Origin of the sequence: Neisseria sp. HMSC064D07 (assembly GCF_001837185.1) — a bacterium.
In the GTDB taxonomy this organism is placed as follows: Bacteria; Pseudomonadota; Gammaproteobacteria; order Burkholderiales; family Neisseriaceae; genus Neisseria; species Neisseria flavescens_C.
Map to the genome: position 1 here is coordinate 1 of NZ_KV831662.1, position 48,985 is coordinate 48,985.

Sequence of the window (48,985 nt, forward strand, 5' to 3'; positions counted from 1 at the left end):
GAAGCGGTCGATGTGTTTGGCAATCATGGCTTGTACGGTTTGCTGGAAGAAGGTGCTCATGAGAAATCCCCTAAATGTCTTGGTGGGAATTTAGGGGATTTTGGGGAATTTTGCAAAGGTCTCGGCCTTAAAGAGGGTAGGTATAAAAAAAGGGGGGTGGCTTTCGGCCACACCCAAACACACACACATCAAGAGGAAAGAAAAATCATTTAATAAGAGAGCTGGCTCTTATAGAGGAAAACTGGAGGATTCGGGCTTGGCCCTGAAGCATCGAAAGGCATTATAAATGAAAATAGGGTCAGGGTATTGATACAGGTCAATTCGGGTTTGATTTAGAAAATATATTTTTAGAATAGTGGAAATAAATTAAAAATAAGGTTTGATTGTGAATAAAAGTCATTAGGCCGTCTGAAAGAATTGGTTTCAGACGGCCTGATTGGTTTGAAGGCTACTACTTATATATAAATAAAGTATTAAGCCAAACCTTTATCTTTGGCTTCTTGTAGGCGGGTCTCAAAGTTGCTGAGGTTGACGCCAGCCTGTTCGGCTGCGGCAACTACTTCGGCTACGGATGCGCCGTGTTGCACTTGATGATAACCCCAAAGCAGGGAGCAACGTGTGCCGGTACGGCAGAAGGCAAGAATGGGAGCCGGAGATTGTTGCAACAGATTTTGGAAGGCTGCGACATCGGCTGCGTTGATTTGAGGCGCGACAACGGGCTGGTGGGAAAATTGGTTGATGCCGGCCTCTCTAAACCAGTTTTGTACTTCGGCAAAAGCCGGTTGGTTTTCTTCTTCGCCGTCTGGGCGGTTGCAGATAACGGTTTGGATGCCGAGACGTACGGCCTCTTGGACATCGGCTTCGGTTAGTTGGGGGGCAATATAGAGGGAGTCAGTCAGTTTACGGATGGGCATAGTTTTTCCTTTCTTTATATTGAGCGGATATGTAGATTTCAGACGGCCTAGGAAGTGGCAGGCCGTTTGAAGTTTTATTTAATGATTGTACAACCAGTTTTCGAGTTTTTGGCGATCGGTAATGTGCAGCAGGGCGGTATTGGCTTCTGCTGCTTGAACTGTGATGCTGGTTTCGCGCAATAGGCCTTGGCGGAAGAAATGGATGGTGGTGCGCGTGCCGATAGGCAGTTTGTTCCACTGCGCTGCAAGGTCGTTGCAGGCATAGCCGCCTAAGGCGATGATTTTGTCTTGCGGGCAGAGTCCGGCATTTTCTGCGCTGCTGCCATTAAATACATGAGTCAGGACAGCATGGTCGCTACTTTGTTTGAAACGTGCGCCCAAATCGTTGGCGGGGGCAACCGATTGTGGTTCGCTGGCAAATGCTCCGCCGTGCTGGCGTGGTAGGGGAATAAAGTCGAGTTTGACACCTACGCTTTGCAGGCATTCTGCGAGCGGAAGATCATCGGTGCTGTATAAGGCCGTCTGAAAGAAGGCCTCCAAATCCAAGCCTGTGATTTCTTGGCAACGGAATTGCCAGTGTTTTTCGGGTATGCCTTGATAGGTGTCGCACCAGTCGCGATAGTGTTGCTGCATTACGCTGTCGAGGGTGTATTTGCCTTGGCTTTTTTCGCGGATGATGAGGTCGAGGCAAAGTGCGGCCAGTGCGCCTTTTTGATAGTAGCTGACGATGGCGTTGGGGCTGTTTTCGTCTTGTTTGTAGAATTTGTCCCATGCGCTGAAACTGGATTGGGCAAGTGTTTGTTTCAGACGGCCTTGTGTCTGCTGTACGCGAGTGATGCTTTGTGCAAGCAGGGTAAGGTAGGCTTCGGGGCTGATGGTTTTGCTTCTGGCAAGAAAGAGGTCGTCGTAGTAGGAGGTAATGCCTTCAAATGCCCAAAGTTGCTCGGTATAGTTTTCTTGGTCGAGGTTGTAAGGTGCGAATACGGCCGGTTTGATGGATTTAACGTTCCATGCGTGGAAGTATTCATGGGAGAAGAGGCCGAGTAGTTCGGTATAGGCTTTGTCGGCTTCACCCATATCGTAAGATGGCAGACTGTGGCGGTCGGCGAGTAGGGCGGTGCTGCTGATGTGTTCCAGTCCGCCATAAAGGTTGTCGCCCAGATGTAATAGGAAAAGGTATTCGGTAAACGGGGCAGGGGAAGGGAACATCGCCAACTCGGTTTCGCAGATTTTTTGAATATCGGCGAGGAAGCGGGTGAGGTCGAAATCGGGGTAGATACCGCTTAATGCAATACGGTGGGGAATACCTTGTGCTTCAAAGTCGAGGAATTCGATGATGCCTGTTTCAACAGGGTGATCAATAAGCTCGGCATATGAGGCCGTCTGAAAAGTGGTCGCCGAAATTTGTGGCAGGGTTGTGGCTATCTGCCATGTGTGTGGCAGGATAGGAAATTCGACTTGGTGCGGTTGTTCCTCTTGTCCGTGTACTTTTAAGAATAGGCATGCGCCGTCGAAAAAGCCGCGCTCGGTGCTGAGGAACGAGCCGCGAACTGATAAGTCGAATGCGTAAACAGTGTAGTAAATTTCCCACGCTCCACTGAGAGCAGGGGTTTGCCAATGGTTTTTGCTGGTTTGTGTCAGCGGCTGGGCTTTGCCGTTGCAGTGCGCGTTGATGTGTGTGATGTGGCGGGCAAAGTCACGGATGAGGTAGCTGCCGGGAACCCAGTTTGGTAGGCTGATTTCTGTTTCAGAATCATCAGTTTGAGTGAATGATAAGGTGATGTGCCATTCATGGGACAGAAAGTTGGGAGTAATTTTGTAATTAATCATGGCTATTGGTTAATTTGCTAAAGTTTATTAAGAATAAGGGGGTTTAAAGGGTAGGCTTAATCTATATCAATAAAACTGTATGAAAAAGGGGGCTTGAAAAAATACCATGTCCGATTTAATGCGTATGTTTTAATAATTTATTGATTATAAAAGAAATGAATTTATGTCTTGCTAAATATTTTATGCAATGTGGAATGTAATTTTGCTTGGCATGTTGTGGTGTCTATGTTAAATTTAGAAAAATTTGAGCCTTGGCCGTATTGCGCTTTTCATAAACGTAATGGTTGAGGTGAGATAAAAATTTTTTATACCCATAATTTATGGAGACTTCCATGGACACACAAACTTATAACTACAAAGTGGTGCGCCAGTTCGCCATCATGACTGTAGTTTGGGGTATTGTGGGCATGTTGGTCGGCGTTATCGTCGCTGCCCAGCTTTTTGCTCCTGCCCTCGATTTATCCAATATCGGACCTTGGTTCCACTTCGGCCGCCTGCGTCCTCTGCACACCAATGCGGTTATTTTTGCATTCGGTGGTTGCGGTTTGATCGGTACATCATACTACGTTGTTCAACGTACATGTAATACCCGTCTGTTTGGCGGTTGGCTGCCTGCATTTACCTTCTGGGGTTGGCAGGCTGTTATCGTGGCTGCGGCCATCAGCTTGCCTATGGGTTACACCCAAGGTAAAGAATACGCCGAGTTGGAATGGCCTATCGATATTTTGATTACGCTGGTGTGGGTTGCCTACGCTATCGTATTCTTCGGTACGATTGCTAAACGTAAAATCAAACATATTTACGTTGCCAACTGGTTCTACGGCGGCTTTATCTTGGCCGTTGCGCTGTTGCACATCGTCAACAATATCAGCATCCCTGCCGGTTTGATGAAATCTTATCCGGTTTACGCAGGTGCGATTGATGCGATGGTTCAATGGTGGTACGGCCACAATGCGGTGGGCTTTTTCCTGACAGCCGGCTTCTTGGGTATGATGTACTATTTCGTACCTAAACAAGCAGGCCGTCCGATTTACTCTTACCGCTTGTCCGTTGTCCACTTCTGGGCTTTGATTTTCACTTATATGTGGGCTGGTTCTCACCACTTGCACTACACTGCATTGCCTGACTGGACTCAATCTTTGGGTATGGTATTGTCTTTGATCCTGTTTGCGCCTTCTTGGGGTGGTATGATCAACGGTATCATGACTCTGTCCGGCGCATGGGACAAACTGCGTACCGACCCGATTTTGAAATTCTTGATCGTTTCTCTGTCTTTCTACGGTATGTCTACCTTCGAAGGCCCGATGATGTCTATCAAAACCGTTAACGCTCTGAGCCACTACACCGACTGGACTGTTGCACACGTTCACGCCGGCGCATTGGGCTGGGTGGGCTTTGTAACCATCGGTTCCGTTTACTATATGATTCCCCGCTTGTTCGGCAAAAATGAAATGTACAGCACCAAATTGGTTGAGGCGCATTTCTGGATCGCGACCATCGGCGTGGTTCTGTATATCGCTGCAATGTGGATTGCCGGCGTAATGCAAGGTCTGATGTGGGGTTCTTTGAATGACGACGGCACGCTGACTTATTCCTTCGTTGAATCCGTAAAACGTACCATGCCTTACTACATGATTCGTTTCACCGGCGGTCTTCTGTACCTGAGCGGTATGTGCATCATGGCATATAACGTTTACCGTACTGCTATCAGTGGTAAAGCAGTTGATGCTGAGATTCCTGCGGTTTCTCAAACTCAACACCACTAATGACAAGAAAGATAGGCTACCAAAATGAAATTACAACAATTAGCTGAAGAAAAAGTCGGTGTACTGATTGTATTCACCCTGCTTGTAGTCAGCGTCGGCCTTCTGATTGAGGCTGTTCCGCTGTTCTTCACCAAGGCAGTTACCGAACCTGCACCTGGCGTGAAACCATATAACGCCCTGCAAGTGGCCGGTCGCGATATTTATGTACGCGAAGGCTGCTACAACTGCCACTCTCAAATGATTCGTCCATTCCGTGCAGAAACTGAACGTTACGGTCATTACTCTGTTGCCGGTGAGTCTGTTTATGACCATCCGTTCCAATGGGGTTCTAAACGTACCGGTCCGGATTTGGCTCGTGTTGGCGGCCGTTATTCCGATGAATGGCACCGCATCCACCTGCTGAACCCGCGCGACGTTGTGCCGGAGTCCAATATGCCTGCATTCCCATGGCTCGCACGCAATAAAGTCGATGCCGAGGCAACTGTGGCGCATATGAAAGCCCTGCGTAAAGTGGGTACACCTTACAGCGATGAAGAAATTGCCAAAGCACCTGAAATGCTGGCTAACAAATCAGAGCTGGACGCTGTTATTGCCTATCTGCAAGGCTTGGGCTTGGCATTGAAAAACGTAAGGTAACATCATGGACGCTAACTGGGCTCGCTCGCTCTTTACTGTTTGGGTATTTATCAGCTTTATTTTAGTTCTCTATATTGTGTTCAATAGACGCAATAAGAAAAACTATGACGATGCTGCCAGCAGTATTTTCGATAATGACGAACAAAGGCCGTCTGAAAAGGACGATCAAGCTCAGTCAGTCCGTGATCACGGAGCAAAATAATGAACACAACATCCCAATTTACCAGTAGTTTCTGGAGTATATATATTGCCGTTATCGTCGTGCTCAGCTTCATCGGCCTGGCTTGGCTTCTGCTTTCGCAAAACGTTGTGAAACGCCCTAAAAAAGGCGAAGAAGTAAAAACCACAGGTCATGAGTGGGACGGCATTTCGGAGTACAACAATCCTCTGCCACGTTGGTGGTTTTGGCTTTATGTCTGCACATGGCTGTTTGGCGTCGGCTACCTGATTATGTATCCAGGTATCGGCGATTACAAAGGCCTGTGGGGCTGGAGCAGCCATGGTCAATATGAAGAAGAAGTTGCCAAAGCCAATCAGCAATACGGTAAAGTGTATGCTAAATTTTCCAATATGCCGATTGAGAAAGTGGCTAAAGACCCTGAAGCCCGTGCTATTGCACAAAACCTTTTCAATACCTACTGTATCCAATGTCACGGCTCAGATGCCAAAGGCTCCAAAGGCTTCCCGAATTTGACCGACGACGATTGGTTGTGGGGTGGTGAACCTGAAAAAATTCAGGAAACCATTGAAAAAGGCCGTACTGCCTCTATGCCGGCATGGGGTCCTGCTTTGGGTGAAGAAGGCGTGAAAAACGTAACACAGTATGTTATGTCTCTTTCTAAACCTAAGGGTCAATATGACGAAGAACGTGCAGAGCGTGGTAAAGCCCTGTTTAGCGGCCCACCTGCCAACTGTTTCACTTGTCACGGCGACAAAGGTCAAGGTATCCAAGGCCTTGGCCCGAATCTGACCGACGATGTATGGTTGTGGGGCGGTACTCAAAAAGCGATTACCGAAACCATTACCAACGGCCGCAGCAGCCAAATGCCTGCTTGGGGTCACTTCCTCGACAAAGACAAGCTGCACATCATGACCGCTTATGTTTGGGGTTTGTCCAACAAAGACGGTAAAAAAGCTCCTGCTAAAAAAGCCGAGCCTGCTCCGGTAGCTCAACCTGCCGATGCTTCTGCTCCGGCGGCTGCTTCTGCTCCTGCTGCCGATAAAGCTGCTTCAGATACTAAAGCTGCTCCGGCTGCTGAAGCCAAACCTGCTGAAAAAGCAGAAGCGGCTCCGGTTAAGGTAGACGGCAAAGCTGTTTTTGAAGCCAACTGTAAAACATGTCATGGCGGTATGATTCCGGGCGCACCTGTTGTCGGTAAAAAAGACGACTGGGCTCCTCGAATTAAGCAAGGTAAAGATACTTTGCACAAACACGCGCTTGAAGGTTTTAATTCAATGCCTGCCAAAGGCGGCAACAGCAGCTTGAGTGACGATGAAGTGAAAGCGGCTGTAGACTTTATGGCAAATGAGTCCGGTGCAAAATTCTAATTTTGAGTCGGATTGAAAAAAAAAGCGTACCTAACAAGGTACGCTTTTTTATATTTGATAAAACCAATAAGAGAAGACATATCAAAGAGGTGAAATATATAAGGCCGTCTGAAACATTCAGACGGCCTTTGTTCTTGGTTCAACCAAAATTAATCAATCCAAAGTGGACGTACTGCGTTTCAGGAACCATTCGCTGAAAGGCCACTCGACACTGTCGAGTAAGTTTTTGGTAATTAATTCCAATTCCGTATCGCCTTCAATTTGCAATTTACGGTTGAAAAATAAGGTATCGGGGTCTTCCTCGCGCATCATCATGCGCATGAAGTCTATACCGTTGGCGGCCAGCCTCAGATCGGGGGCCCCGCTGAAGTTGTCATCCAGGAATTTTTCCGTATTGGCACTAAACCGCACTTTAATGCCGGCATCCAAAACTTCGATTTCGAATTTTCTTCCGGCAAAAAGTTCCATATCGGCAGGCAGTAAACCTTTTTTCAGCATGGTATTCAATACGGAGACCAAAACAAAGCGTGGAGGTTTGCCGGGAAGTTTGGTACCGATTTTTGCCATCCATTTGGGTAATATGATTTCAGGCAGCGCCATAATATGCCTCCTTCACGGTTTCAATACCGGGCTGACCGCGCCAATAGCCGTCAACCAGTGTTCCGGTAGTCAGTCGTTCCAACTCGGGGCGGATATCTTCCCATGTGGCTTTTCCGTCCAATACATCGCGGTGAATTTGGATAATTTCAGCCATGCTGTGCATTTGTGGCGACAGTCTGAGCATATTCACGCCGATTTTATTCAAGTCTTCATGGTGGGGCAGTAGGTTTTGGCAGCCGTAAGACATGGTTTGGATGCCGTTGATGGTGAGAAACGGCTGGCCTTCTCGCGTATTCATAGCCATACCGTGCTCATGATCGAGGCAGCGGAACTCGCAACTGTCTTTATTCAGATTGTAATGGCGGGCGGTAAAGCAACGTGATGAATAGGCGAGCGGCATTTTACCCCAAGCGAAGAGTTCGGTTTCAATGCCGTCTGAAGCCTTAATAATTTCGGCAACCTTATCGCGGCTCAGCTCGGACGGTGCAATCCAGCGGAATGCCCCTAATTTTCGGAATACGTCCAAAGTGGTTTCGTTGTAGATATTTAGGCTTGCACCGGCAACAAAAGGAATGCCATGTTCGCGTGCCAATTTAACCGCCCCCATGTCGTTGGCTTCAACTTTAAACTTTCCCTGCTCCGTGATTTTGCGCAGGCGTTTCAGATCGGATTCGCTTTCGAGCAGGACTTGTGAAGAAAGAATAATCTCCTTACCGCTTTCCGCCAAGTCTTCAGCCAGTCCGAACCAGTCGGCAAAGCGCATTTTCTGACGGCGTGAGCAGACTACCTCACCTAAATAAACAGTGTCCAACGGCGTATCCAGCATGGAAACGTAAAATTCCAGTAGGGCTTCTTTTTGCCAGAAAAATAAAATAGGGCCCAGCGACAATTTCAATGAATTCATTTTCTTCCCCTTATTTCCATGGGCGGTTGTATGCGCCCAAAGTTGTCTGATGACCTTCCGAAACTTTGCTCAAGGCATTGTTCCAGGACGGATTGACTTTGAAATGCGACGGGTCGGCTGCGGCTGCATTCAGTGCTTGGCGCAGGGATTTGGTTACTTGCGCCGTATACATCGGACTGCGTTGGCGTCCCTCGATTTTGATGGCGGACACACCGATTTTGATGAGTTCGGGCAACATTTCCAAAACATTCAGGCTGGTCGGTTCTTCCAAAGCATAGTAGGTTTCATCATTGACTTCAAAGCGGCCTTTGCACAAGGTTGGATAACCTGCCGGTTCATTGGGTTTGTATTGGTCTATCAATACCTGGTTTAGACGTACGTTCATGCGGTCGGGCAGTTGTTCCCAGCGGACGGATTTTGCCGGAGAGCAGACACCTTGCATATTGGGCGATTCGCCTGTTGCATAGCTCGACAAGATGCAACGGCCTTCCACCATCACACACAAACTGCCGAAGCCAAAGACTTCAATTTCCACATCAGTATTGTCAATTACATGTTTGACCTGATCGATGGTCAGCACGCGCGGCAAAACGGCACGACGGATGCCGAACAGCTCTTTCATCATATTGATGGCTTCGTAATTGGTGGCCGAACCTTGTACTGACATATGCAGGCGTAAATTCGGATGTTTGTCTGCCGCATACGCCATGATGGCGGGGTCGGCAACAATAATCGCATCGGCACCCAAATCCGCCGCCGTATCCACAGCAGCATGCCAACGCTCCACTTGGCCGGCTTGTGCGAATGTATTGATGGCCATCAGTACATTGCGCCCGCGCGCATGGGCGTAAGCTACGCCTTCCCGCGCAGATTTCATGTCGAAATTCAGTCCCGGAAAGTTTCGTGCATTGGTCGCATCTTTCAAACCCATATAAACCGTGTCCGCACCGTTGTCCACAGCGGTTTTCAGTGCAGGCAGGTTGCCGGCGGGGCAGACCAATTCTGGAGTTTTCTGCATTTTGTGTTCCTCGTCTTGATGATAACCTCTATCGGGTTAATCAATATTTTGTAGAATTCCGGATATTTTATGGATTAATGACACAAGATATGCTGACTTAAATCAAATCGAGAAATTCATGTTGACGTAGGCATGTTGTTTACAAAATCTTAACAGACGTTGTTTTTTATATATTTCATGTGCTTAAAAATTTTGATGACGGATTTTGTTTCAAAATCGGCTTATGTTTTTAACTATCGCATTTATTAATTTTTACAATAATGGCGATAGAAAAATGAAAAAAGGCCGTCTGAAAATCTGGTTTCAGACGGCTTTTCGCTTTAAAGGGGTAGATTTAAGAGAAACCCAAGCGTTTATCGGGTCGGGTAAACACAAAAATAAACAGAGAAGTTAACGCGCCCAAAGTATCGGCAAGCATGTCTTTTTGCGCGTCCCAAATATCGCCTTGAGAACCCAAGAATTCCAGTCCGGCTTCTCCGCCGTCAATGACGGCATATTGCCATTCGATGATTTCATAGGCGGCAGCCACACTCATGATGAAGAACAGCCCGAAAAACAAAGCCAGCGGCAGATTACACAGCCTGCGGCGCAGCAGCCATTCGGCCATCGGGTAGGCATAAAAGCCGATGATGTAGTGGGCAATACGGTCGTAATGATTGCGGTTTTCGCCCAAAATTGGTTCAAAAAAGCGGTTGATGGATTCAAACGGTACATCTGCAAAAGTATAGTATGCACCGATTGAATGCATGATCAGCCAGAAACTCATGAATAAGTAGGCCAGGTTGCTGAAGCGGAAAATGCGGTAGGTGGCAACCAGAAGGAAGAATACGGATGCTACGGGGATGATTTCGGCGTACCAGACCGCGCGGTCATGAGGATTAATGCCTGACCAAACAATGAGGGCGAAGATAATCGTAGCAAGAAAAATGGGAAAGATTGGAGAAGGTTTATTCATGTTGTGTGTGTAATAACAATGGTTGCGTATTGTATAACGAATTGGCAGGGCTGGCAGTTTCATACATTCAAGGCCGTCTGAAAACATCTTTCAGACGGCCTGAAGTTTAGCCGTTCCAGAAATAACGGGTGATGTGGAAAAACACCGGTGCAGCAAAGCAAATCGAATCCACGCGGTCAAGCATGCCGCCGTGGCCGCGTATCATATTGCCCCAGTCTTTGACACCATAATCGCGTTTGATGGCAGACATAACCAGGCCGCCAAAGAAGCCCATCAGGCAGACGATAAAGCCAATAACGGCCGCTTGGCCGTGGGAGAACGGCGTAATCGGCGCCATCAACGCGGCAATGGCAGTGGCCGACAAAATACCGCCGACAGTGCCGGAAATGGTTTTTGACGGCGAAAGCGAAGGCATGATTTTTGCACCGCCAATCAGTTTGCCCCAAACGTATTGCAACACATCCGATACTTGAACCACGCCAATCAGGAAGATCAGTAATAGGATATTGTTGCCGTTGTCGAAGCCGTCCAAGTCCAGAAACATCAGCGCCGGAACATGGGACAGACAGAAGATGCAAATCATCGCCATCCATTGTGTTTTGGCGGCGCGTTCCAAAAAATGCGCGGTTTGGCCGCTGAGGCTGGCAATAATCGGCAGTATCAAAAAGCCGTAAACCGGAATAAAAATGCTGAACATGCCATACCAGCCGTCATAGACGAAATAGTATTGCACCGGCAGCAACAGGTAAAAGCAGACCACCATGCTGTAATAGTCGCTGCGGCGGCGATAGACGAGGGTCATAAACTCGCGCAGTGCGGTAAATGAAATCAGGAAAAACAGTACAACCGTCCCGATTTTTCCGAACCAAAACGCGCCCAGCAACACCAGCGTCATCAGCCACCATGCGTAAATGCGGGCGTTGAGGTTGGCGATGGTGGCATTATCTGCGCCGTTTTTACGCTTGAGCCATTGTCCGATGATGCTGGCAAAACACAATACGGCAAATACGCCGACAAAAATATAGCTGGCTTGCGGAGTCAGATGAGCGGCGGCTTGTTCGACAATGATTTGTTGGGAAGTCGTAGAAAGGCTCATGCTTGTCCTCCTTTGTTTTGCTGAACTTCAGATTCATTTTGGCGAAGCTCGCTGCGGTCGTTTTCAGACGGCCTGAGTGCCAGCAGCGCTTCACGGCTACGTGTCAAAAAGCTGTCTTTGTCTTCGTTTTCCTGCAAAGTAAGCGGCTGTCCGATATGGACTTCACACAAAAGCGGGATAGGCAGGATTTTGCCTTTGGGCAGTACGCGGCTGATGTTGTCTATCCAAATCGGCACAAATTCGGTATTGGGTTTGCTTTTCGCCAGATGATAAATTCCGGACTTGAATGGCAGCAGGATGGTGTTGTCGTCAGTGTTGCGCGTGCCTTCAGGGAAAATAATCAAGGAATCGCCTGCGTTCAGCGCATCTTTCATCTGTTCGGTAATCGCTTGCGGATTATCGCTATGACGCGGAATCAGCAAGGCGTTGAAAACATTTTGAATGATGAAGCGTTTGAGTTTGCTCGTCAGCCAGTAATCCGAACCGGCGACAGGGCGCGTGGACAAGCGCCAGCGGCGGGGCAGGGAAATCCACACCAGCACAAAATCGCCATGGCTGCCGTGATTGGCGTAATAGACCTTTTGGTGCTGATTGAATGTCAGCTCGCGCGGGCTTTTGGGGCGTACGCCCGTAAGAAAAGAGACCGACAGACATAAGGCTTGGTCGGTCAGCCAGGCAAGTTGTTTTTTGAGGAAGTTTTTCATTGTTTCTGCCTTTTGAAGTGAGATACCGCTCTAGATCTGGTTTGGGTAAATTAGCAAAAATAATCAAATGCTTTGGATAAGCAAAATTAAAAATTGTGCGACGGTCAGGTATAAGCTTTTGCGCCATAAGGAAAGTGCGCCGTTTATCCGTTGGGTCAAAGTACGGCTGCCTGAAATTTGACGCAAACTGTTTTGCTGTAAGGCGTGGTCGAAGTCTTCAGGAGAGTAGCGGTTGTCGGCAAAGTCTTGGAACACGCGACGGTCGAAGTGAATGCGGATATGGCAGTACAGCAAAACTGCTGCCAAGACAAGTTGCACCGCAAACCATGCGCCGCCATATTTTGCCGAAAAGGCGAGCAGCAAGGCATTGCAGGCGGCAACATAATGTGCGGTAGAGAGCAGGTGGGCAGTAATACGGCTGTCGGTTGCGTTGTCCATCATTATCCTTGTTTTAAACGGTTGGCCGCAGCTTCAACTGCTTGGGCGGTGGCCGGCGATAATACCATTTGCGGCCGAGCCTGTTTGAGTTCGGCCTTCGCTTGCGCCAAGTTTTTGCAGCCACCATAGACCAGCAGCCACGTCAGCACCACTGCGGCACTTCTTCCATAACCCAAAGCGCAACATACCAGCACTTTGCCGTGTTTTTGGTGTAAGGTTTCCAATATCAAGGCCGTCTGAACCAAATCGTTTTCAGACGGCGTTACCATATCCAGTAAAGGCAGAGCGCGATATGCTCCCTGATAGCTACGGCAGGGATATTCGGCGCATACATCCAATACGGCAGGCAGATGGTTTGAAATACCCAAAACGCTGCCAATCCATACATCATTGCGGACTTGTGCCGTTTTCGCCTTACCGCGTAACCAATACGCCATGTTTAGCCGTACGCCCACCAGATAAGGCAATAGTAAAACCGTCGCTGCCGCCGATAATTTACCGTTAGCCTGTTTTTGGAATATGTTTGCATTCCCAGTCAAATAGGCAAAGGCCACCATCAGCAAAGACACGCTAATCCATATAAACCACAGCCACACGCCACCCAGCAGCGCAGGTAACGCCGTCAAACACGCGCCAAGCAAATACAGCAGCGCAATCTTTCTTGAGCGTACATCATTTGAGCTCAGTCTTAACGGCGAAGTCATCTGACGCGGAAAAGCCCACAACACCAGCCAGCCGAGCAATGCACCGGTCGGCACGTCAATAAAATGATGTTGATAAGTCGTCAGTACCGACAAGGCAATCAGGCTTTGCCATAAGAAAAGCGGCAGGCGGATTTTGGGAAAGCGTGTCCAATAAAATGCACCCACGATAATCGCCAATGCAATATGCAAAGATGGCGCTTGGTTGTACGGCAAATCAAACGCAGCCAATGAATCAAACAGCCAGCCTGACAGCCCATCAGCAGGCGGTTTAGGCCACCCGAAACGCAGCGGAAACAGCACAAAGCAAGCAGTCGCAATCAGTTGAGCGGCTACAAGGTGCGCTACATATCGGTTTTGTTCTTGTGTATCACGGCAAAGAAAAAATGCCGCGGCATACATCAGGTTTAGCGACCAATAAGGCACAATCGTCCATGCCCAAAACGGGATATTGCTCTCCCATGCAAAAGCAATTTCAGGCACATAGTCCAGCGACGCTGCGTAATGATTGGACAAGCCGTAGCTGGTGTAGAACAGGATACCGACTAAAATCAGCTTGAGTAGGGAGGTTTTGAGGGTGGGTTTCATGGACTTATTTTGGACATCTCAATTCATCGCCGTATTGATCGGAGCGAAGGCAGGATAAAGCGTTTTCTTTTGGATGGTAGCGGAATTCCTGCCACGGACCATCTGTTGAAACGGCTCTCCAGTGATGCTGTGAAGATTGGTATTCAGTCAACGTCCCATTTGCATCTTTGGCACAAAAATTCTTCGCCATGCCGACGGCCAACATACCGCGTTGTTTATTGGTTGGTATTGTGAATAAGGGGATAAGCTTAGATACATCGGCATTTCGGGCAAATTTCATTTTGACGTAGCCGTATCCTTCATTAGATTCAATGATCAAAGCTGATAAGGGCTGCCCAAAAGCAACAGAATTTTTCAATTCAATAGTGAATGCCTCACCATCTGACGCTGTCTGCTTGCTGTGGCTTCGGGCAACGGATGCGCGGTATTTGGCAGGCAGTTTGCCGATGTCGGACTTTCCATAAGGCAAGGCTTCAGAATCAAACGTACAACCCTTCTTCATAGATTGCAGCAAAAGTGTCCAGTCAACCGCATCGGCATAGCAGACGGATGAAAAGGTAGAAACAAGTAGTAATGCAAGTAGTTTTTTCATTATGAAGTTTCAATTTATTAAAATTTATACAAGCGTAATCACTTTTCCCGAGAATTTCTTTGAATGGCTAGGAGTCATACTAGATGAAATTCTTATCTACTACTGGTACTCCTGCAGACTATGTTGTTTATCATAATGTGACAATGGTAAAAAACTGAATATCGCTATAAATTTGAACGTCACGTAAATGTGGTAGGGTATTAGTGATATATGTAACTGTTTTATCTTTAAAAACTGCGGACCTATTCGTATTAGCTGTTAATTTTAGATGAACGGTTTAAGCTTTATTGAGGCCGTCTGAAAACAGACATAAAGTTTCAGACGACCTTTCGTTGTTTTATCGATTGCCAGACAAAACTAAAAATTTTTGCATATTTCAACCGCCATTTTGCACACGAAGAAATCCAAAAAAATTCTTCTGTGTGCGAAACAACGGTAATTGATAAACTGCTCTTTTTATTTCTTCACTGCCAAACTCACGGTGAAAATACCGTCTTCGTCTATCCATTGATGGATTTTTTCAAAACCGGCCTTTTCAACCAACTGATCCATTTCCTGCTGACTGCGGCGGCGCATTACCCAGTTTGGGCTGCCTGCTTTGTGGCTGGTCAGGGCGCGGGCAATCATTTCCAGTTGCGGATGCCAAGGCTGGCCGGTGTAAATCAGGTAGCCGCCAGTTTCAATGGCTTCGCCGAAGCCGTAGAGTGAGTTCAAAATCAAATCGTTGTCGGCAAACAATTCGTGCAGGCCGGAGACGATGCCCAACGTTGGACGCGGCTGCAAATCGTGATAATTGGCGCAGTCGTAAGCATTGACTTCATTGAAGGTTACCGTGTTTTGCAAGCCGCGCTCGGCAATCAGCTTGCGACCGGCTTCGACATTAATCGGGCTGTAATCGCGCAAGCGCACGGAATCAGGCAATGTGTCGGCAGTCAGGGCATCCAATACATAGCGGCCATGACCGGATGCAATATCCAAAACGTGTACAGGTTTCCCTGCTTCACGCAGTTTGGCTGAGGCCGTCTGAATGGCTTTGCCGATATTGACTTTGCGTTGGCGGATGCCGCGCCAGCCGATGGCATTGAGATAGTATTTGTCCACCCATACACCGAAAGCGTTACTGCCTTGCGGTTGATTGCGGTAGACGTAATCCAGCGTGCTGCCTGAATCAAAACCTGTTTCTTGACCGATTCTCAAGCCTTCACTCCAGCGCGCACCCAGTTTGAGCGAGGCACGATATATTGCCCAAAATGCGCTGCGAGGCGTACAAACAGGCAAAGGCGTAGCCAGTTCGTCAGCTTCACGACGGCTGTCTCCAAATAAGTGCGCTTGAGTCAGATCGACTTGTTGTAAAGGCTGATTGAAACGCTCGCGGATAAAACGGCGCATTTCTACAAACGCGATTTCACGGTCTTGCTCGCCTAAAGTATCGTGGTAGAAACCTGGCAGGATATGGCGCTCTTTAATATGGCTGCCCAAACGATTGTAGAAATCGTGTTGCGGTTTGTGATGAACGACCCAATCGCTGCCTGAAATCAACAGTTGTACAGGCGTAGTAATCGCTTGTGCATCGGCGACTACACGTTCGGCCGCCTCATATAAACCCAGCAGAATGCGCACAGAAATGGCGCGGGCAATAAGCGGGTCATTGTCGTAGCTTTTTTGACGTTCGACATTGTGGGTCAGATAGTGGGCTTTGACGTAGCTGTTGACAAAGAAATTGCCGCGCCATTTTTGCATGAGTTTCAAACCGGTACGGGCAAACGGAACATAGAGTTTGACTTTGAACGCAGGCGAAGCCAATACAGCGCAACGGATTTTCGGTGCGTAATCGTGCAACCAAGTAGAAACCAATACCGCGCCGACACTTTGCGCAATCACGCAAATGTTTTCAGGTTTGATGCCGTATTCGCTTTGGATGTGTCGGATAAAATCATCTACGTCTGAAACCGAAGTGCCAATACTCGGACTATCGCCGCGTTCACCGGGGCTGTAACCATGACCGCGCGCGTCCCAAGCAAAATAGGCAAAATCGTTGAAACCCAGTTCATCCGCCACAAACATCATTCGGCCGGAATGCTCATGTCCGCGATGGAACAGCACAATGGCTTTGTCGGAAGAACCATCGGCAGCAGGGCGATAGCGGTAGAAAAGCGAAGTACCGTCTTGGGTAGAAAAGTATTTTTGCTGTTCGGACATGAGAAACTCCTAATAGTCATATTTTTTGAACAGTATCATGACATATCGAATAAATGCAATGATTATCCGATGGACGGACGAATGCAATGATGGGGAGATATGTTAAGTGCCGATTATGGTCGATACGATGAGTCAGTCAGTGGTTCATTTAAGATTTTTAGCATTTTTTTCTCATGATCTTTTATCTCGCTTTCTGTCCAGTTTTCGTAACTCATCATAATAGCTTGTTTTAAGCTATCATAAGTATCCTTTTCTTTGTAATACTGCCGTTTCCAATCTGGAAGTTTATTACTGAAACTGGAATTTTTACTTTGAGATAACAAATATAGATTGCCAAAATTATCTAAGACATTTGTATCTAATTTATCTAGGCCAAAATCTTGAGAGGGATTTTGTGGGTAATGGTGCTCAACCGAGCTTCTAAAACTAAATCTAAAATTTTTCCAGATAGATTGTTTAGATTGGTTAATAGCTGAAAAGACCTCTACCTTGTCTTGATATTTCCATAATTGATAATCCAAGCGATTAAATACAAAATTTGGGACGTTTACTCCATCATTCCAAGACTTATGTACTGAAGGGGTGGTGTAATTATCATTTAAGATAATTTTCATAAAATCCCTGTTTCCATTGCAGTTGTTTTCAAAATAAAATTTATCACAAAGATTTTCAAGAAACTGAATATATGTCTCTTGAGTAATACTTTTCTTATTCTCGAATAACCAACGCAATGTAGCATATAGCCAGTTTTTATAGATTCGGGATGGATTAGAAACATGAAACATAGAAAGCAACATTATTGCGTTTTTAGTTCTATCATTAGTTTCTTCAGTATCATTGGAATCATTATTATCGTCATTGTCGTCACTGAAAACATTTTTATAGTAATAATTCTTTGATTCCTTTTTTTTGATTTCCCATAAAGACCAATGCTCATCTTCTGAACGTAGTGAATTTGATTTAATAATATATTTATCAAACAAATGCCGACAAGATAGCAATATATCTATAAAATTTACAATCTTTTCTTTGTCCCAGTCTTCATTGTCAAAAGCACGCAAAAGTTCTTTTTCATCCAGAGGAATCTCTTTAAAGGTAATTTTGTTAATGTCAGTAGGATCAGTAGGAAATTTTTCTAGATAAATTTTCAAGATATGCATTAAGAAGTTAGGGAAATCAATAACGGAATTAAAACGCCCATCTGTCTGCTCGTTTGTTTTTTCTTTGGAAGAGTGAATATCCCCATTATCGGCGGTTATCAATTGACGAATTGATTGTTCTTCATTTGCGGAGCCTTGAGTTTTTTCTGCATCAGCAATATTCTCAATAATGCCATTGAATTTTTTTGGAATAGTATTTTCGCAATTTTTGCCAAAAATATTTTCTCTAAGTGACGAATTAATTTCCATTACAACATATCGGCTCATGTCAGAACACGCATCCCAAATTTTGGCGAAAATAGAGCGTTCACTATCTGTGTCTAAAACCTTCATTAAAGTAGCCTTGATAATCTCATGTTTTTCTAATTGCTCTCCCCGCGTATTCATAATTTCAAAGTAATGATTGAGGTCGGTGTCTTCGGGTACTTCGGTTCTAATAATTTTAACGTTTTCTTGTAAGAACTCTGCCAAACCCATTCTTTCTTTTTCTGTTCTCTCAGTTTCCCAATATTTTTTTATTGATTTTAAAGCATTTTTAAAAACATCAGGTATGGAGTCAGAGTCAAGATGTCCTAAGGCATCGTCGGAGTCATTTCTATGCTCAAAGGATACATTTCTAACAAAGGTATCTGATTTTAAGTAGTGCATGATTTTTAAGTAGTGCATGATTAAAGTCAGTGTGGTCAATCGTTGTTGTCCATCTATGACTTCTAAATCTCCATTTTCTCTTTTATAAATGACTAAGCTGCCAATATAATAATTATTCTTATTATTCTTATTTTTCTCATATGCATTCCATAGGTCTTGAATAAGAAGGCTGATCTCATCATCTCCCCATGCGTAATTACGTTGATAAATAGGAATAATATATTTGTCTTTATTTAAATTTAATAATTCATTTATGGTTAATGTTTTTACGTAATCATTATTTGTTTTCATCTTTAATTTCCAAAATCTCTTTTATTTTAGGGTCTACATGTTTTGAAAAATTGACTTTTCCGGTTTGTTGAATAAAACGCATTATTTGTTCGGGAGTAATGGATCTTTCAATATAAGAAATTAATCCGGCTGGAGCACTAGCCTTTTTCTCAATGGTCGTGAAGGTAATGCGCTGATATTCTACCCGAGTACGGTAAGCCCATAGAAAAGCTTTGGTTATAAATTCTTCAAAATGGCTTTCTCCAAATTTATCAAAGTAGAACAATACGGTACATTCAAATAAATTTCTAATGTATTTATCACCAGTTCGATAGCTGTATTTATGATTGTTTAAAAAAGCCATTACTCCTTTTTCTAAATCAATTCCATTAATAGAATGAATTTTATCTAACAATCCATCCTTTTCTTTGAATAGTTTTTCATAGATGGCTGTATAATGTTCAATATAATCAAAGAAATATTTTCCATTGATTAACACTTGTGTGGCCTGAAATGCTGATATTGATCGATATAAAAATGGATTTTCATGTAATAATTTTTGTATGGTATGAGTAGCTAATATTCCGTGTAAATAAGGATAATCAACTTTTTCATGAACGCCTTTAAATGTATCTAATTCATCTGATGTAAATATTTCTGCATTCTCTTTGTAATGCCAGCGGCGAAGTCTAAATAAGATATAATTGATAATTTTATCTAAATTATTTATATCATTAGACATTGCAGATTTTTCCCAGCGTTCGACACATTGGTGAATGACCTTCTCGTCTTTATCCCTCATGTCTCTTAAATGATAGGCTTTTAAGAGGTCATAAGATTCTAAAGGTTTGCCTCTGGCATTTTGTGAATCAAAAAATTGAAAAGCCTCATCTAAGTCATTTAATTCAATACAAACCATTTCACACCTGTTAAGGAGGTAATCCTTAAATTCATTTGTGAAATTATAGTTTTTAAGAAAATTATAGTTCGTTGTAATATTATTTTTGCTGATGCTATGATTCGGTTTTTCCTTTAAAAGAGACACATCCTTCCCCAGTTTATGAAGCAATAACGAGAGTGTAATAAGCCGCTGTTGGCCATCTACTATTTCAGAACAGTCGTTATTTTTATTTAAAACAATTGTTCCGATGCGGTATATTTTTTTCCCCTCCCTAAAATTTTGGAGCAGGTCATCGATTAATTGTTGTACATTTTTGATTGTCCATTTGTATGGTCTTTGATAATTAGGGATACTCAAATTTAATTTAAATATGTCATCAATCTTGAGTATTTCTGCTTTTTCTATGCTCATATAGATACCCCTTAGTATGAAAAATAGGTAAACATTATAGACTACAATCGGCAAACTACTACCGACATATCATCATAAACTCTTTGTTTCGCAATTAATTTACGAAATACAGTCAGACGGGACTTATCGTTATCATATTGTTGCCAAATTTTTTCTCTTATTTCTTCTGAAAGAGCGTCGCTTAGGCCGTCTGAACAAAGCAGCAGGCTTTCTCCTGCTTTAAGCGTAAGTTCGATATGGCACATTTTGTCTTGGAATTCGGAATAATCTGCTGCTAGATAAGAAGAAACGCCGCCATATATGGTGGCGAACTCTTCTTCTTTTTTATCCGACAAATCATCCAGCAATTCGGAGAGTATCGAGTGATCTTGGGTCAGTTGCTTCCATTTTCCTTGTGTATCAATCAAATAGGCGCGACTGTCGCCTACGCTGATGATTTTGGTTTTGCCGGTGGTTTGGTCGATTTCGGTGGCAACAAAAGTGGTTGAGGAACCAAAATAATCCTCTGCCAGCTCTTGAGATAAAGCGGCTTGTACATGATTGATGATTTGACGGCTGAGTTTGGCTGTGCGGCTTAATAGGTGCATGGCGGATTTGCTGGCTTTTTCGGGACGGTTGCTATTGGAAATGCCGTCGGCTATCCCGATGATAAAGCGTGGACGGGTTTCAAGGCGTGTTTCAGCGGTCTTGAGTTTATATTGAAACACTTGTTCGCCGTTAAAAAGGGCATCTTGGTTGTGTTGTTTGTTGCTGCCGATTTGTTGGCAAAAGGTGATTTCGCAAAATTTGTTCATGATTTGTCTGTTTGTTGGGTGAATATTCATTGCAGGCTTTTCATTTTTTCTAACCCTCCGGATTTACACTTGGGTAATACGTTTGAAATTTGATGATTAAGGTTAAAGGACGTCTGAACAGTTTTCAGACGGCCTTTACTGCGTTTAACCAAGTACTAATTAACTGCTAATTTTGTCATGTTTTAATACATCCATCGAAACCCGAATACACATTTGAAAAGGAAATCAAACATGAAAAAATTCTTATTGACCGCTATCGTTGCTTTGTCTGCCGCTACTGCCGGTGCCAGTGATTATATCGAACACAAAATCTACAGCGACAAAAACTTCGAGCAAAATCGTGCTAAAGCCGTAAAAATGTTGGAACAACGCGGCTATCAAGTTCACGATGTTGACGCCGATAGCCGTCGGGGCCAGCCTGTGTTGGATATCGAGGCTTTTAAAGATGGCCGTGAGTACGACATTGTTTTGTCTTACCCTGATTTGAAAATTATTAAAGAACGCATCGATTATTAATATTTCGATATAAAGTGGATTGTCGCAGGGCTTTTGGTCCTGCGACAGTTTGCTATTTAGGCATTTAAAGAATGTAAACAGCATGTAAATTACCTGAAATAAATGAACTAAATATGCTTTTTATTTTCCATTTAATTCAAAGTGTTTGATGTTGGGAGTCATGATATGAGTTTGAATGATTGGAAGGAAGATGGTCGGCCGAAGCAGATGGGTGACCAAGAAAAACCTTTAAACGACGGCGCTGTTGCTGAATCCCAACAGGATGTTGATTTTTGGGATCGTAATCAAAACGGTGTTGTTGAAAACGAAGTTGAGGTTGTGGCTGACGCGGTAGAAATTCAGGAAACGGTAGAAGGTCAGGAAGTGGTTGAACATCCTGAGATGCCGTCTGAAAAAAACGAGAAGAAGCCCAAACGCAAAAAAGACAAGGCGAAAAAGAAAAAAAATAAAGCCGAGGATTTGAATGCGTCTGATCTGTTGGGTACGAATAAGGGCGTGGAAACCATGTTCCGCAACGCCGTACGTTCAGAGATGGAATTGTTGGCGCTGGCGGCAACCAAAGCGAATATTATGATTTCGCTGAATGGTTTTATTGTTTCTGCGCTGATGATTTCGGGCGCGTTTATTTTTTCATCGTCGCCCGAATTTTTGATTCCGGCCAGTACGTTTATGATTACCGCCGCCGCGTCCATCGTGTTTGCGCTTCTGTCCGCTTCGCCGGAACGTATCGGTAAAATGCAAGCGGCGCGTACATGGTTTAAGGATTTTGTCCGTGGTCGTTCTAAGCTGCGGGATTTGAAAACCCGCCTCAGTAGTACCGAAACGCGCTTTTTTGGCGGCAGCCAACCCAATATTTTGATTTATGAAGACCGTGTGAAACTGCAAAAAGATCAATATTGGGAAATGATGCAGGAGATTATGGGCGATCGTAAACAAATCTATGAAAAGATGAGCGACCATCTTTATTGGCTCGGTTTGTTGGCGGATAAACAGTTCAAATACATCAATTTGTCTTACGCGGTATTTCGCTGGGGCTTGCTGGCTTCACTGGTGGCGTTTATCGGTGTGAAAACATTGCCGTCATTGCTGATACCGCCGGCCAACAATGCGGCAGAGTTGCGTTCGATGGGAATCAATATGTTTAACGGTGTGTACGAGCCTTCCGCCGTACAACAGCTTCCGGACGGCAAGTTGCTGATTGCGGAAGACGAACCCAACCATGCGTTCAGTATCATCAGTATTGATAAAACCGGCAGGTTTGTGGAAGACGAGGCATTGGATACGCGCGTGATTACCGGTTTCAAACGCCGTCTCAGCGACTTGGAGGCTTTGGCGCGTGACGATGAAGGCTTTATCTACGCGATGACTTCACACTCGCGCACCCGTAAAGGCAACCGCTCGCCTGACCGCGAACACTTGATGCGCTTTAAAATCCAAGACGGCAACGTGTTGGGGCTGACCAGCTACGATAATCTGACGCAGGTTTTGGAAACTGATCACAAGCTGCATGATTTGATTCGCGAGCGAACCAAGGCAGAAGTTTCCTTTGACGAAATCAATATTGAGGGCATGGCGTTTGATCCGGTGAAAAAACGTCTCGTTTTGGGCTTCCGTGATCCTGAGTTCAACAATATGGCTTTAGTTGCGTTTATCAGCAATCCGAAAGATGTGTTCGAGCGCAATGCCAAGCCTGAGTTTGATGAAGTGGCCGTGATTGATATTGATGGCGGCGGTATCCGTTCCCTCAACTATGATCCTGTGTTGAAAACCTACGTTATCGCCAATGAAGTGAAGGATGAGAATGGACAGAAATTCTCACAACTGTGGACTTGGAGCGGTAATCCGACCGATGAACCGCAAAAAATCTCTCTGCCTAATCTGCAACACATCACCAACGTTGAAGCTGTTGATTCGATTACCATTAACGGCAAGCCGCAGATGATTTTGATGGGTGACGAAGGTAATGCTTCGCAGAAAATTACTGCCAAGTATATGTTGGTAGATTACAGTCAGTTGGGTAAACAGTAAGTTATCTCGGCTGATGGATAAAAGGCCGTCTGAAACCGATAGTTTATGGTTTCAGACGGCCTTTTTTGTTTTCAGTAAAACAGGTTGATGGGTTTAAATACGCTAATCAACGATGATTAACCCAAGAACGTGGACAAGTTTCAGACGGCCTTCAAGCCATTGATGACGCGTTTGTAGCAGGTATAAACCAATGCCGCGCAGGCCAGCCACATAAGGATATAGAAAGTCGAATGGAAGCTGCCGGCGATTGCATACCATACTGCCAATGCGCCGATAAAGAATGCGCGGTCGCTTTTGCCGAATGGCCCGTCATAACGACGGCCGTTGCCATGAACTTGTCCCAAAACGCCACAAAACTCGGTCATTGCCGCCAGCCAAATAAACAGGGCGATTTGCACGCCGCCGAAGGGCGCGATGAAGGCAAAAGGCAGATACAAAGCAGCATCGGCGGCAATATCGGTGATTTCATTCAAATAACCGCCTAATGCCGATTGCTGGCCGAACTCCCGTGCCAACATACCGTCCATTGCATTCAGCGCCATGCGGACAAACAACCAGATCGGCAAAAGCCAGAATAATGTGGATACACCTGCAAACAATGCTAAAAGTAAACCGATCAAAATGGAAACAGCGCAGGCAAACAGAGTGACCTGATTAGCAGTAATACCTTTTTGATACAGTCGCTTAACAATGGGGCGCAACAGGTTTTGAAATTTTGGTTTCAGGGCGTAGATGCTCATAATTATGCTATATAAAAGAAAATGAAGTGCCGTGATTATAGACGAAATCCGTTATAATCCGTCAATCTTCAAATCACGCGGTTCGCAAACCTCCCGCGTTAACAAAACTAGGAATTTACAATGGAAAAACAGCAATCCCTCGTTATTTTTTCGGGCGGGCAAGATTCAACAACCTGCCTGATTCAGGCAATTCAAACATATGGCCGTGAAAATGTGCAGGCCATCACTTTTCAATATGGGCAACGCCACGCCATCGAATTGGAGCGAGCGCGTTGGATTGCCCAAGATTTGGGTGTAAAGCAGACGGTACTCGATTTGAGCCTGATGCAACAGATTACACACAATGCCTTGATGGATGATACGGCGTCCATTGAAACAGCTTCAGACGGCCTGCCCAATACATTTGTAGATGGACGCAATGCTTTATTTTTGCTTTATGCCGCTATTTACGCCAAAGGACAGGGGATACGCCATATCATTGCCGGCGTGTGTGAAACCGATTTTTCTGGTTATCCCGACTGCCGCGATGTGTTCGTCAAGTCGATGAATGTTACGTTGAACTTGGCCATGGATTACGCTTTTCAAATTCACACGCCCTTGATGTACTTGACCAAAGCGCAAACATGGGCGCTGGCAGATGAAATGGGTGTGTTGGATTACATTCGCGAGCGCACGCATACCTGTTATAACGGCGTGGTCGGTGGTTGTCATGAATGTCCGAGCTGTATTTTGCGCGAGCGCGGTTTGTCAGAATATTTGGAAAGTAAAAAGGCCGTCTGAATTAAGAGGGGTATATATTTCCAATATCCAGTTGTACGAAAAGGCCGTCTGAAAAATTCATTTCAGACGGCCTTTGGCTATGTATTTTGTTCTGCTTAGAACAGTAAATCTGCCGGTTCGCTGCTTGCCGGAGCATCTTTCACAGGAGCAGAGGCTGGGGCAGTAGCTGGTTCGGAAGCGGCGTTAGGTGCAGAAGCAGGAGCATTGGCCGGAGTGGTTGCCGGTTTGGCAGCCGGTTTTGCCGGTTGCACCGGAGTCGGACGAACGCTTTGTTTCGGTTCGGATGCTGCCTTGTTGGTATCGTCGGTAGCATCGACTTCGATTTCAGTTCCTTGAGGCAATACCACATCTTTAGCCGGAGCCGGTTTCGGTATGACTTTAGGTTTGCTGTAAGCATCCGTGCCGCTGGTCCATGCCAAAGATTTCAAAGGCGATTTGAGTTTCACGCCTTTGGCGCAGGTCAGACAGTTTGCCGCGCCGGTGCGTCCTTTCAGGATTGCATCCACACGCGCGGCAGGAATGGTTTTGCCGTGTGCTTTTGCCCAAGCGGCAATGCTTTTTTTCAGGGCAGCCGCATCAAGGTTTTTCTTGTCGTATGGGTCGCGATAGGCAGCTAGCCACAAGTTTTGGTTGGCATCTTCGTTCAGACTTGCCATTTGATAGATAACGGAGGCAGGAGAACCTGTTGCGATGGTTTTAGCGAATTCCAATGCGTCAGGCGATTTCATGCGCACGCAACCATGGCTGCGGACGCCGGGTACGCTGGCAGGGGCATTGGTGCCGTGAATGCCAAGGCTTAATTTAGGGTCGCCAAGACGGACAAATACCGGGCCCAGCGGGTTATTCGGGCCGGCCGGTACGCTTTTAACTCCGTCATTGCGTTCTTTTTGGATGGATTTAGGGATATGCCAAACCGGGTTGTAGGCTTTTGCGCCTATTTTATGTTCGCCCAGATTGGTTTGGGTCATGGCTTTGCCGACGGCAACAGGATAAATTTTGCTCAGTTTACCGTTGTCGTAGAGGAACAAACGCTGTTGCGTAATATTGATAACGACGTGTTGTCCGGAAGAGGCGGGGGAGACGTCTGGAATAAGTGTGTTTGCAGCAGCGGCTGAAGTTAAAAGGGCGGCGGTCAGGCCGAACAGTATTTTTTTCATGTCGTCTTTTTTTGTAGGGTTTGAAATGAAAGTTTTTGGCGCATGATACCTGAAACTCTGTGTTTTTGTGAGAAAATATGCGCTTTCGGTATTGGAAGACAGTCAGACGGCCGGTAAGCGGCTGTCTGACGGAAACGGTATGAGTGTGAAAGAACGGTATCAAGAGACGGAAGTTTTTTCTTTGGATTATGAGGGCAGGGGTGTTGCCAGAGTTGGTGGGAAGACCGTATTTATTGGCGGTGCACTGCCTGGGGAGCGTGTAACGTTTGTCATACATAAAGAGAAAAAACAGTTTGCAGAGGCTCAAGTTGAAAAGGTTTTGAAGGCTTCTTCCGAACGTGTCGAACCAGCCTGTTGCTATTTTGATACATGTGGCGGCTGTTCGCTTCAACATGTTTCTTTCGGAGCGCAAGTTGCGTTAAAGCAACGGATTTTGGAAGAGCAGTTGGAACGGATAGGTAAGGTCAAGCCTGAAATAATTTTACCTCCCTTATATGGTTACTCCTGGTATTATCGCGATAGGGCACGTTTAAGTGTTTCGGTGGATAAGCAAGGCCGTCTGAAACTCGGTTTTCAGGCCAAAAAAAGCCATGATGTTATCAATATCCGCCATTGCCAGATTTTGCCTAAACATGTGTCCGATAGATTGCCTGATGTCCGTAATTTGCTGCAAAAGCTGCATGATGATGGTGTAAAAGTGAAATTTGTTGAGTTTTATTGCGGAAAAAATGTGACCGTATTCAACATTCGTTTCGTAAATCAACCGTTTGGACAAATATTAAGCGAATTGCGTAATTGGTTTGATAAGATATTGTCGGGTGCTGAAAAGGCATGGCAAATATGGCTGCAGGATCATGCCGAGTCCTTGCCGTTTTACCCTGAGAACGCGCCTGCCCTGAACTATACTTTTGCTCAATTTGATGTGGAAATGCCTTACAAGCCGGGTGATTTTACGCAGATTAATGCGCAATTGAACGAAGTGATGGTGGCAAGGGCGGTCAGGCTTTTAAACCCTCAAAAAGGGGAGAGGATTGCCGATTTGTTTTGCGGTTTGGGCAATTTTAGTTTGCCGCTGGCAAAAAGTGGTGCATCGGTTGTCGGTATTGAAGGTGCCGATTATTTGGTCGATAGGGCAAGGGAAAATGCACGCCTGAATCGTTGTGCCGAGAATATGACGTTTTCTGTTGCAGACTTGTTCGATACCGATGAAAAAACTGTTGAGTCGTGGGGGCAATTTGACAAGATGTTGCTGGATCCTCCGAGAAACGGGGCTTATGCTGTTGTCAAATCGCTACACAAGCCGTTTTTGCCTCAGAAGATAGTGTATGTTTCGTGTAATCCATCAACATTTGCAAGAGATGCCGGGGTCTTGGTTGATAAGGGCTATAAGTTTAAGGCAGCGGGAATCATGAATATGTTTGCACAAACCTCGCATGTTGAATCCATTGGTGTGTTTGAGTTGTAAATTGGTATCAAGTCCTTTATGTAAGTAGGGTTTTAAATGTAAAAATGAGTGCATTCATGTTATCATCATTCGTTTGGGGAATGAATAACGTTGAAGTTGCGTGTAAAGCAACAGATGTTAATAAATGCAGTTTGCAGCACAAGACCGGGAGGTGTTCTTGAACTATCAACTTTTAACTATTTTTTTGCTGGTGCTTTTTTTGCTGGTGTTGGTTTTTGTTCGTCATAAACAAAGTAACAATTCAGACAAACAAAGCGCGCATGCATCAAAAAGCGGCCGTACATCTGCTGCTCATACAGCCTCCTCTGAGGATGGAAACGACTGGATTGAGAAAGTCAACCAGACTGTTTCCAATGCGGATAATCAAGACTGGGAATGGGGTGGAAGCGGCTCAAACGATGCAACAACTTCTGTTTCCGCACAAGAAGTCGATCCGTTGACCGAATATCAGGTTTATAAACAGTTTGGCTATGAGAGCAAAGCAGCGGAGTCTTTGGCTGGTTATCTCAATACTTTGGAAGACGGTGCGCCGGAAAAGCTGGTTCATGAATTAATCGGTTTGAATCTGCGAGTCGGCAATATCGATATGCTGGCGGATACGCTTGAGCGTCATAGTACTTCCCTTTCTGAAGATAGCGTAGCTGAATATCTGAAAGCCGGTCTGGCTTTGGATTCTACTAACCTGCGTCTGCGTGTTTTTGCCGAGCGTTATCTCGGTTGGAATATGCAGGAAGTGGACCGTCAAATTGGCGAACAAAATGGTTTGGAAGTTGCTTCCGACGAGCATATTGCCTTTGAGAACGATTCGGTTGAGCGCATTTTTGTGCCAGGTATGGGCAAACGTGCGCCTATCGTATTAGGCAAGAAAGATTTTGGCGAAATCAGCCCTGAAGAGATGGGTGCGGTTATTGGTTTTGCCAAACCGGAACGCAGTGCAAAAATCCTGAAAGACAAGATTAGCTACGAGACTGCTTTGCATCAATACAACAAAGCAATCCAAACTTCTGCGAAGCCGGCTGGTCTCATTATCGATGCCTTGCGTCTGGATTATCAGAATGAAGAAGTAGGGCAGTTTGCCAAGCATCTGTGGAAGCTTTACCACTCTTTGGGTCAATATGGCCGTCAAGTAAAAGAACGTATGCTTGGTTGGGGTTATAGCCTTGGTTATCACGAAATTTTTGATGATTTGGAAAAAGGGCCGTCTGAACAGCAAATTAAAGAGATTGGCTTGAAACGCGGTTATATCCAGCCAAGTTCTTTGCAGATGAAAGCCAAATATCGTGAGTTGGTTCAAAAAGACTCTTCAGTCATCAGCGCGAGCTCTTCACCTGCAGATGAAGCTGTGAAAGAAGTCGAATCTTTGTTGGCCTATGGTCAGTTGGATTTGGCCATCGGTACTTTGGAACAGGCTGTTTTGCAGTATCCTCAAGAATCGCAGTTGTACATTATCTTGTTTGATTTGTACGAACGCGTTGAAGATTGGGGACGTTTGGAACAATTTCTGCGCTTGTTGCGTGAACGTGTTGTCAGCCTGCCTGAAGAGGTTGTCTTGGCAATGAGTCGTCTCTTGCAACGAATGAACCAATATTCAAAAAAATAAGATAATCGTAGAAAGTACGAGTGATGAATAATCATTTACCAAAAATTAAAACCATACGGGTTATGTTACAGGAGATGGGTGAGCAACAGCAGGCGGTATTCCGTATGGCATTTAAAATGCACAATACGACGAATTACGTCATCGTTTCCCCTGATTCTGATGAAAAACCGGATTTGGTATTGGTTGATACCGATACTCCGGCAGGTGTAGAAGCTTGGAAAGAGTCGAAGAAAACTTATCCGGAAGTACCTGTGGCTATGTTTTCTTCCGAGTTGCCGACAGTAACGACTCCTTATTTGGCTAAGCCGGTCAAATTTGATACCTTGTTTCCTGTTTTGCGCAGCCTGGCTCAAGGCGGTAATGTTTTTGAGCCGTCTGAGCAACAAGCGGCTGAAGAGAATAAAAGACAATCAAATTCCGATGGCACTAGAAAAGCAACCATTCGCCGATTTAATCCAAATAAAGGCTTGTTGGGTGCGCTGAAATTTGCCAGTCAAGGACACCAAGATATTGCCGTCTTGCATGAAGGCAAGCCGATATTAATCGTGTTTCCTAGTATTCAGCGTGTACTGTTGACAGTCACTGCCAATGAGTTGGAGAAATTGTGTAAGAACGATAACTTGGCTGTCGTGTGTAAGGCTGTTCCTGATAATCCTCAATGGAAAGAAAAAGCCAAAGTCACCATTATGTCATGCTTGTGGCAAATGGCTATTTGGACTGCATCAGGCCGTCTGATTTATCCGATGACGCCGCAAACTGTTTTTACACTCAAGCGGTGGCCAAACTTAACCCGTTTGGCACATGTTCCGGAATCTATGCGTCTGTCGGCATTTCTGACAAAAACGTCTGTTAATCTGAACATCCTCTATAAAGTTATGCCTTTAGAAATGCCTGATATTTTAAATTATTTATCGGCAACATATATGACAGGCTTTTTGGCAACAGATACAGAGTTTGCAACTGATGCGAACAATACGCCTTCGTTGAATGAACAGATTGATGTGAATAGCAAAGACGTACCTGAAACAGCAATGAGCAAAGAGGCTCAAAAAATTGCCGGTCCGTCGAAAGAACAACCTCGCGGCCTGTTGCAACGCCTGATGCGTAAGTTGCTGGGTAAATCGTAAAGGACACGTCATGAAAGAAAATAAAATTATCTTTACCGGTCCTGTTGGCGTAGGTAAAACCACTGCAATTTCAGCTTTATCTGATGAACCACCAGTTCAAACCGATGCATCCGCATCCGATATGACACTTGTCCGCAAGGGGTACACGACTGTGGCGATGGACTACGGTGTCATTCATTTGGATGAGGAAACCAAGGTTCATCTGTATGGTACGCCTGGTCAGGAGCGTTTTAATTTCATGTGGGAAATTCTGAGCCAAGGCAGTATGGGCTTGGTGCTTCTTTTGGATAATACAAGAAGCAATCCATTGAAAGACCTGCAATTCTTCTTGGATGCATTCCGGGAGTTGCTGAAAAAAGCGCCTCTGGTTGTAGGGGTAACAAAGATGGATATCCGATCCTTACCAAGCGTGGATGTTTATCAAAAATATTTAGCACAGAATAATTTTAATGTCCCGGTTTTTGAGATTGATGCGCGTCGAGAAGACGATGTAAAACAATTGGTTACTGCCATGTTGTTCTCAATTGACCCCGGATTAGAGGTATAAGATGGAAGCGACACTTTCTTTACAAGCAAATTTATATCCTAAGATTACACCGGCGGGTGCGTATTATGCTGTTTCAAATGATACGCCCAGTGCCAGCAGAACTTTATTGTATGGCCTGTTGCGTGCAGAGCCGTCTGAAACCATCAGCAGCGAAAAAATCTTGGCATGGGCGGATACCAGCGACATCAATACTGCTTTGAACCTGCTGTATCGGCTCCAACGCTTGGAATTTTTGTATGGTGATGAAGAAATCAGTACAGACGATATCCATTTGACTGACGAGCAATTGCCTACATTGTTGGAACAGTTGTCTAATTCTGGCAAAGCTTTATTGGCTGATGAAAATGGTTTGTATTTTGCCAATGCTAATTTCCATCATGAGGCTGCAGAAGAGTTGGGTCTTTTGGCGAGTGAAGTGGCCAAAATGGAAGACAATCACCGTCTTTTGATTCGCAATAACCTGCATATCAATAATAGCGCATGGGGTATTTGTGATCCTTCAGGCCAAAGTGAATTGACCTTTTTCCCTCTGTATATTGGCATGACCAAGCTGATTTTGGTAATTGGCGGAATGCCTGACTTAAATAAAGAGGCTTTTGTTACTTTGGTTAAAGTGCTGTACCACCGATACGGCAGCCGTTGATTTTTGCCTGACCGATATTTATTTTAGAATGGAGCGACTATGCAACAACTATTAATCTCTGTATTAAGCGATTTGAACAATACCTCTGCTGATATCACTGCTTCTGCAGTTATTTCTACAGACGGCCTGCCGATCGCAACCATGCTGCCTTCCCACCTGAATGCAGACCGTGTAGGTGCGATATCGGCAACGCTTTTGGCATTGGGCAATCGTTCCGTACATGAGCTGGCTTGCGGTGAGTTGGATCAGGTAATGGTTAAAGGTAAAAATGGCTATATTCTGTTGAGTCAGGCAGGTGAAAATGCAGTATTGGCATTGATGGCAAAAGAAAGCGGTAAATTGGGCTTGATTTTGTTGGATGCGAAACGTGCGGCCAAACAAATTTCTGAAATCTTATAAAATTTTTATAAATTAAAAAGATATAAAAATATTTTTGTTTTTATATAGATTGTTGCTTGACAGGTTTCTGATATTTTCTATATAATTCCATCTTTAATTCCCCGATAGCTCAGTCGGTAGAGCGACGGACTGTTAATCCGCAGGTCCCTGGTTCGAGCCCAGGTCGGGGAGCCAAATTTAAAAACCACCATATTGCATGGTGGTTTTTATTTTATCTATTTATTAGTATTTTTAAAATATTAGATGATTGTACTCAATTCATTAGTTTTCAGATGGCCTTTTCAATATATTTCAATATCGTACTCATTTTTTAAGCTAAATATAATATCTAGCAAAATAATAATATTTTGGTTGCATCGATGGAAAACTCACATAAATTACATTCTTCATCACGCTTTCGGTTTGCATTAAAAAATGCGGCATGGCATTTGTTGATTAGTTTGATTTTGGCAGGATTGGCCGCTTTGTTGGATTTGGAGTTTGGTATCCTTATCCGTATGCTGAGCTGACAGGCGGATTGGCTTTATATAAACTGGTTATTTCAGTAGATATTGTTTGCGGCCCGTTGCTGACTTTGATTCTTGCCAGTCCGAGCAAGAAACTTAAAGAGAGGATTATTGATTTTTCCTTAATCGGCATAATTCAGCTGGCTGCTTTAATTTACGGTTTGTACAGCGTATCTCTGGCGCGTCCAGTGGTTGCCGCATTCGAAACCGATAGGATGAATGTGGTAACTGCTGCAGAAATTGATGTAAATGATTTGAGCCATGCTCCGAAGGATTTGCAGGATTTATCTTGGTTTGGCGTACGCCGTGTTGGGTTGCGTGAAGCGATGAGCCCGGACGAAGCTAACCAAAGCCTAGATTTGTCTTTGAAAGGCATTGAACCGAGTATGAGGCCTTCTTGGTGGTTGCCAGATTCGCAGCAAGAGCGTGAGAAAATCCGTAAGGCAATGAAACCGTTGTTTGTTTTGGCAAAAGCCCGTGGTATGAATGAGGACTCAATTTTGGAAAAGGCTTCGCTGAGAAATGATGGGAAAGAGTTGTATTTCTTGCCATTTACCAGTGCACGAAGTAAAGAATGGGTTGTGATATTGAATGATCAGACAGATTTCTTGGGTTATGCGCCGATTGATGGTTTTATCAAGTAAGAAAAGGCCTTCTGAAAGCTGGTAAGTGATGGTATAGGCTGTTTTTAAAAGAAAATATGCTGTCAGATTTTGCCTTTCTTTCGTCAAACTGATAAACTGTTTGCCATTGTTGTTGATCGAGGCATAAATTTTTCATGAAAGACGCAGAGCAGAGTAGTTGTTATACCGCTTCTTTCCCTTTATTTATGTCCAAACTTTGGCAGTCTGTCCGTTTTAAGCGGAACGGCTGCCTTTTTGTATTTTAAAGGAACACAGTCATTATGGATTTCAGTTGGTTGGCAGAGCCGCATACTTGGATAGGCTTTGCCACGCTTCTGGTTTTGGAAGTTGTTTTAGGTATTGATAACCTTGTTTTCGTAGCGATTTTGGCAAACAAGGTTAAACCGTCGCAACGTGATAGGGCGCGGATAACGGGCTTGGGTTTGGCCGTTGTTATTCGGATTTTCATGCTGGGCTTTATGGCGCACATCATGACGCTGACGCGTCCTTTGTTTGAGTTGGGCGGCCTGGAGATTTCCGGTAAAGACATGATTATGTTTGCCGGCGGTATTTTCCTGCTTTATAAAGCGACTACCGAGCTGCACGAACGACTTGAAGGCCACAATCAATTTGCTGTTGCTGAAGGGCAGAAGAAGCATTCTGCTTTTTGGGGCGTTGTGGCGCAAATCTTGATTTTGGATGCAGTTTTCTCTATCGATTCTGTTATTACGGCAGTGGCGATGGTGGATCATATTGTGGTGGCAATGGGTGCGGTTGTTGTGGCGATGACGGTGATGATTTCTGCCAGCAAACCGTTGACTGCCTTTGTGGACAAGCATCCAACCATTGTGATGTTGTGTTTGGGTTTCTTGTTGATGATTGGTTTCAGCCTGATTGCAGAAGCCTTCCATTTCCATATTCCGAAAGGCTATTTGTATGCGGCGATTGGCTTCTCGATTTTGATCGAACTGTTTAATCAGGTTTCGCAAAAGAATGCCCGTAAAAATGACTATATCAGCACTTCTTGGCGTAAGCGTACCGCTGAAAATGTGTTGGGCATGATGGGTATCCGCGAAAGCATTTTGGCAAAAGCAGGCGATAATGGCGGTGATGACGAGCATTTTGAAGAAAACGAAAAATCCATGATTCGCAGCGTGCTGACTTTGGCGGAGCGTCCGATTATGGGGGTGATGATTCCACGTCGGGAAATCGAGAAATTGGATATTTCCCAAAGTCGGGAAGAACAAAATGCGCAGTTGAAAAATACGCCGTATAGCCGTTTGTTGGTTGTCGGTAAGGCAGGTGTAGATGAGCCTTTGGGCTATATCAGTAAAAAAGATTTGCTGAACCAGCTGCTTGAATCGGGAGAAATCAATATTCAGACGGCCTTGCGCCAACCGTTGATTTTGCCGGACAGTACGACGGCGTTGAATGCGATTGAATTGTTCCGTCAAAGTAGCGCGGATTATGCGTTGGTAGTGGATGAGTTTGGCGCGGTGTTGGGTATGGTGACCATGAAAGATTTGTTGGAAACTATTGCTGGTGAATTCCCCGAGGAATTCGAGCGTGAGGAAGAAGAAGCTGCTCCGGCCAGTCAGGATGAAACGCTGTCTGTGGATGGTGCATTGGAGTATGTGGAATTGGCTTCTCAATTAAATCTGCCTGCTCAAGAAGAAGACGCAGACTTCCATACCGTTGCCGGCTTGATTATGGAAGAATTGCAAAGTATTCCTGATGTGGGCGATTTCATCGATTACCATGGTTGGCGTTTTGAAGTGGTTGAGAAGGACGGACAACGTATTGCCCGTGTGAAAATCAACCGTTTGCCGGAAGAAGAATAAGTAAAGGCTAATATAGTAAAGGCCGTCTGAAAATGTTCAGACGGCCTTTTTATTGATTCAACTTTAGTTGCCGTAATGTCCCGAGCCTAAAATTCGGTGTGAATGTGCGCCGGTTGCATGGTAGGGATTGCTCGGAACTTGATTGCACCAACAGGCTGCAAGCCAGGCAAAAGCGGCAGCTTCGACCCATTGCGGGTCAAGATGGAGCTTGGCTGTGCTGTGCAATTTGGTGTCGGGAGAAAACAGGGTTTCCAAGTCTTGCATCAAAACCGGATTGCGGATGCCGCCGCCGCAGATGTAAAGATTATGAATCGCCGGAGCAGCTTGTTTGGTCGCGTCAAAAATGGTTTGTGCGGTATAAAAGACCAATGTGCGTATCACATCTTCCGGCTTTTCATTACCTTTCAGACGGCCTTGAAGCCAGCTTAGGGAAAACAACTCTCGGCCTGTACTTTTGGGATAAGGGCGGCTGAAATAAGGATGGTCGAGCAGGGAAGCGAGCAGGTCGGGGAGGATTTTGCCTTGTGCGGCTTTTTCCCCGTTTTTGTCGTAAGGCTGCTGCCAGATATGTTGCATCCATGCATCCATCAGCATATTGCCGGGGCCGGTATCGAAGCCGAAAGAAGGGCTGTCGGGCGGGAGGATGCTGATATTGGAAATGCCTCCAATGTTGAGTACGGCTCGGGTTTCATTCGCATCTCGAAACAGCGCTTCGTGAAAGGCTGGGACGAGGGGTGCACCTTGACCGTTGCAGGCAAGGTCGCGGCTGCGAAAGTCGCCGACAGTGAAAATGCCGGTCAGTTCAGCTAACAGGGAGAGGTTAACCAGTTGAATGCTGTAACCGTATTCAGGCGCATGGCGGATGGTTTGTCCGTGGCAGCCGATTGCGGCAATGTCTTTGGCCGACAGGTTTTGTTCTGCCAATAGTTGTTGGACGGTTTGGGTGTATAGGCGGCTGAGTGTTTGCGCCAGGATATTGCTTCTGTGCAATTCATTTTCGCCTATGTCTTGTAGTGCCAACAATTCTTGGCGCAGGCCGTCTGAATAGGGTAGAAAGCTGTGGGCAACGGCTCGTTGCCATTGCTTGCCCTGCATTTGAATCAGTACGGCATCGGCACCGTCCATGCTGGTTCCGGACATGATGCCGATATAGTATTGGGGTTGCATTTCGGTTACAGAAAGAGAAGGTAAAGCGACATTTTAACGCCTTTTGACGTTTTTACGGGAATTTCGGCATTTAATGTAAATAGTTGGTGCAAGAAAGATTACAAAGAGGTTAAAATAACGTGACTCAACATGTTTTCCAAAAGGAAACTTTCCATGGCTCAAACTCAGTCGAGTGCGAACTTGAAGCTGATTAATACGGTTTTTGCCGCTATGCTTGTGAGCATGGTCGGCTATTTTATTTATTGGGGCCTGGGTTATACCCACTACAACCACTCCGGCCTGTTTATCCTTGCTACCTTTTTCGGCGTCTTTATGGCGTTTAATGTGGGTGGTAACGATATTGCTAACTCTTTCGGTACAAGTGTCGGCTCCGGCACATTGACTATTCCGCAAGCTTTGCTGATTGCGGCAGTATTTGAAGTCAGCGGCGCAGTGATTGCCGGCGGCGAGGTAACAGATACCATCCGTAAGGGTATTGTCGATTTGAATGGCATGCATCTGGATCCGATGCAGTTTGTTTTTATTATGATGTCTGCGCTTTTGGCTGCGGCATTGTGGCTGCTTTTTGCATCGCGCAAAGGTCTGCCGGTTTCTACGACACACGCCATTATCGGCGGTATCGTCGGTAGTGCCTTGTGTATGGCGGCATTGAACGGTGTGGATTCCATTGCGCTGATTCAATGGGACAAGTTGGGCGAAATTGCCTTGTCTTGGATTTTGTCTCCGGTATTAGGTGGCATCGTTTCCTATCTATTGTTTTCACGAATTAAGAAAAACGTTTTGGACTACAACTCTTGGGCCGATAATACGCTCAAAGGCATCAAGTTGGAGAAGAAAGCCTATAAAGAAGAGCACCGCCTGTTTTTTGATGCCTTGAGTGAATCTGAAAAAGTCGAATACGCCACCAAAATGGCGCACGATGCCCAAATTTATGATGAGCCGGACTTTGATCCTGAAGAATTGCAGTCTGAGTATTATCGCGGTCTGCACCGCTTTGACAGCCGTAAGGGCGAAGTAGATTCTTACAAAGCACTGCATTCCTGGGTGCCGTTTATTGCTTCTGTCGGCGGCATGATGATTGCGGCCATGTTGATTTTTAAAGGTCTGAAAAATCTGCATTTGGGCATGAGCAACGTCAACAGCTTCCTGACCATTTTCATGATCGGCGCAGCTATTTGGATGGGTACGTTTGTATTCGCCAAAAGTTTGAAACGCAAAGATTTGGATAAATCGACTTTCCAAATGTTCTCATGGATGCAGGTATTTACTGCTTGCGGTTTCGCATTCAGCCATGGTGCAAACGATATTGCCAATGCGATTGGTCCGTTTGCCGCGATTATGGATGTGCTGCGTACCAACAGCATTACTTCTCAAAACGCCGTGCCGCCAATTGCCATGTTGACTTTCGGTATCGCTTTGATCGTCGGCTTATGGTTTGTCGGTAAAGAAGTGATTAAAACCGTAGGCACCAGCTTAGCAGAAATGCACCCCGCGTCAGGCTTCTCAGCAGAGCTTTCTGCCGCCGCCGTCGTGATGGCCGCATCATTTATGGGCTTGCCTGTTTCCAGTACCCATATCTTGGTAGGTGCAGTTTTGGGTATCGGCTTGGTTAACCGCAATGCTAACTGGAAATTGATGAAACCGATCGGCCTTGCTTGGGTAATTACCTTGCCTGCCGCTGCCGTTTTGTCTGTTGTCAGCTATTTGGTTTTGCAAGCCGTGTTTTAAATGACTATTTGATTTCAAAAGGCCGTCTGAAAGATATTTCAGACGGCCTTTTCTTATGTTCATTAAGAGTAGATTTTAGTTTGTTATGAACAAGCAAAGCTATTTTTAATCAGCCCACTATAAGGTTAAGACAGTAAAAAAGCCCCCAATTCATCGACGCTAAAGATGTCGTATTGAATTGGGGTCTTTATTTATTTAGTGCAAGCCTTATCAGGCCGTCTGAACATTATTCGGCAGCTTCGTTGGTCTCAGCTTGTACAGGAGCCGCTTCTGCTTCTGCAGTAGCCTTAGCAGCTTGGCGTTCGGCTTGTGCAGCCAATGCCTGTTGAACGGCTGGGTGCTGTTGGGCGATGGTTTGTTCTTCTGCGCTGACTTCGCCTTTGAAGCGGTTGTTCAAGTCAAAACGTTTGCCGCCGCGAGCCAGGGCTTTCAGATAGCGCGGACGGCGGCAGTGGTTGGCCAGTACGCGTGCAATCAGTGCAGGGTCGTATTGGGGCAGGGCGGCAACCAAGTCTTGGTCGATACCGACAGCCAACGGTTTGAATCGTTTGAAAACATCATATTTGCCGTAAATGTGGTCGGCAATCATGTCTGTCTGTTTTTTCTTGCTCATGGTTTGGACGGCAGATTTCAGCGCAGCGCCCAAAGCGGTTTCTTGTGCCATTGCGGTTGTATTCCTCTAATATAAATCCGTATTTTCGTCATACGGCAATAAGGTGCTATTGTAGTATAAAGACTGTGATTTGGCTAAATTTTTCTGAGAATATTCAGAAATAAACGGTTATTTTTCCAATTTGGCAATGTCCGGTGTATTAACCTGAACATCGGCATTTTGCGCACGATGGCGTAAGGCGTGGTCAATCAATACCAATGCCAGCATGGCTTCTGCAATCGGAGCAGCGCGTAAACCGACGCAGGGGTCGTGGCGGCCGTGTGTGGCAAGTTCGACAGGGTTGCCCTCTATATCAATGCTGTGGCGCGGTGTGGCGATGGAACTGGTCGGTTTGATGGCAATATTCACATGAATGTTTTGTCCGGTGCTGATGCCGCCCAAGATGCCGCCTGAGTGGTTGGACAGGAAGCCTTGAGGCGTGAGCTCGTCGCCATGCTCGCTGCCGCGTTGCGTTACGCTATCAAAACCTGCGCCGATTTCCACGCCTTTGACGGCATTGATGCCCATCATGGCATAGGCAATTTCTGCATCGAGGCGGTCAAAAACCGGTTCGCCCAAGCCGACAGGGACGTTGGTTGCTTCGATATGAAGTTTTGCGCCGACAGAATCCAATGATTTGCGCACGCTGTCCATATAGTTTTCTAAGTCCTCAATTTGGCTTTGGTTTGCTGCAAAAAAAGGATTTTGGGAAATATGTTCGTAGCCTTCAAACTGGATTTCTTTTTCGCCGACTTGGGTAACGTAGGCGGTGATTTCCGTGCCGAATTTTTCTTTCAGCCATTTTTTAGCGACTGCTCCGGCTGCAACACGGGCAGCGGTTTCGCGGGCAGAACTTCTACCGCCGCCGCGATAGTCGCGTGTACCGTATTTGTGCCAGTAGGTGTAATCGGCATGTCCGGGGCGGAAGCTGGTGGCGATATTGCCATAGTCTTTACTGCGTTGGTCGGTATTGCGGATTAGGAGGGCGATGGGTGTGCCGGTGGTTTTGCCTTCGAATACGCCGGAGAGGATTTCGACTTGGTCGGCTTCGCGGCGTTGGGTAACGTGGCGGCTGGTGCCGGGTTTACGACGGTCAAGGTCAAACTGGATATCCGCTTCGCTCAATTCTAGTCCTGGCGGGCAGCCGTCAATGATGCAGCCCAAGCCTGCGCCGTGGCTTTCGCCGAAAGTGGTAACGGTAAAGATTTGTCCGAAGGTATTGCCTGCCATAGGGATACTCTTTTGAAATTGGGGTTGGAAATTTTTTGCTTGTTTGGATAATTCTCAGGCCGTCTGAACAGGGAAACGAGGATCTTTGATTTCGTTGTCACATCTGTTCAGACGGCCTTTTGAGATGACTGCTTAGTTTAATTTACCGTGGCACTGTTTGTATTTCAGGCCGCTGCCGCAAGGGCAAGGATCGTTGCGGTGAACAATCAGGCCGTTTTGTGCAAGCGCTTCAGGGCTGAAGTCTGTGCCGTCAGGGTCGAACGCTTCGGTAACCAAATCGGTTTGCGATTGACCGAGCAATTCTTCCATATCAGGCGCATCGGAGTGGACGGTTTGAACATCGCTGACGCTTTGTGCGGCAGTGTGGTCGTATTCGCTGTTGCGTTCGATTTGAACGGCGGTCAGCAAAGCGGCAATGTTTTGTTTGATGCCGCGCCACAGGTTTTCAAACATAGCGAAAGCTTCGCGTTTGTATTCTTGTTTCGGATTTTTCTGAGCATAGCTGCGCAGATGGATACCTTGGCGCAAGTAGTCCATAGCGGCAAGGTGTTCGCGCCATTGGTTGTCGATAACTTGCAGCATAACATTACGTTCGAAGTCTGACATAGCCTGTTTGCCGACCAATTCGACTTTTTCGGCATACTCGTCTTCGATGCGCTTGATGAGGCGTTCTTTAATGTCTTGGTTGTCCAAAGTGCTGTCTTCTTTCAGCCAGCCTTTAATATCGACATGCAGGCGGAAATCGGCGGCAAGTTGATGCTCCAGTGCCGGAATGTCCCATTGCTCTTCCATGCTGTCAGGCGGGATGTGGTAATCAACCAAGTCACTGATAACGTCGGCGCGGATTTCGCGGGTCAAATCGCTGACGTCTTTGCTGGTCAGGATTTCGTTACGTTGATGGTAAATTACTTTACGTTGGTCATTGGCAACATCATCGTATTCCAAAACCTGTTTACGCATATCGAAGTTGCGGCCTTCGACTTTACGTTGTGCGCCTTCGATTTGACGGGTCAGCAGACCGTGTTCGATGGCAACGCCGCGCTCAGGTGCCAGGCGGTTGAGGATAGCGGCGGCACGGTCGAGTGCGAAGAGGCGCAATAATGGGTCTTCAAACGACAGATAGAAACGGCTGGAGCCGGGGTCACCCTGACGACCGGCACGACCGCGCAACTGGTTGTCGATACGGCGGCTTTCATGGCGTTCTGTACCGATAATGTGCAAACCGCCTGCGGCCACAACTTGGTCGTGTTCAGCTTGCCAACCGCTTTCAAGGGCGGAAATTTGCGCTTGTTTTTGCTGTTCGCTCAGGGTTTCATCGGCGTGGATGGCTTCGATTTGATGTTTGAGGTTGCCACCCAAGACAATATCGGTACCGCGGCCTGCCATGTTGGTGGCAACGGTAATTGCGCCGACTTTACCGGCTTGAGCTACAATCAATGCCTCGCGCTCGTGTTCTTTGGCGTTCAGAACGTTATGCGGCAGACCGGCTTTGTGTAACAAGTCAGAAACCAGTTCGGAGTTTTCGATGCTGGTTGTACCGACCAAAACCGGTTGGCCGTTTTTGTGGCATTCGGCGATGTCTTTGACGACGGCTTCAAATTTTTCTTCGGCTGAGCGGAAGATTTGGTCGTTGAAGTCTTTACGTTGTACAGGACGGTTGGTCGGGATGATGACGGTTTCGAGGTTGTAAATGCTTTGGAACTCGAAGGCTTCGGTGTCGGCCGTACCGGTCATGCCAGACAGTTTGCTGTACAGGCGGAAGTAGTTTTGGAAGGTAATAGATGCAAGCGTTTGGTTTTCGCGTTTGATTTCTACGCCTTCTTTGGCTTCAACGGCTTGGTGCAAGCCTTCGGACCAGCGGCGACCGGCCATCAGACGGCCTGTGAATTCGTCCACAATCACGATTTCGCCGTCTTGGATAACGTAGTGTTGGTCTTTGTGGAACAGGGTGTGCGCGCGCAATGCAGCCATGAGGTGGTGCATCAGGGAAATATTGGCGGCAGAGTAGAGCGAGTCGTTTTCCTGTAATAAGCCCATTTGGGTCAGGATTTGCTCGGCGTGTTCGTGACCGGCTTCGCTCAGAATAACTTGGTGTGCTTTTTCATCCACCCAGTAATCGCCTTCGCCTTCTTCGGTTTCTTGGCGGATAAGGTGGGCCGGAACGGCATCCATCACGCGGTAGAGCTGGATGTTGTCATCTGCCTGGCCGGAAATAATCAGCGGCGTACGCGCTTCGTCGATCAGAATGGAGTCCACTTCGTCGACAACGGCAAAGTTCAATTCGCGCTGAACTTTGTCGTATTGGTCGGTAACCATATTGTCGCGCAGGTAGTCGAAGCCGAATTCGTTGTTGGTACCGTAAGTAATGTCGGCGCCGTAAGCGGTTTGGCGTTCGAAAGGTTGCAAATCGGCTACGATCACGCCGACGCTCAAGCCTAAGAAATTGTACAACGGCTCCATAATGCCTGCGTCACGGGAGGCGAGGTAGTCGTTGACGGTAACGACGTGTACACCTTTTCCTGACAATGCATTCAGGTAAACGGCAAGGGTGGCTACCAGAGTTTTACCTTCACCGGTACGCATTTCGGCGATTTTGCCGTTGTGCAGGACCATACCGCCGATCAGCTGTACATCGAAGTGGCGCATGCCCAATACGCGGCGGGATGCCTCGCGGCAGACGGCAAAGGCTTCAACCAAAATATCATCTAGCGTTTGTCCGTCAGCGAGGCGTTGTTTGAATTCGGCGGTTTTGGCCTGTAAATCTGCGTCGCTCAACGCTTTCATCTGTTCTTCGAGTGCATTGATTTTAGCAACGGATTTACGATATTGTTTCAGCAGGCGGTCGTTGCGGCTGCCGAAGATTTTCTTAGCAATGTTTGTCAGCATGAATAATTCCTGCGCCTTGATATAATAGTGGGCGAAATTGGGATTTTAACACAAGCGCTTGTATAACGCGGTAATGCTGTTTGAAATAAAGGCAGTTTTGCTGTATTTCAATTGTAATTGTTTGGTTAATTTACTGAAAGGCCGTCTGAAACTATGGATTTAGCACAATTAGGGAAGCGCGATCATTTATTGGCGGGCTTGTTGCAACAATCGCAACAATGGCGGAAATTGGATGCAAAAATCAAAACGGTTTTGCCGGCCAACCTGCATCCGCATTTTCAGACGGCCTGCGTAGAAGACGGAAGATTGGTCTTGCTTGCCGCCAATAATATGGCTGCTTCGCGTTTGAAAATGATCCTGCCTGCCATGTTGCCCAAGTTGCAAACATTGCATACAGGCGTCAGGGAAGTGGTGGTCAGGGTAGTTCCCAAGCCTCCGGCTCAGCCGAAAACCAATAGTTTGAGATTGAGCGAGGCAGCTTTAGACAGCTTCGATGAGGCGGCAGCCAAATTGGAAGGCAAACATCCCGAATTGGCGGCGGCATTGGCAGAATTGGTGCGCAAGCACAGCCGCTAAAATCATGCCGAATGAGATTATGGTTAATAAATGTTAAAATTTATTTCATTTGACTGATAGCATCTAATACTAAAGAAATACGACCTAAACAGTAACTGTTTTCTTTTAGGTAAACTGATGTAAACTTGGCCTGAAATTTTGATTTCGTGTGAAGTTTGTAGCAAAATAACGCCTGAATTTCTTATCACTCTGCGTGAATAAGTTTAAGTTTGACATTTGTCTTTGTTAATATATTCGCGCGGGTTCTATTAATAGAACTTAACAAGACTCTCATCATTAGGAGATACATCAATGAAAGCTTATCTGGCTCTGATTTCCGCTGCCGTTATCGGCTTAGCTGCATGCTCTCAAGAAGCTGCAAAACCTGCTGAAGCACCTGCTGCTTCCGCTGCTTCTGAAGCTGCTCCTGCAGAAACTACTGCACCTGCCGATGCCGCTCCTGCCTCTGAAGCTGCTCCAGCCGATGCTGCCGCCGCTCCTGCTGCCGGCAACTGCGCAACTACTGTTGAAGCCAACGACGCTATGCAGTTTAACACTAAAGAAATCCAAGTGAGCAAAGCTTGTAAAGAATTCACCATCACTTTGAAACACACTGGTACCCAACCTAAAGAAAGCATGGGTCACAACATCGTCATCGGTAAAGCCGAAGACATGGACGGTATTTTCAAAGACGGTGCCGGTGCTGCTGCAACTGACTACGTTAAACCTGACGACGCACGCGTTGTTGCCCACACCAAACTGGTTGGCGGCGGCGAAGAAGCTTCCCTGACTCTGGATCCTGCTAAATTGGCCGGCGGCGAATACAAATTCGCTTGTACCTTCCCAGGTCACGGCGCTTTGATGAACGGTAAAGTTACTTTGGTTGACTAATCCGCCTCAAGCTCGAAAACAGACAGCCTGCCTTGCGCAGGCTGTTTTGTTATAATCTGGAAACATTAATTTAAGAATAAAACTTCAAAACCATGAATCCGTTTGAAACCAAAAGCGTTACTTTTGCCGAACCCATTGAAATGCTGTACGCCTGTCATGGCAAAGTGCGCCGTTTCTGCAGCCAGGTTGCCATGTTGTCGAACTATATTGCCGAAAACGGCTGCAATCAAATCGTTTTGCAAACCATCCGCCAAATTGCCCAATATTTTAATGTTGCCGCGCCGTTGCACCATGAAGACGAAGAAGAAAATTTCTTCCCGCTTCTATTGCAATATGCGCCGCAAGCTCAAGAAAGCGTTGACGAGCTTTTGCGCCAACATATCAGCCTGCACAACAACTGGGCGGCGGTATCTGCCGAATTCGCCAAACTCGAAGCAGACAACGCCTATATCCCCGATGCGGAAACGTTCAAACGCTTTGTCGCAGGATATGATGTTCATCTGGCGATTGAAGAGCCGCTATTTGATATGGGCAAAACCTTTATCCCCAAAGAAAAACTGACCGAAATCGGCGAAATTATGGCTGCACGCCGCCGCAAATAAGGTCGTCTGAAACAATCGTCTCAAGGAATACACTATGCTGACCCCAAAAAGTTGCGATTTGTTCAATATCCCTTTTTTCCAGTTTTCCCAGCTTAAAAAATACCAGCCTGAAAGCATTCCGCAAATCAAGGCAGACTATAAAGAAAACTGGCAGGTATGGCAGCAGCTAATCCAGCAGGTTGCCGCCGAATTGGGTGCACCGTTTGCGCCGCCGCATATCGAACGCTGGTGTAACGGCTGGCAGGTCCGCGCCCATTTTTTTGCCTATTTCAAATACGAACAATATAAAAATTCCGCAGCGATTTTATCGATTTTGCTGAATCGCCGCCGTTTGAGCGTCAGCTTGGACTGGCATTGCTATAAAGCCGATGTTTCTCCCATTGCGCTGCCTGATTACAACCGCTGGCTGGATAATTTTGATACTGAAAAATACGCTTCCTTCGATATGTGGCACGGTGCGGAAAGCGAATATGACGATTATCGTACCGTTGCCCAACAAAGCGACGGCGATAGAAAGCTTCGAGACGATAAAGATTTCTTCTGTATCGGCAAACACATCGAACGCGATGATTTGGGCAAGCAGGATGTCGCGAAATGGATAGTGGAAACAGTGGAAGACTTACTGCCGCTGTATGAAGCTTGTCATGGAAAATAAATCAGGATGCAGAAAGGGAAACTGCCCATTCAGTATCTTCAAATAAACTCAAGGCCGTCTGAAAATCATATTCAGAACGTTTCAGACGGCCTGTTTCTCAAAGTGAGCAAATATGACCGAAACCCAATCCCTAGAGCTTGCCAAAGAGCTGATTTCCCGCCCGTCCGTTACGCCGGATGACCAAAACTGCCAACAACTGCTGGCCGAACGCCTGCAAAAAATCGGTTTTGCCGTAGAAGAGCTTCATTTCGGCGACACCAAAAACATTTGGTTGCGCCGCGGTACTCAGGCTCCGGTGTTCTGCTTTGCCGGACATACCGACGTTGTGCCGACAGGTCCTGTTGAAAAATGGGATTCGCCTCCGTTTGAACCGACCGAGCGTGAAGACCGTCTGTATGGCCGCGGCGCGGCGGACATGAAAACCAGCATTGCCTGCTTCGTTACCGCCTGTGAGCGTTTCGTTGCCGAATATCCCGATCATCAAGGCAGTATCGCGCTCCTGATTACTTCAGACGAAGAGGGCGATGCGCTGGATGGCACAACCAAAGTTGTCGATGTATTGAAAGCGCGTGGCGAATTGATTGATTACTGTATCGTCGGCGAACCGACTGCCGTGGATAAATTGGGCGATATGTTGAAAAACGGCCGACGCGGCTCGTTGTCGGGCAATCTGACCATCAAAGGCAAGCAAGGCCATATTGCCTATCCGCATTTGGCAATCAATCCCGTGCATACTTTTGCCCCGGCCTTGCTGGAGCTGACGCAGGAAGTCTGGGACGAGGGCAACGAATACTTCCCGCCGACCAGTTTCCAAATTTCCAATATTAACGGCGGCACAGGCGCGACCAATGTGATTCCGGGCGAGCTAAACGTCAAATTCAATTTCCGTTTCTCTACCGAGTCTACTGAAGAAGGGCTGAAACAACGCGTTCATACCATTTTGGATAAACACGGCGTGCAATACGATTTGCAGTGGTCTTGCTCAGGCCAACCTTTCCTGACACAGGCAGGAAAACTGACCGATGTGGCACGCGAAGCCATTGCCGAGATTTGTGGCGTTGAGGCTGAATTGTCCACCACCGGCGGCACTTCGGACGGACGCTTCATCAAAGCCATTGCGAAAGAGCTCATCGAATTAGGCCCGTCCAATGCGACCATCCACCAAATCAACGAAAACGTACGTTTGGAAGATATTCCGAAGCTGTCGGCAGTGTATGAGGGTATGTTGACGCGATTGTTGGCTGAAAAGGCCGTCTGAAAACGACAGAAAGGGTATTGCCCCATCAAAACTGGCATACATTGTGGCAATGCTTTGACTGTCATTAATCGATTTCTTCACTAAAGGTTTCCTATGCAGAAATTTATCTCAGCCCTTGTTGTATTCGGATTGTCATTATCCTTGACAGGTTGTCTTGAATCCGAGCCAAAGCCTCAAGCAGTTTCAATCAATCAAGGAAAAATTTTAGAAAAAAATGTACTGGTGGGATTGTGGCATATTGACGAGTTACCCATGGATGCGCCCCAAAACGCATATTATCTCAGTCGGGTAGAAACAACCGGCTCTGACAATCACATTTATGGAAAGCACATTGAGTTTGATAAAGACGGCAGGTTTAGCAGCAGTTATTCAGCAGAATGCGGTAATGATTGTTTTCCACATTCAGAAGGTCTTTATCGATTTGTAAGTGATGATGAAGTGATTTTGCAAGCGACCAAGGTTGAGCAAAGAGGCTATTGTGGAGAAAGCGGGGAGTTTAACAAGAGCGGCGAGTGGGTCTTGGGAAAATTTAAGATAGAAAAAGACAAAGAATTTGTTGTTTTAAAGAAAATTCTATAATTCCCATTTTGGGATTTTATAAAATTTTTGGACGAGTTTCATTGATAGGGTAGGCGGAAACTTCCAGCCAACCTACATATAAGTTTTAAAGCCGCCGTACCGGATGGTGGAATTTATGATCCGTCGGGTAATAGTTTGGGGGTTTGTTGATTATCGGGAGTAAATGCAGATGATTACTCTGCCTTCTTTAGATGCGCTTCCAGCAAAGTGGAATGAAATCCGAGAGCAGTTGGAAACTGACTTTCCCGTTACTCTCGAAGCCTTGCTGCACGAGCGTCTTACGGAACACGAAGCCAAGCAGTTCGAGCAGGATTTTATCGACCGTATCGGCTGCACGCCCGAAGAATATGTCCGTATCCGCCGAGCCATCCGTCTGTTGGAAGCGCGTTATCCTGATAGTCCGAACGAACTGACTGCGGCCGCGGTTGCCACGCCGTTGGGCGAGATGTTGGCGGTGTTCGGCAGCAAGGGTTTGTGTCTGCTGGAATTTGTCGGGCAGAAACATATGGAACAGGAAATCATGGCTGTCCAAAAAGCTTTGCGCGGGCAGTTCATTTTCCAAGAAAATGAGCAAACGCAACTTTTGCGCCAAGAATTAGATTTATACTTCCAAGGCCGTCTGAAAGTTTTTGCGACGCCTTTGGAAACGATAGGCACGGCCTTTCAGCAGCAGGTATGGAATGCGCTGCTGACTATTCCTTACGGCGAAACGCGCAGCTACAAGGAGCAGGCGCAACAGTTGGGTAATCCTAAGGCTATTCGCGCCGTTGCCGCTGCAAACGGGCAGAATAAGGTGTCTATCTTGATTCCCTGCCACCGCGTTATCGGTAGCGATGGTAAGCTGACCGGCTATGCAGGCGGTTTGAACCGCAAACAATCGTTGCTTGCCTTGGAGCGAGGTGAGGTTCAGACGGCCTTGTTTTGAGAGGATCTGCATTAGGGGCAGGCTTCGCACGCTGAAAAATTGAGTAGCAGAAGGTCGGGGAAGCCCGGAAAAATCTGCATGGAGAAAAATGTTGGGCAATGCCCACGCTAGAAAAAGAGAAATAAGACATGAGCCTGAAAAACCGCCATTTTTTAAAACTTTTGGATTTCACGCCCGAAGAAATTACTGTCTATCTCGACCTTGCCGCCGAATTGAAGGCCGCTAAAAAAGCAGGGCGCGAGGTGCAGCGGATGCAGGGAAAAAACATTGCCCTGATTTTCGAGAAAACATCAACCCGCACCCGTTGCGCGTTTGAAGTGGCTGCGCGTGATCAAGGGGCAGGGGTAACTTATCTGGAGCCGTCTGCCAGCCAAATTGGGCATAAGGAAAGTATTAAGGATACGGCGCGGGTTTTGGGGCGGATGTTTGACGGTATCGAATATCGCGGTTTTGGACAGGATGTAGTGGAAGAGCTGGCCAAGTATGCGGGCGTGCCTGTGTTCAATGGTTTGACCAACGAGTTTCACCCGACTCAAATGCTCGCCGATGCGCTGACGATGCGCGAGCATAGTGATAAGCCTTTGAACCAAATTGCGTTTGCCTATGTCGGTGATGCGCGTTACAACATGGCCAATTCGTTGCTGGTGTTGGCTGCGAAACTGGGCATGGACGTGCGTATCGGTGCACCGAAAAGTTTGTGGCCGTCTGAAAACATTATCGAGACGGTGCAGGCTGTTGCCAAAGAGACCGGTGGACGGATTCTGTTGACGGAGAATGTGCAGGAAGCCGTAAAAGGCGTGGATTTTATCCATACCGATGTGTGGGTCAGTATGGGCGAGCCTAAAGAGGCTTGGCAGGAACGTATTGATTTGCTGAAAGGTTACCGCGTTACCCCCGAATTGATGGCGGCGGCGGAAAATCCGCAAGTCAAGTTTATGCATTGCCTGCCTGCTTTCCATAATCGCAAAACCAAAGTCGGCGAATGGATTTATGAGACATTCGGCCTGAATGGTGTGGAAGTAACGGAAGAAGTCTTTGAAAGCGAAGCCAGCATTGTGTTTGATCAGGCAGAAAACCGGATGCACACGATTAAAGCGGTGATGGTAGCGGCATTGGGCGGTTGAGTTTTGCGCTCAACGCTGCTTACTGCTTCATTTAATAGAGATTAAATAAAGGCCAAGACCTTTGCAAAATTCCCCAAAATCCCCTAAA

Annotated in this window: 45 protein-coding genes, 1 tRNA gene, 1 pseudogene and 1 riboswitch; of the genes and pseudogenes, 26 read left to right on the forward strand and 21 right to left on the reverse strand. The window is 46.2% G+C overall.

All coding sequences use genetic code 11. The features are described from left to right. Nucleotides 1-213: hypothetical protein (locus HMPREF2608_RS11440; protein ID WP_070825938.1), on the forward strand; the 213-nt coding region annotated here is incomplete at its 5' end. Nucleotides 214-473: 260 nt separating this feature from the next. Here the strand turns inward: HMPREF2608_RS11440 and HMPREF2608_RS03070 are convergent. Then, nucleotides 474-914 carry a TIGR01244 family sulfur transferase gene (locus HMPREF2608_RS03070; protein ID WP_070825939.1) on the reverse strand — a complete coding sequence of 147 codons (441 nt, stop codon included), beginning with the start codon at nucleotides 912-914 and terminating at the stop codon, nucleotides 474-476. Nucleotides 915-992: 78 nt separating this feature from the next. Beyond that, complete coding sequence (locus tag HMPREF2608_RS03075; protein ID WP_070825940.1) at nucleotides 993-2,744, reverse strand: M61 family metallopeptidase; 1,752 nt, start codon at nucleotides 2,742-2,744, stop codon at nucleotides 993-995. A gap of 332 nt (nucleotides 2,745-3,076) precedes the next feature. On the opposite strand from HMPREF2608_RS03075, the gene ccoN reads away from it, so the two are divergent. The 4 genes from ccoN to ccoP are packed head-to-tail and all read left to right on the forward strand — an operon-like array spanning nucleotide 3,077 to nucleotide 6,694. Continuing rightward, nucleotides 3,077-4,510: a cytochrome-c oxidase, cbb3-type subunit I gene (gene ccoN / locus HMPREF2608_RS03080; RefSeq protein ID WP_003748780.1), complete on the forward strand. Its 1,434-nt coding sequence runs from the start codon at nucleotides 3,077-3,079 to the stop codon at nucleotides 4,508-4,510. A 24-nt stretch (nucleotides 4,511-4,534) separates the two neighbouring features. Beyond that, nucleotides 4,535-5,146 carry a cytochrome-c oxidase, cbb3-type subunit II gene (gene ccoO, locus HMPREF2608_RS03085; protein ID WP_003748778.1) on the forward strand — a complete coding sequence of 204 codons (612 nt, stop codon included), beginning with the start codon at nucleotides 4,535-4,537 and terminating at the stop codon, nucleotides 5,144-5,146. 4 nt (nucleotides 5,147-5,150) lie between these two features. Beyond that, a complete protein-coding gene (locus tag HMPREF2608_RS03090) occupies nucleotides 5,151-5,348 on the forward strand; it encodes a cbb3-type cytochrome oxidase subunit 3 (protein ID WP_003748776.1) in 198 nt (65 codons plus the stop codon). After that, entirely contained in the window at nucleotides 5,348-6,694 is a 1,347-nt protein-coding gene (gene ccoP, locus HMPREF2608_RS03095) for a cytochrome-c oxidase, cbb3-type subunit III (protein WP_084824547.1), read from the forward strand. The genes HMPREF2608_RS03090 and ccoP overlap by 1 nt, the downstream gene beginning before the upstream one ends. 153 nt (nucleotides 6,695-6,847) lie before the next feature. Here ccoP and HMPREF2608_RS03100 read toward each other — a convergent pair whose 3' ends face one another. From HMPREF2608_RS03100 to HMPREF2608_RS03160, 13 genes are all read right to left on the reverse strand, one after another. Further along, nucleotides 6,848-7,294: a ubiquinone anaerobic biosynthesis accessory factor UbiT gene (locus HMPREF2608_RS03100; protein ID WP_070825941.1), complete on the reverse strand. Its 447-nt coding sequence runs from the start codon at nucleotides 7,292-7,294 to the stop codon at nucleotides 6,848-6,850. Then, nucleotides 7,281-8,198, reverse strand: coding sequence for a U32 family peptidase (locus tag HMPREF2608_RS03105; RefSeq protein WP_070825942.1), 918 nt, complete (start codon nucleotides 8,196-8,198; stop codon nucleotides 7,281-7,283). Before HMPREF2608_RS03105 ends, HMPREF2608_RS03100 begins: the two co-directional genes overlap by 14 nt. Before the next feature lie 10 nt (nucleotides 8,199-8,208). Then, entirely contained in the window at nucleotides 8,209-9,216 is a 1,008-nt protein-coding gene (locus HMPREF2608_RS03110; protein ID WP_070825943.1) for a ubiquinone anaerobic biosynthesis protein UbiU, read from the reverse strand. Between the two features lie 334 nt (nucleotides 9,217-9,550). Further along, a complete protein-coding gene (locus HMPREF2608_RS03115) occupies nucleotides 9,551-10,171 on the reverse strand; it encodes a DUF2238 domain-containing protein (protein ID WP_070825968.1) in 621 nt (206 codons plus the stop codon). A gap of 106 nt (nucleotides 10,172-10,277) precedes the next feature. Then, nucleotides 10,278-11,267 carry a phosphatidate cytidylyltransferase gene (locus HMPREF2608_RS03120; RefSeq protein ID WP_070825944.1) on the reverse strand — a complete coding sequence of 330 codons (990 nt, stop codon included), beginning with the start codon at nucleotides 11,265-11,267 and terminating at the stop codon, nucleotides 10,278-10,280. After that, nucleotides 11,264-11,971 carry a lysophospholipid acyltransferase family protein gene (locus HMPREF2608_RS03125; protein WP_049329007.1) on the reverse strand — a complete coding sequence of 236 codons (708 nt, stop codon included), beginning with the start codon at nucleotides 11,969-11,971 and terminating at the stop codon, nucleotides 11,264-11,266. The genes HMPREF2608_RS03120 and HMPREF2608_RS03125 overlap by 4 nt, the downstream gene beginning before the upstream one ends. A 63-nt stretch (nucleotides 11,972-12,034) precedes the next feature. Continuing rightward, nucleotides 12,035-12,409 (reverse strand): hypothetical protein, encoded by a 375-nt coding sequence (locus HMPREF2608_RS03130; protein ID WP_070825945.1) that lies wholly within the window; start codon nucleotides 12,407-12,409, stop codon nucleotides 12,035-12,037. 2 nt (nucleotides 12,410-12,411) lie between these two features. Further along, on the reverse strand, nucleotides 12,412-13,698 hold the full coding sequence (locus HMPREF2608_RS03135; RefSeq protein WP_070825946.1) for a phosphatase PAP2/dual specificity phosphatase family protein: 1,287 nt from the start codon (nucleotides 13,696-13,698) through the stop codon (nucleotides 12,412-12,414). 4 nt (nucleotides 13,699-13,702) lie between these two features. After that, complete coding sequence (locus HMPREF2608_RS03140) at nucleotides 13,703-14,290, reverse strand: hypothetical protein (RefSeq protein WP_070825947.1); 588 nt, start codon at nucleotides 14,288-14,290, stop codon at nucleotides 13,703-13,705. A gap of 456 nt (nucleotides 14,291-14,746) precedes the next feature. Next, on the reverse strand, nucleotides 14,747-16,489 hold the full coding sequence (locus tag HMPREF2608_RS03145; protein WP_070825948.1) for a bifunctional alpha/beta hydrolase/class I SAM-dependent methyltransferase: 1,743 nt from the start codon (nucleotides 16,487-16,489) through the stop codon (nucleotides 14,747-14,749). A 113-nt stretch (nucleotides 16,490-16,602) separates the two neighbouring features. Next, entirely contained in the window at nucleotides 16,603-18,588 is a 1,986-nt protein-coding gene (locus tag HMPREF2608_RS03150; RefSeq protein ID WP_070825949.1) for a DUF262 domain-containing protein, read from the reverse strand. Continuing rightward, nucleotides 18,575-19,879, reverse strand: coding sequence for a DUF262 domain-containing protein (locus HMPREF2608_RS03155; protein WP_070825950.1), 1,305 nt, complete (start codon nucleotides 19,877-19,879; stop codon nucleotides 18,575-18,577). Before HMPREF2608_RS03155 ends, HMPREF2608_RS03150 begins: the two co-directional genes overlap by 14 nt. Nucleotides 19,880-19,920: 41 nt before the next feature. Next, nucleotides 19,921-20,673: a PP2C family protein-serine/threonine phosphatase gene (locus tag HMPREF2608_RS03160; RefSeq protein ID WP_070825951.1), complete on the reverse strand. Its 753-nt coding sequence runs from the start codon at nucleotides 20,671-20,673 to the stop codon at nucleotides 19,921-19,923. Nucleotides 20,674-20,904: 231 nt separating this feature from the next. On the opposite strand from HMPREF2608_RS03160, the gene HMPREF2608_RS03165 reads away from it, so the two are divergent. Then, on the forward strand, nucleotides 20,905-21,189 hold the full coding sequence (locus tag HMPREF2608_RS03165; RefSeq protein WP_070825952.1) for a PepSY domain-containing protein: 285 nt from the start codon (nucleotides 20,905-20,907) through the stop codon (nucleotides 21,187-21,189). Between the two features lie 165 nt (nucleotides 21,190-21,354). After that, on the forward strand, nucleotides 21,355-23,217 hold the full coding sequence (locus HMPREF2608_RS03170; protein ID WP_070825953.1) for a Pycsar system effector family protein: 1,863 nt from the start codon (nucleotides 21,355-21,357) through the stop codon (nucleotides 23,215-23,217). A 140-nt stretch (nucleotides 23,218-23,357) separates the two neighbouring features. Here HMPREF2608_RS03170 and HMPREF2608_RS03175 read toward each other — a convergent pair whose 3' ends face one another. Continuing rightward, entirely contained in the window at nucleotides 23,358-23,957 is a 600-nt protein-coding gene (locus HMPREF2608_RS03175; RefSeq protein WP_070712245.1) for a CDP-alcohol phosphatidyltransferase family protein, read from the reverse strand. A 71-nt stretch (nucleotides 23,958-24,028) separates the two neighbouring features. After that, a riboswitch (PreQ1 riboswitch) is annotated at nucleotides 24,029-24,074 on the forward strand. A gap of 3 nt (nucleotides 24,075-24,077) precedes the next feature. Between HMPREF2608_RS03175 and queC the strand changes: the two genes are divergently transcribed. Continuing rightward, nucleotides 24,078-24,737 (forward strand): 7-cyano-7-deazaguanine synthase QueC, encoded by a 660-nt coding sequence (gene queC / locus HMPREF2608_RS03180; RefSeq protein ID WP_070825954.1) that lies wholly within the window; start codon nucleotides 24,078-24,080, stop codon nucleotides 24,735-24,737. A 95-nt stretch (nucleotides 24,738-24,832) separates the two neighbouring features. On the opposite strand, the gene HMPREF2608_RS03185 is transcribed toward queC, so the two are convergent. Further along, nucleotides 24,833-25,894 carry a L,D-transpeptidase gene (locus HMPREF2608_RS03185; protein ID WP_070825955.1) on the reverse strand — a complete coding sequence of 354 codons (1,062 nt, stop codon included), beginning with the start codon at nucleotides 25,892-25,894 and terminating at the stop codon, nucleotides 24,833-24,835. Nucleotides 25,895-26,033: 139 nt separating this feature from the next. Here HMPREF2608_RS03185 and rlmD point away from each other — a divergent pair, with 139 nt between their 5' ends. The 9 genes and pseudogenes from rlmD (at nucleotide 26,034) to HMPREF2608_RS03230 (ending at nucleotide 34,645) form a co-directional block, all read left to right on the forward strand. Continuing rightward, nucleotides 26,034-27,359: a 23S rRNA (uracil(1939)-C(5))-methyltransferase RlmD gene (gene rlmD / locus HMPREF2608_RS03190; protein ID WP_070825956.1), complete on the forward strand. Its 1,326-nt coding sequence runs from the start codon at nucleotides 26,034-26,036 to the stop codon at nucleotides 27,357-27,359. 124 nt (nucleotides 27,360-27,483) lie between these two features. Further along, on the forward strand, nucleotides 27,484-28,959 hold the full coding sequence (locus HMPREF2608_RS03195) for a 23S rRNA methyltransferase (RefSeq protein WP_070825957.1): 1,476 nt from the start codon (nucleotides 27,484-27,486) through the stop codon (nucleotides 28,957-28,959). A 23-nt stretch (nucleotides 28,960-28,982) separates the two neighbouring features. Further along, nucleotides 28,983-30,086, forward strand: a complete 1,104-nt coding sequence (locus HMPREF2608_RS03200) for a response regulator (RefSeq protein ID WP_070460113.1) — start codon at nucleotides 28,983-28,985, stop codon at nucleotides 30,084-30,086. A gap of 10 nt (nucleotides 30,087-30,096) precedes the next feature. Next, the gene (locus HMPREF2608_RS03205; protein WP_003748733.1) at nucleotides 30,097-30,633 is read left to right on the forward strand and encodes a GTP-binding protein; all 537 of its coding nucleotides are present in this window, start codon (nucleotides 30,097-30,099) and stop codon (nucleotides 30,631-30,633) included. 1 nt (nucleotide 30,634) lies between these two features. After that, nucleotides 30,635-31,276: a peptidase M23 gene (locus tag HMPREF2608_RS03210; RefSeq protein WP_070584884.1), complete on the forward strand. Its 642-nt coding sequence runs from the start codon at nucleotides 30,635-30,637 to the stop codon at nucleotides 31,274-31,276. Between the two features lie 39 nt (nucleotides 31,277-31,315). Continuing rightward, nucleotides 31,316-31,675, forward strand: a complete 360-nt coding sequence (locus tag HMPREF2608_RS03215; protein ID WP_070825958.1) for a roadblock/LC7 domain-containing protein — start codon at nucleotides 31,316-31,318, stop codon at nucleotides 31,673-31,675. Nucleotides 31,676-31,773: 98 nt separating this feature from the next. Beyond that, nucleotides 31,774-31,849: transfer RNA gene (locus tag HMPREF2608_RS03220), tRNA-Asn, on the forward strand. 185 nt (nucleotides 31,850-32,034) lie between these two features. After that, nucleotides 32,035-32,825, forward strand: a pseudogene (locus HMPREF2608_RS03225) (fimb protein). Between the two features lie 260 nt (nucleotides 32,826-33,085). Beyond that, a complete protein-coding gene (locus HMPREF2608_RS03230) occupies nucleotides 33,086-34,645 on the forward strand; it encodes a TerC family protein (RefSeq protein WP_070825959.1) in 1,560 nt (519 codons plus the stop codon). A gap of 63 nt (nucleotides 34,646-34,708) precedes the next feature. Here HMPREF2608_RS03230 and HMPREF2608_RS03235 read toward each other — a convergent pair whose 3' ends face one another. Continuing rightward, nucleotides 34,709-35,812 (reverse strand): anhydro-N-acetylmuramic acid kinase, encoded by a 1,104-nt coding sequence (locus HMPREF2608_RS03235; protein WP_004519614.1) that lies wholly within the window; start codon nucleotides 35,810-35,812, stop codon nucleotides 34,709-34,711. A gap of 153 nt (nucleotides 35,813-35,965) precedes the next feature. Here HMPREF2608_RS03235 and HMPREF2608_RS03240 point away from each other — a divergent pair, with 153 nt between their 5' ends. Then, nucleotides 35,966-37,540, forward strand: a complete 1,575-nt coding sequence (locus HMPREF2608_RS03240; RefSeq protein ID WP_039862088.1) for an inorganic phosphate transporter — start codon at nucleotides 35,966-35,968, stop codon at nucleotides 37,538-37,540. A 226-nt stretch (nucleotides 37,541-37,766) separates the two neighbouring features. Here the strand turns inward: HMPREF2608_RS03240 and HMPREF2608_RS03245 are convergent, their stop codons facing one another. The 3 genes from HMPREF2608_RS03245 to secA form a co-directional block, all read right to left on the reverse strand. After that, on the reverse strand, nucleotides 37,767-38,204 hold the full coding sequence (locus tag HMPREF2608_RS03245; protein ID WP_070825960.1) for a ProQ/FINO family protein: 438 nt from the start codon (nucleotides 38,202-38,204) through the stop codon (nucleotides 37,767-37,769). A gap of 117 nt (nucleotides 38,205-38,321) precedes the next feature. Continuing rightward, on the reverse strand, nucleotides 38,322-39,422 hold the full coding sequence (gene aroC, locus HMPREF2608_RS03250; protein WP_070825961.1) for a chorismate synthase: 1,101 nt from the start codon (nucleotides 39,420-39,422) through the stop codon (nucleotides 38,322-38,324). Between the two features lie 132 nt (nucleotides 39,423-39,554). Then, complete coding sequence (gene secA / locus HMPREF2608_RS03255) at nucleotides 39,555-42,308, reverse strand: preprotein translocase subunit SecA (RefSeq protein WP_070825962.1); 2,754 nt, start codon at nucleotides 42,306-42,308, stop codon at nucleotides 39,555-39,557. 153 nt (nucleotides 42,309-42,461) lie between these two features. Between secA and HMPREF2608_RS03260 the strand changes: the two genes are divergently transcribed. The 8 genes from HMPREF2608_RS03260 to argF all read left to right on the forward strand — a co-directional run bounded on the left by HMPREF2608_RS03260 (nucleotide 42,462) and on the right by argF (nucleotide 48,897). Continuing rightward, nucleotides 42,462-42,884: a DciA family protein gene (locus HMPREF2608_RS03260; RefSeq protein WP_070825963.1), complete on the forward strand. Its 423-nt coding sequence runs from the start codon at nucleotides 42,462-42,464 to the stop codon at nucleotides 42,882-42,884. Nucleotides 42,885-43,175: 291 nt separating this feature from the next. Then, on the forward strand, nucleotides 43,176-43,754 hold the full coding sequence (gene azu / locus HMPREF2608_RS03265) for an azurin (RefSeq protein WP_003748712.1): 579 nt from the start codon (nucleotides 43,176-43,178) through the stop codon (nucleotides 43,752-43,754). Between the two features lie 92 nt (nucleotides 43,755-43,846). Next, nucleotides 43,847-44,356: a hemerythrin domain-containing protein gene (locus tag HMPREF2608_RS03270; protein WP_004519620.1), complete on the forward strand. Its 510-nt coding sequence runs from the start codon at nucleotides 43,847-43,849 to the stop codon at nucleotides 44,354-44,356. Between the two features lie 34 nt (nucleotides 44,357-44,390). Continuing rightward, entirely contained in the window at nucleotides 44,391-45,011 is a 621-nt protein-coding gene (locus HMPREF2608_RS03275) for a glucose-6-phosphate 1-dehydrogenase family protein (protein ID WP_004519621.1), read from the forward strand. Between the two features lie 112 nt (nucleotides 45,012-45,123). Next, entirely contained in the window at nucleotides 45,124-46,269 is a 1,146-nt protein-coding gene (gene dapE, locus HMPREF2608_RS03280; RefSeq protein WP_070825964.1) for a succinyl-diaminopimelate desuccinylase, read from the forward strand. A gap of 93 nt (nucleotides 46,270-46,362) precedes the next feature. Continuing rightward, on the forward strand, nucleotides 46,363-46,848 hold the full coding sequence (locus HMPREF2608_RS03285) for a hypothetical protein (protein WP_070825965.1): 486 nt from the start codon (nucleotides 46,363-46,365) through the stop codon (nucleotides 46,846-46,848). Between the two features lie 169 nt (nucleotides 46,849-47,017). Next, complete coding sequence (locus HMPREF2608_RS03290) at nucleotides 47,018-47,773, forward strand: methylated-DNA--[protein]-cysteine S-methyltransferase (protein ID WP_070825966.1); 756 nt, start codon at nucleotides 47,018-47,020, stop codon at nucleotides 47,771-47,773. 128 nt (nucleotides 47,774-47,901) lie between these two features. Further along, entirely contained in the window at nucleotides 47,902-48,897 is a 996-nt protein-coding gene (argF, locus tag HMPREF2608_RS03295; protein ID WP_070825967.1) for an ornithine carbamoyltransferase, read from the forward strand. Nucleotides 48,898-48,985: the final 88 nt, after the last annotated feature.

Excerpts from the sequence above, each read along its gene's own strand:
- HMPREF2608_RS03070 (WP_070825939.1), bottom strand. The coding sequence starts at position 914 with ATGCCCATCCGTAAACTGACTGACTCCCTCTATATTGCCCCCCAACTA.
- HMPREF2608_RS03075 (WP_070825940.1), bottom strand. The coding sequence starts at position 2,744 with ATGATTAATTACAAAATTACTCCCAACTTTCTGTCCCATGAATGGCAC.
- ccoN (WP_003748780.1), top strand. The coding sequence starts at position 3,077 with ATGGACACACAAACTTATAACTACAAAGTGGTGCGCCAGTTCGCCATC.
- ccoO (WP_003748778.1), top strand. The coding sequence starts at position 4,535 with ATGAAATTACAACAATTAGCTGAAGAAAAAGTCGGTGTACTGATTGTA.
- HMPREF2608_RS03090 (WP_003748776.1), top strand. The coding sequence starts at position 5,151 with ATGGACGCTAACTGGGCTCGCTCGCTCTTTACTGTTTGGGTATTTATC.
- ccoP (WP_084824547.1), top strand. The coding sequence starts at position 5,348 with ATGAACACAACATCCCAATTTACCAGTAGTTTCTGGAGTATATATATT.
- HMPREF2608_RS03100 (WP_070825941.1), bottom strand. The coding sequence starts at position 7,294 with ATGGCGCTGCCTGAAATCATATTACCCAAATGGATGGCAAAAATCGGT.
- HMPREF2608_RS03105 (WP_070825942.1), bottom strand. The coding sequence starts at position 8,198 with ATGAATTCATTGAAATTGTCGCTGGGCCCTATTTTATTTTTCTGGCAA.
- HMPREF2608_RS03110 (WP_070825943.1), bottom strand. The coding sequence starts at position 9,216 with ATGCAGAAAACTCCAGAATTGGTCTGCCCCGCCGGCAACCTGCCTGCA.
- HMPREF2608_RS03115 (WP_070825968.1), bottom strand. The coding sequence starts at position 10,171 with ATGAATAAACCTTCTCCAATCTTTCCCATTTTTCTTGCTACGATTATC.
- HMPREF2608_RS03120 (WP_070825944.1), bottom strand. The coding sequence starts at position 11,267 with ATGAGCCTTTCTACGACTTCCCAACAAATCATTGTCGAACAAGCCGCC.
- HMPREF2608_RS03125 (WP_049329007.1), bottom strand. The coding sequence starts at position 11,971 with ATGAAAAACTTCCTCAAAAAACAACTTGCCTGGCTGACCGACCAAGCC.
- HMPREF2608_RS03130 (WP_070825945.1), bottom strand. The coding sequence starts at position 12,409 with ATGGACAACGCAACCGACAGCCGTATTACTGCCCACCTGCTCTCTACC.
- HMPREF2608_RS03135 (WP_070825946.1), bottom strand. The coding sequence starts at position 13,698 with ATGAAACCCACCCTCAAAACCTCCCTACTCAAGCTGATTTTAGTCGGT.
- HMPREF2608_RS03140 (WP_070825947.1), bottom strand. The coding sequence starts at position 14,290 with ATGAAAAAACTACTTGCATTACTACTTGTTTCTACCTTTTCATCCGTC.
- HMPREF2608_RS03145 (WP_070825948.1), bottom strand. The coding sequence starts at position 16,489 with ATGTCCGAACAGCAAAAATACTTTTCTACCCAAGACGGTACTTCGCTT.
- HMPREF2608_RS03150 (WP_070825949.1), bottom strand. The coding sequence starts at position 18,588 with ATGAAAACAAATAATGATTACGTAAAAACATTAACCATAAATGAATTA.
- HMPREF2608_RS03155 (WP_070825950.1), bottom strand. The coding sequence starts at position 19,879 with ATGAGCATAGAAAAAGCAGAAATACTCAAGATTGATGACATATTTAAA.
- HMPREF2608_RS03160 (WP_070825951.1), bottom strand. The coding sequence starts at position 20,673 with ATGAACAAATTTTGCGAAATCACCTTTTGCCAACAAATCGGCAGCAAC.
- HMPREF2608_RS03165 (WP_070825952.1), top strand. The coding sequence starts at position 20,905 with ATGAAAAAATTCTTATTGACCGCTATCGTTGCTTTGTCTGCCGCTACT.
- HMPREF2608_RS03170 (WP_070825953.1), top strand. The coding sequence starts at position 21,355 with ATGAGTTTGAATGATTGGAAGGAAGATGGTCGGCCGAAGCAGATGGGT.
- HMPREF2608_RS03175 (WP_070712245.1), bottom strand. The coding sequence starts at position 23,957 with ATGAGCATCTACGCCCTGAAACCAAAATTTCAAAACCTGTTGCGCCCC.
- queC (WP_070825954.1), top strand. The coding sequence starts at position 24,078 with ATGGAAAAACAGCAATCCCTCGTTATTTTTTCGGGCGGGCAAGATTCA.
- HMPREF2608_RS03185 (WP_070825955.1), bottom strand. The coding sequence starts at position 25,894 with ATGAAAAAAATACTGTTCGGCCTGACCGCCGCCCTTTTAACTTCAGCC.
- rlmD (WP_070825956.1), top strand. The coding sequence starts at position 26,034 with ATGAGTGTGAAAGAACGGTATCAAGAGACGGAAGTTTTTTCTTTGGAT.
- HMPREF2608_RS03195 (WP_070825957.1), top strand. The coding sequence starts at position 27,484 with ATGCAGTTTGCAGCACAAGACCGGGAGGTGTTCTTGAACTATCAACTT.
- HMPREF2608_RS03200 (WP_070460113.1), top strand. The coding sequence starts at position 28,983 with ATGAATAATCATTTACCAAAAATTAAAACCATACGGGTTATGTTACAG.
- HMPREF2608_RS03205 (WP_003748733.1), top strand. The coding sequence starts at position 30,097 with ATGAAAGAAAATAAAATTATCTTTACCGGTCCTGTTGGCGTAGGTAAA.
- HMPREF2608_RS03210 (WP_070584884.1), top strand. The coding sequence starts at position 30,635 with ATGGAAGCGACACTTTCTTTACAAGCAAATTTATATCCTAAGATTACA.
- HMPREF2608_RS03215 (WP_070825958.1), top strand. The coding sequence starts at position 31,316 with ATGCAACAACTATTAATCTCTGTATTAAGCGATTTGAACAATACCTCT.
- HMPREF2608_RS03230 (WP_070825959.1), top strand. The coding sequence starts at position 33,086 with ATGGATTTCAGTTGGTTGGCAGAGCCGCATACTTGGATAGGCTTTGCC.
- HMPREF2608_RS03235 (WP_004519614.1), bottom strand. The coding sequence starts at position 35,812 with ATGCAACCCCAATACTATATCGGCATCATGTCCGGAACCAGCATGGAC.
- HMPREF2608_RS03240 (WP_039862088.1), top strand. The coding sequence starts at position 35,966 with ATGGCTCAAACTCAGTCGAGTGCGAACTTGAAGCTGATTAATACGGTT.
- HMPREF2608_RS03245 (WP_070825960.1), bottom strand. The coding sequence starts at position 38,204 with ATGGCACAAGAAACCGCTTTGGGCGCTGCGCTGAAATCTGCCGTCCAA.
- aroC (WP_070825961.1), bottom strand. The coding sequence starts at position 39,422 with ATGGCAGGCAATACCTTCGGACAAATCTTTACCGTTACCACTTTCGGC.
- secA (WP_070825962.1), bottom strand. The coding sequence starts at position 42,308 with ATGCTGACAAACATTGCTAAGAAAATCTTCGGCAGCCGCAACGACCGC.
- HMPREF2608_RS03260 (WP_070825963.1), top strand. The coding sequence starts at position 42,462 with ATGGATTTAGCACAATTAGGGAAGCGCGATCATTTATTGGCGGGCTTG.
- azu (WP_003748712.1), top strand. The coding sequence starts at position 43,176 with ATGAAAGCTTATCTGGCTCTGATTTCCGCTGCCGTTATCGGCTTAGCT.
- HMPREF2608_RS03270 (WP_004519620.1), top strand. The coding sequence starts at position 43,847 with ATGAATCCGTTTGAAACCAAAAGCGTTACTTTTGCCGAACCCATTGAA.
- HMPREF2608_RS03275 (WP_004519621.1), top strand. The coding sequence starts at position 44,391 with ATGCTGACCCCAAAAAGTTGCGATTTGTTCAATATCCCTTTTTTCCAG.
- dapE (WP_070825964.1), top strand. The coding sequence starts at position 45,124 with ATGACCGAAACCCAATCCCTAGAGCTTGCCAAAGAGCTGATTTCCCGC.
- HMPREF2608_RS03285 (WP_070825965.1), top strand. The coding sequence starts at position 46,363 with ATGCAGAAATTTATCTCAGCCCTTGTTGTATTCGGATTGTCATTATCC.
- HMPREF2608_RS03290 (WP_070825966.1), top strand. The coding sequence starts at position 47,018 with ATGATTACTCTGCCTTCTTTAGATGCGCTTCCAGCAAAGTGGAATGAA.
- argF (WP_070825967.1), top strand. The coding sequence starts at position 47,902 with ATGAGCCTGAAAAACCGCCATTTTTTAAAACTTTTGGATTTCACGCCC.